This window comes from Pseudomonas sp. Irchel s3f10, assembly GCF_900187515.1.
Taxonomy (GTDB): Bacteria; Pseudomonadota; Gammaproteobacteria; order Pseudomonadales; family Pseudomonadaceae; genus Aquipseudomonas; species Aquipseudomonas tensinigenes.
The window spans coordinates 1-57,671 of sequence record NZ_FYDZ01000006.1; the positions used below are offsets into that span (position 1 = coordinate 1).

Here is a 57,671-nt window from a genome sequence, read left to right on the forward strand (position 1 = left end):
ATGTGTTAGGCCTGCCGCCAGCGTTCAATCTGAGCCATGATCAAACTCTTCAGTTCAAACATCTTTGGGTTTTTAAGAAACCCTAAACTTGGCTCAGCAATCGTTGGTTACATCTTTGATTTCTCGCTGAGTAACTTGTGATGCTGATAATCTTGTTGACTATCAGTCTGACTCCACAAGCACCCACACGAATTGCTTGATTCAGTTGTTAAAGAGCGGTTGGTTAAGATCTTTCATCTCAACCGAGGCGCGCACTCTACAGCAGCCTCATTTGCTGTCAAGCGGTTATTTTCAGAAGTTTTCGAAGAATTCTTCAACAACTTCAACCACTTGCGCTTCCGATCTCTCGTCAGCGGGAGGCGAATTCTACAGCATTACACGCTGCTGTCAACACCTCTTTTTCAACTTCCTTTTGGCTTCGATGACCTGAAGCAACCTGCTGCCGAAACCTACATAACTCATTGAATCTCAAGGAGTTTTCCGTTTCGACTGCGCCGGAAGTGGGGCGAATTATAGACATCTGAAATCTGCCGTCAACCCTTAATTTAGCTTTTCTATCGATCAGTTGAAAAAGGCCTCTTCTATATAGACGTAACTCGATCGAGTGCGCAGTATATTGCCCAACACCAATAATAATGCCTTGCTCTCACCTTGGACGATGCCACGCAATGAATGACCAGCCACGATCTCTTGCCTCAATGCTGTTCCCGGTTGGCCTGCTATTAATAGCCATGGCGTCGATCCAGTCCGGCGCCTCTCTGGCCAAAAGCATGTTCCCCATCATTGGCGCTCAGGGAACCACCACGCTGCGCCTGATCTTCGCCAGCGTGATCATGCTGTTGATACTGCGTCCATGGCGCGCCAGGTTAACCGCCAAATCATTGCGCACGGTCATTGTCTATGGCATGGCATTGGGCGGTATGAACTTCCTCTTCTATATGTCATTGCGCACGGTGCCGTTGGGAATTGCCGTCGCCCTCGAATTTACCGGGCCACTGGCCGTAGCCATCTATGCGTCCCGCCGCGCCATCGACTTTCTCTGGATCGCCTTGGCCGCCGCCGGCTTGATGTTGCTGATTCCAACAGGCGCAGCCAACGCTGGAATTGATCTGGTAGGCGCCGGGTATGCACTGGGAGCAGGTGTCTGCTGGGCGCTATACATTCTGTTCGGCCAGAAGGCTGGTGCCGATAATGGTGTAACGACCGCAGCATTAGGAGTAATGATCGCAGCACTGTTCGTCGCCCCTATCGGCATCGTGCATGCAGGTGCCGCCCTGTTGACTCCCTCCCTGATCCCGATTGCCATCGGTGTTGCCATCCTGTCCACCGCCCTGCCCTACACACTGGAGATGGTCGCCCTCACCCGCCTGCCTGCACGCACGTTCGGCACATTGATGAGTATCGAACCGGCCTTCGGAGCGTTATCGGGCCTTCTGTTTCTGCATGAATTCCTCACGCTGTCACAATGGATGGCAATACTGTGCATTATTCTGGCATCCGTCGGCGCCACCATGACCATGGGTAGCGCTGCGAAACCCGCCATCGCCGCTGATTGAACGAGGTTTTTACGAAGGTCTGGCAATTGGCGCGCATTTAGGCCATGTTTAGACCCGTAACCCAATGCCAGACATGGATTTTTTCGGACAGGGATTTCAAAACGCTTAAAGCGCAAGCGAACACAGGCAAACCCGAGCGTCAGACTCGTGGCCGCTATAAGGACGGTAATGAAACGAATTTTGATACTGATCGCCATACTGGCTGTTGCGGGTTGTGCGGCGACTTCGGAAACTCAGGTAAAACGCGGGAAAAAAGGGCTGCACATCAACTGCTCCGGGCTATCGTCCTCCTGGGACAAGTGCTACGCCAGTGCCGCCAGTGCCTGCTTGCCGAAAGGCTACAAGGTCATCGCCAAATCCGGTGACGCCGTGGAAGAACCCGGCGACTACCCGTTCGGTCTCAATCCTGCGGGCTACACCAGTCGCAGCATGATCGTTATCTGCAAATAGATCAGCGCTGCCCGGCAATCTGCCGGCCGATCTCTTCATGGCTGGACTTCAGCACAGCTTGCTGAACGTCCGGCGTAGCCAACATGCGCGCTACCACCAATGCGCCGACGCATTGCGACAATACCGACCACGCCAGGGTATCGCTTTCCAGTATCTGCGCCCAACGCGCCTGAAGCCGACAAATCCACAGCTCGGCCTGTTCGCGCACCTGCACATCCGATCGGGCAATTTCTGCCCCCAGCGCCGGCAACGCGCAACCGGCCTCAGGCTGTTCTACGTGGGCCATGCTCAGATAGTGTTTGAGACAGCGCGCCAGTCGCTCACGATCCTGCGTGCCCTCGCCTCCCAGTCGCTCAAGGCTTTGCCCCAACTCGCGCTCGACGATGGCGGTGAACAACGCATCCTTTGACGAAAAGTGACTGTAGAACGCCGCACCACTCAATCCGATAGCCTTCATCAAACCATCGACGCCCACCGTGGAAAAACCCGAGCGCTTTGCTGACAGCGCGCTGCTCTGCAAGAGTTTTTCCCGGGTTTCCAGCTTGTGACTGGCGGAGTAACGCATGTGTTTGCCCTCGAATCGACTGCCTTGACGTTGCCTGAATCCTAGCATAACGTTCGTTCACTTAACGATCGTTTAATAAAGGGATTCACCCATGAATAACAAGAAGGTCGTATTGGTTGTCGGCGCCGGCGATGCCACGGGCGGAGCGATTGCCAAGCGTTTTGCCAAAGAGGGATTCATCGCCTGCGTCACCCGACGCAGCGCCGACAAACTGCAACCGCTAGTGGACGCGATCAAGGCTGAAGGCGGCGAAGCCCATGGCTTTGCTTGTGATGCACGCAAGGAAGAAGACGTCATCGCCCTGATCGAAGACATCGAAACCCGTCTCGGGCCGATCGAAGCCTTTGTCTTCAATATCGGCGCCAACGTGCCATGCAGCATTCTTGAAGAAACCGCGCGCAAGTATTTCAAGATCTGGGAGATGGCCTGCTTCTCAGGCTTCCTCAATGCTCGTGAAGTGGCCAAACGCATGGTCTCTCGCCAGCGCGGCACGATTCTCTTCACCGGTGCCACCGCCGGACTGCGCGGCGCTTCCGGATTCGCCGCATTCGCCGGCGCCAAGCACGGCATCCGCGCACTGGCGCAAAGCATGGCGCGGGAACTGGGGCCGATGAACATCCACGTCGCCCATGTGGTGGTCGATGGTGCGATCGACACCGATTTCATTCGCAACAGTTTCCCCGAGAAGTACGCCACCAAAGATCAGGATGGCATCCTTGACCCCGAGCACATCGCCGAGAACTACTGGTATCTGCACAGTCAGCCACGGGATGCCTGGACGTTCGAGCTGGATCTGCGCCCCTGGAACGAACGCTGGTAAGACCCCCGCCATAACAATAACGACAGAGACGCGAAAATGACCAAAACCGTGGAGTTCTATTTCGACCTCGGCAGCCCTGCCACCTATCTTGCCTACACCCAGTTACCGAAGATTTGCGCCGAAACCAACAGTGAGCTGATCTACATCCCGATGCTGCTCGGTGGCGTCTTCAAGGCAACCGGCAACGCATCGCCGGCGATGATTCCGGCGAAGGGTCGGTATATGTTTGAGGATCTGGACCGCTACGCGAAACGCTACAGGGTGCCGCTGACATTCAATCCGCACTTCCCGATCAACACACTGATGTTGATGCGTGCCGTCACTGGAATCCAGTTGCGGCAGCCAGAACGCTTTGAGGCGTTTATCGATTGTCTGTTCTCGGCGCTATGGGTTGAAGGACGCAGTCTTGACGAGCCCGCGACTGTCGCCGCCGTGCTGAGCGAACACGGTTTCGATCCGCTTGAAGTGCTGGCACTGACTAACGACGAGTCCGTCAAAGCCATACTCAAGGACAACACCGAAACTGCGGTTAAACGTGGTGTGTTCGGTGCGCCCAGCATGTTTATCGGCAAGCAGCTGTTCTTTGGCCAGGACCGGCTCGATTTCGTTGAAGAAGCCTTGCGCCAAGGCTAGGCGATCATTCAGGCGCTGGTAACAGCGCCTGAATTCCACCTGATCAGATGGCGGCAGTGCGGCTGTTCAGCCATTCCAGCGCGGCACCATCAAGTAACGGGCTCAGGCGCTCACGCACTTGCGCGTGATAGTCGTTGAACCACTGCTTCTCTTCCTCCGTCAGCAGCGCCGGCAGCAGGCAACGCGTGTCGATCGGGCACAGCGTCAAGGTTTCGAACTTGAGGAACTCACCGAATTCGCTGCTGCCCGCCTCGCGGTTCATCGCCAGGTTTTCGATACGCACGCCCCAACGACCCGGACGGTAAGTGCCCGGCTCGATCGAAGTGATCATTCCCGGCTGCATGGCCGTCTGCGGTGCAGGCGCGGCCTGATACGCAATTACCTGTGGACCTTCATGGACGTTGAGGAAGTAGCCAACGCCGTGCCCCGTGCCGTGACCATAATCCACACTTTCTGCCCAGATCGGCGCACGGGCAATGGCATCGAGCAGCGGCGAGAGAATGCCTTTCGGGAACTGTGCTCGCGACAGGGCAATCACGCCCTTCAACACGCGCGTGCAATCGCGCTTCTGCTCTTCGCTCGGCGTACCGACCGGCACCATCCGCGTGATATCCGTGGTGCCGCCCAGATATTGACCGCCCGAGTCGATCAGCAACAAGCCGTCGCCCTCGATCACCGCGTGCTCTTCTTCGGTAGCGTGGTAATGCGGCATGGCGCCGTTGGCGTTGAACGCGGCGATGGTGTTGAAACTCAGCGATACATAATCCGGACGACGTTCGCGGGCAGCGGTAAGCTTTTCGTCGATGGTCAGTTCGGTAATGCGTTCGCGGCCCCAGGCCGATTCCAGCCAGGCGAAGAATTCGCACAGCGCCGCACCGTCCTGCTCCATCGCTTGGCGGATGTGCTGAGCATCGGCTTCACTTTTCTGCGACTTGGCCAACGTGGTCGGGTTCAAGCCTTCGACCAGCTTCACGCCGCTGTCGAGGTTATCCAGCAAACCACTGGTCACTCGCGCCGGATCAACCAACAGGCTCGCGCCACTCGGCACGTCACGCAGGGCATCAGCGACTTCTGTGTAATCACGCAGCGTGACACCATCCGTCTCCAGTACCGCGCGCAAATCTGCGTCGACCTTGCTCAGCGCTACGAACAACGTGGCCTGCTGCTGACCGATCAAGGCAAATGAAACAAACACCGGGTTGAACGACACATCGCCACCGCGCAGGTTGAACAGCCAGGCAATGTCGTCGAGAGTGGCGATGAAATGCCAGTCCGCCCCGCGCGCTTGCAAGGTTTCGCGCAGTTTGGCGAGTTTCTCGCCACGGCTGACCGTCGCTTGCGGTGGCAGATGCTGATAAATCGGTGCATTCGGCAGGCTCGGGCGATCGCTCCAGACTTCCTGCAGCAAATCGATGTCAGTGCGCAGACGTGCACCGCGCGCTTCCAGTTTGCTGCTCAGGGTACGCGCCGACGCCACCGCCATCACCGCACCGTCAACCGCGACCACACCACCTTCCGGTGTCTGCTCGGCGAGCCAGTCCAGCGGGCTCGGTTGACCCGGTTGCAACTTGACCAGCTCGATGCCGCTGCCCTTGAGCTCCTTGGTCGCCTGTTCCCAGTAACGACTATCGGCCCAGACACCGGCGAAATCAGCGGTGACAATCAAAGTGCCAACCGAACCATGGAAGCCCGACAACCACTGCCGGCCCTGCCAGTAACCCGGCAGGTATTCCGACAAGTGTGGGTCGGCGGATGGCACCAACAACGCATGAATGCCTTCGCGGCGCATCAGTTCACGGGTGTGCGACAGGCGCTGGGGCACCGATCCTTCGGTCGAGGTCTGGGTACTCATCATGTCTCCTGCTAATCACTTCATCGTTATTGTTCGTAGCCGTGAGTCGGCTGGTTTAAAGCCCTGTCGCCCAGAATGCCGGAGCACTGGCGCAGGCGGTCTTGATCAGTTGAACGGCCTTGTCGACATCTTCGGCGGTGGTGAAACGGCCGAGGCTCAAGCGAATGGTGCGACCGGCCAGATGCGCGTCATGCCCCAACGCCAACAACACGTGGGACGGCGCGTTACTCGCCGAATTGCAGGCCGAGGTCGCGGAAAACGCGATCGAATGACTCAACGCCGCGCTGTTGAATTCGCCTTCGCTGAAGGTCAGGCTCAAGGTGTGCGGAATGCGCTGAGTGGCACAACCATTCAGACGCACGCCTGGCAAACTCAGCAGATGTTCGAGCAACCGCTCGCGCAATGCGACGATGGTTTTTTTCTCGGCCTCGAATGCCTCGGCGGCCAAGGCAAACGCTGCGCCCATCCCGGCAATCTGGTGCGTCGCCAACGTCCCGGAGCGCAAGCCACCTTCGTGACCGCCGCCGTGAATCTGCGCCTGCAAACGCTGTTGCGCGCGCGGGCCGACATACAACGCGCCGATGCCTTTGGGACCGTAGAGTTTGTGCGCGGAAAACGACATCAGATCCACCGGCCATTGCCTCAGATCGATGGCCACTTTGCCGGCACCCTGCGCCGCATCGACGTGGAACAATGCCTCGCGACTGCGCACCACGGCGCCAATCGCTTGAACATCGTTGACCGTGCCCAACTCGTTGTTGACCAGCATCAGCGACACCAAAAAGGTGTCCTCACGCATGGCCTCACTGACCGCTTGCGGTGTGATCAGGCCATCGGCGTCCGGCACCAGATAAGTCACGGCGATGCCGGCGTCCTGCAACTGGCGGGCGGTATCAAGGATGGCTTTGTGTTCGATCTGACTGGTAATGATGTGGCCGCCGGACACCCCGCGCGCCTGCGCCACGCCTTTGAGGGCGAGGTTATTGGACTCGGTGGCACCGGAGGTCCAGACAATCTGTTCGGCATTGGCGCCGACCAGATCGGCGACTTGCCGGCGGGCCTGCTCGACCGTGTGCCGGGCCTGCTGGCCAAACGCGTGGGAGCTGGAAGCCGGGTTGCCAAAGTTACCGTGAAACCCCAGACACTCGATCATCACCTGGATGACCCGCTCGTCGACCGGGGTGGTGGCGGCGTAATCGAAATACAACGGACGTGTGTTCATAAAAGACTCGCAGAGCGTGTTCCGGGATCAGGAGGCTCGTGTCTGCAAACGGTACGGCGCAGCCTTGTGAGCTGCGCGTCGGTTCGAGAGCGTCATCAATACCTGATCGGATGCCGTTAAAGAAGAACAACTTCATTCAAAGTGCGTAGGAACGCTCCTGAAGTCGAGCTTAACAGGCATCCGGCCTGCGGTTGAAGCGATGCGTCAGCTAAAGCTTTCGAGAAGTAACGGGTACAGCGAAATCACCAACAGCGCCGCCATACCCCAGTTGAACACGCGCAACCAACGCGGATCCTTCAGCACATTGCGCAACAACGTACCGCAGGCCGCCCAGACGCCGACACTCGGCAGGTTGATGATGGCAAACACCGCAGCAATCACCACGACATTGGTGAAATAGCCCTGCATCGGCGTGTAGGTGCTGATAGCACCGATGGCCATGATCCAGGCTTTGGGATTGACCCACTGAAACGCGGCCGCGCCAAGGTAGCTGATCGGCTTCGCTTCGCCTTCGGCGCTATCGCCGACCGGCCCCGAGTGGGCGATTTTCCACGCCAGATACAGCAGATACGCCGCGCCGACATAGCGCAGAACCGTATAGAGAATCGGATAGTTCTGAAACACCGCGCCGAGGCCGAAGCCCACCGCGACAACAAGAACGAAGAAGCCACAGGTAATCCCGAGCATATGCGGGATGGTGCGGTTGAAACCGAAATTCACCCCCGATGCCAGCAACATGGTGTTGTTCGGCCCCGGCGTAATCGAGGTGACAAGGGCAAACAGGGCAAAGCCCAACAGCAGGTCAAGCGAGAGGGTCATGGCAGGCAATCCATCAGGGTCATTCAGGTGTTGACCCTATCCCACGCCGCCCGGCAAGCCCACGGACAGTTGGGGAAAACTTCTACCAGTACAGTTTGTTTTCAGCTAGGACGACCATGCAGCTGTACGGCACGTTCGGCACTCATTTCAGCTTTTTTGTCGAACTGGGTCTGACCGAGCAATCGCGCTTTTTTCGCGTGGTACTCGTCGAAGGACAAGCCGCTGCGGTTCAGTGCTTCCATCGCCAATTCGCGGGATTCTTCATCGGTGTAAGGGCGCAGTTCCGGCGAAACGTGTCCGGCACAACCGGCGAGTACGGAGACAGCGAGCAACAGGGAAACAGTCAGTAAACGATTCATGGGAGCGTCCTGGCGAACAATGGGGAGTCGATGGACAAAGGCTACGCCCGGGCACGCTCACGCAGAAATCAACGCTTTCAATAGTGGCTATCAGGAATTCGACACAAACCGCCGTATATCTCCTAACGATCTATAAATATCAATTAAGGTTCTTTTACGGAATAACAAACAGCCTTTATAAATCCATCCATGCGCTGAGCACTGTTGCTCCAGCAACTGTTGCTCAGCCAACACCGATTCAACAAAGCGCCTCGCTACTCACAGGGGCGACCGCCACGCTAACGCTCAACGCCTTGTAAACCGGGGCTTCCAGGAATTGGTACAGCGTTTGCTCAGACCCAGTGACTCATTCACTGCTCGCTGAGCAACTGTTGAAAAAGGAACTGATCATGTCGCGTCCCCTGAAAGTCGTCGCCCTCTCCGGCGGCACCTGGCGTCCGTCCCGTACTCTGGTGCTGACCCAAGCCTTGCTCGCCGAACTGGCCGGGCACCTGACCATCGAAAGCCATTTGATCGAACTCGGTGATATCGCTCGCCCGCTCGGCGCTGCGCTATCGCGTCAGGAACTCAGTGCCGAGGTTGAAGCCGAGTTGCAGGCCATTGAACAGGCCGATCTACTGGTCGTTGCCGCGCCGGTTTATCGCGGTTCCTACCCGGGTCTGCTCAAGCATTTGTTCGACCTGATCGACCTCAATGCACTGATCGACACGCCGGTGCTGCTCGCCGCAACCGGCGGTAGCGAACGTCATGCGTTGGTGCTCGATCACCAGTTGCGCCCGCTGTTGAGTTTCTTCCAGGCCATGACGTTGCCGATCGGCGTGTACGCCACCGAAGCCGACTTCGCCGATTACCAGATCACCAGCGAACTGTTGAAAGCGCGCATCCGCCTGGCCGCCGAACGCGCCGCGCCGCTGTTCGCCACCCAAATCAAACCCTTGCTGAAAATCGCCTGAGGAGCCGTTCATGGATGTTTTCTGGTTCCTGCCGACCCACGGTGACGGCCACTATCTGGGCACCACCCAAGGTGCGCGCCCGGTCACGCTCAATTATCTGAAACAGGTGGCGCAAGCCGCTGACAGCCTTGGTTACCACGGCGTGCTGATTCCCACCGGGCGTTCCTGCGAAGACTCGTGGGTAATCGCTTCGGCATTGGTGCCGCTGACCGAACGCCTGCGGTATCTGGTGGCGATTCGTCCGGGGATCATTTCCCCGACGGTTTCGGCGCGCATGGCTGCAACCCTTGACCGGCTGTCCAACGGGCGCTTGTTGATCAACGTCGTGACCGGCGGCGATCCGGACGAGAACCGTGGCGACGGCAGCTTCCTCAGTCACGCCGAGCGTTATGAAGTCACCGATGAGTTTCTGAAAATCTGGCGGCGTGTGCTGCAAGGCGAGGCGGTGGATTTCGACGGCAAACACCTGAAGGTGCAGAACGCCAAAGCACTGTATCCGCCGGTGCAGAAACCCTATCCGCCGCTGTACTTCGGCGGTTCCTCCGATGCCGCGCATGATCTGGCCGCCGAGCAAGTCGATGTCTATCTGACCTGGGGCGAACCACCGGCCGCTGTCGCGGAAAAACTCGCCGATGTGCGCGAACGCGCGGCGCGGCATGGGCGCAAGGTGAAGTTCGGCATCCGCCTGCATGTGATCGTGCGCGAGACCGCCGAGGAGGCCTGGAAAGCCGCGGACAAACTGATCGAACACATCAGCGACGAAACCATTGAAGCGGCGCAGAAATCCTTCTCGCGCTTCGACTCCGAAGGTCAACGGCGCATGGCGGCGTTGCACGATGGCCGTCGCGATAACCTCGAAATCGCCCCGAACCTGTGGGCCGGTGTCGGTCTGGTACGCGGCGGTGCCGGTACAGCGCTGGTTGGCGATCCGCAGCAAGTGGCGGCGCGGATCAAGGAGTACGCGGATCTGGGCATCGAGAGCTTCATCTTCTCCGGTTATCCGCATCTGGAAGAGGCATACCGCTTTGCCGAGCTGGTGTTCCCCCTATTGCCCGAGCCTTACGCCAGTCTGGCCGGGCGTGGTGTGACCAATCTGACCGGGCCGTTTGGCGAAATGATTGCCAATGATGTACTGCCCACGAAAGCCTCGGCGTAAACCGAACCCCGGCTGATTGAATTCAGGAGTGTTGGTGTGACCGCCAAACCACAAAGTACTTTGTTATCCCCGCTGCAGACCGCCCGCCAACTGGCCGCCGAGTTTGCCCTGACTGCCGTCGAACGTGACGAACGTGGTGGCACGCCGAAGGTCGAGCGCGATGCCCTGCGCGACAGTGGCTTGTTGGCCCTGAGCATTCCCACCCGCTACGGCGGCCTCGGCGCCAGCTGGAGTGAAACCCTGCAAGTGGTCCGCGAGTTCGCCAAGGTCGACAGTTCGATCGCCCACGTTTTCGGTTTTCATCATTTGATGCTCGCCACCGTGCGCCTGTTCTCGCGACCGGAACAATGGCAGCCGTGGTTCGAACAGACCGCGCGGCAGAACTGGTTCTGGGGCAACGCATTGAACCCGCTGGACACCCGCACCGTGGTCAAGAATCTCGGTGGCTGGCGCGAATTTTCCGGGAAGAAAAGCTTCTGTTCCGGCGCCAGCGATTCACAGATGCTGATTGCCTCGGCGGTCGATGAAAGCGCTGGCGGCAAGTTGCTGATCGCGGCGATTCCCACCGGGCGCAGTGGCATCACCCTGCACAACGACTGGAACAACATCGGCCAGCGTCAGACCGACAGCGGCAGCGCCACGTTTGAACGGGTACGCGTCGAAGAGTCGGAATTGCTGCTCGATCCCGGCCCGCTGAGCACGCCGTTCGCCTGCTTGCGACCGCTAATCGCGCAACTGACCTTCACGCATATGTTTCTCGGGATTGCCGAAGGCGCTTTCGAAGAGGCGCGGCAATACACCCTCAGCGAAACCCGGCTCTGGCACAAATCCACGGCGCGCGATGTGCGTGAAGATCCCTACGTGCTCGCGCATTACGGCGAGTTCTGGGTAGCGCTGGAAGGCATTCGTCTATTGGTCGAGCGTGCAGCGACGTTGCTCGATGAAGCCTGGGCCAAAGGTGCAAACCTCAGCGCCGAAGAGCGCGGTCATGTCGCCACAGCGATTGCCACCGCCAAAGTCGCCGCCAGCCGTCAGGGCCTGGAGATTTGCAGCCGCTTGTTCGAAGTGACCGGCGCGCGTTCGACCCACGCCTCCCTTCGTCTCGACCGCCACTGGCGCAATCTGCGCACGCAAACCCTGCACGACCCGCTGGATTACAAACTCCATGAGCTGGGCGACTGGGCGCTGAATCAGTCGCTGCCGGTGCCAACCTTCTATTCCTGACCTGCCTGCATTTGAACTAAAAAGAAGGACGAGCCCATGCAACTGCTGACCCTACCGCCCTCCCCCGCGCTCGCCACGTCGATCCGCGCCACTGCGCAGGTCTTCGAGGATCCTAAATCCCAGGCCCTGCTCGCGCATTTGCAACAGGTCGCGCCGAGTGAAGCCAGTGTGCTGATCATCGGCGAGACCGGCACCGGCAAAGAGCTGGTGGCGCGGCATATTCATAACCTCAGCAATCGCCGTCATCGGCCGTTTATCGCGGTCAATTGCGGGGCGTTTTCCGAATCGCTGGTGGAAGCGGAATTGTTCGGACATGAAAAAGGTGCGTTCACCGGCGCACTGAGCGCCAAGGCCGGATGGTTCGAGGAAGCGGATGGCGGCACGTTGTTTCTCGATGAGATCGGCGATCTGCCGATGGCGATTCAGGTCAAGTTGTTGCGTGTTTTGCAGGAGCGCGAAGTGGTGCGGCTCGGCTCGCGCAAAAGCATTCCTATCGATGTGCGGGTGCTGGCGGCGACCAACGTGCAGCTGGAAAAAGCCATCAATGCCGGCCATTTCCGCGAGGATCTGTATTACCGCCTCAATGTGGTCAATCTGGAATTGAGTCCGTTGCGCGAGCGTCCCGGCGATATTCTGCCGCTCACTCGCCATTTCATCGAAGCCTACAGTCAGCGCCTCGGTTATGGACGCGTGAGTATCAGCCCCGGCGCCGAGCAAAAGCTGCGCGCTTACAGTTGGCCGGGCAATATTCGTGAGCTGGAAAACGTTATCCACCACACCCTGCTGATCTGCCGCAACGGTGTGATCGAACGCGATGATTTGCGCCTGTCGAACCTGCGCATCGATCGCCCGGACGATCATCACAGCAGTGCCGATGATTCACCGGAGGCGTTGCTGGAACAGGCCTTTCAAAAACTCTTCGCGCAACAGGCCGGCGCGTTACACGAAAAAGTCGAAGACGCCTTGCTCCGCGCGGCGTATCGCTTCTGCCATTACAACCAGGTGCACACCGCCGCGTTGCTCGGTCTGAGCCGCAACGTCACCCGCACGCGACTGATCAAGATCGGCGAACTGGCAGTGAACAAGCGGCGCCTCACGGAAAACCTGCAGGGCGAGCGCTTGATCCAGTTGTCGATCTAGCCCACCAGGTGGCAGTGCAGCGCATCGTCGTGACTGCGGGCGATGCTGCTCAGCACCTGAAATGAATTGAAGGTGACGGTTTTCGCCTGATGGGTGTGAATCAGTTGCCAGAAATCCTGCTCGCCGCTCTCGAAGCTGCGAAATGCCGCCTCCCCCGCCTCGCGGGACTGCCATTGCAGAAAACTCAGCACCCGCCGGCCGTCATCGCTGGCTTGCACACTGGCGCTGACAAAACCGGCATAACGCACGGCCAGGCGCTCGGTCTGCATCGATAACGCGGTCACTAGGGCGGGTTGTTGGCGTGGTTCGATTTCAAATTCGATCAATTGGGTAAAACTGCGGTTGTTCATGGAAAGCCCCCACTCAGCGTAAGACGAGCCTTGCGACTCGAAGACCTGCAGGGTAAAACCTCCAGTTAAGTCAAGGTCAAGAGCTGTCTTCAAATGATCAGCAAAGAAAACGTGCACAAACAGTTAACGGTTGGCGAAGTCGCAGCGCGCAGTGGCGTCGCAGTCACCGCCCTGCACTTTTATGAATCCAAAGGTTTGATCAAGAGCCAGCGCAACGCCGGTAACCAGCGCCGTTATCCGCGTGAAGTGCTGCGTCGGGTGGCGTTGATCAAAGTCGCGCAGCGGCTGGGGATTGCGCTGGCGGAGATTGGCGAGGCACTGAAAATCCTCCCGCAGGATCGTGCGCCCAGCGCGGCCGACTGGAAAATCCTCTCGCAGCAATGGCGCCGCGAGCTGGATGAACGGATCGAGCAACTGACGCTACTGCGCGATCGTCTCAATGGCTGCATCGGTTGCGGGTGTTTGTCGATGGAGGCCTGCCCGCTGCGCAATCAGGGCGATGTGCTGGGTGAACAGGGACCGGGGCCGCACTTTCCCGAAGACTGACGCTCGTCGGGCAAAAATCTGCATGGCGAGGACAGTTCTATAGTGAATCTTCCACAAATCCGGTGGAGCCACATCTCATAGAACAACAATTCAGGGAGAACGTCATGAGCGTAAAACCCATTCCCGAGGGGTATCACAGCATTACCCCGTATCTCGGCATCCACAAAGCCGCCGAGGCCATCGATTTCTATAAAAAAGCCTTCGGCGCCACCGAAGTCATGCGCCTGGACATGCCCGACGGCGGCATCGGCCACGCCGAACTGCGCATTGGTGACAGCGCGATCATGCTCGGCTCGCCGTGTGATCAGGGGCCGTTGAGTAATCCGGATCAAGCCGTGTCGGTTGGTTTGCATTTGTATGTGACCGATGTCGACAAGTCGTTTCAGCGAGCACTGGATGCCGGGGCGACGACGGTGTCCGAGGTCAAGGATCAGTTTTACGGTGATCGCAGCGGGACGTTGAAGGATCCGTATGGGCATCTGTGGTTTCTGGCCTCGCGCAAGGAGGATCTGACTGAAGAGCAGATCAAGCAGCGGGCGATGGAGATGTTTCAGCAGGGTTGAGATTTTGAGTGTCTGGACTGGCCTCTTCGCGAGCAAGCTCGCTCCCACAGGGTTTCGTTGGGTGGCATAGATTGTGGTCACACCGAAAATTCCTGTGGGAGCGAGCCTGCTCGCGAAGGGGCCGCTACAGACAACGCAGAACCTCATCAACACACTTCATGAACCCGCCCCCCACGCTTTGCCCCTTGCCGCAAACGCCGAACGATTTCAGGATGCAGCCAACCAGCCCCCTGAACAAGGATCAGCCCGATGTTTGCCGGATTCCGCAAAGACCAGCGCCACGTCAACGGTGTGGATATCGCCTACCGCCTCGGCGGCAGCGGCCCCGGCCTGCTGCTGTTGCACGGGCACCCGCAGACCCACGTGATCTGGCACAAGATTGCCGAACAACTGGCCGAACACTTCACCGTGGTCGCCGCTGACCTGCGCGGTTACGGTGACAGCAGTCGCCCGGCGGCCGATGAGTTGCACATCAATTACTCGAAACGCGAAATGGCCCGTGACAATGTCGAGTTGATGCAGTCGCTGGGCTTCGAGCAGTTTTCGATCCTCGCTCACGACCGTGGCGCGCGGGTCGCCCATCGCCTGGCGCTCGATCACCCCGCTTCCGTGCAGCGCATGATGCTGCTCGACATCGCGCCGACCCTGTCGATGTATGCGCAAACCAACGAAGCCTTTGCCCGCGCCTACTGGCACTGGTTCTTCCTGATCCGCCCGGCGCCACTGCCGGAAACCTTGCTCGAAGCCGATCCCGACGCGTATTTGCGCAGCGTGATGGGCAGCCGCAGCGCCGGGCTCAAGCCGTTTACCGATGCAGCCTTCGGCGAATACCTGCGCTGCCTGCAACAACCCGGCAGCGCTCGCGGTATCTGCGAAGACTATCGCGCCAGCGCCGGCATCGATCTTGAGCACGACCGCGCCGACATCGCTGCCGGTAATCATCTGAATCTGCCACTGCGCGTGTTGTGGGGCGCCGAAGGCACGGTCGGGCGCTGCTTCGATCCGCTCAAGGAATGGCAGCAAGTGGCGAGCAACGTCAGCGGCCAGGCCTTGCCCGCCGGCCATTACATTGCCGAAGAAATCCCCGAACCGTTGCTCGCCGAAGCCCTGGCCTTTTTGCGCTGAGCCGAGCCGCCGGATCTCGGTGCTATGCTGGCGGCTTCTGTCGCCAGTGTTCGTTTTGACATGTCCCAGAAGAAAGACACCGTGCCCCTGCCCGAAGACCTGCGTGTGCTGCTCACCGTGATCCGCAAAAACGGCTTTGCCGCCGCCGCGGATGAACTTGGCCTGTCACCGGCCTATGTCAGCAAACGCATCCAGATTCTTGAAACCACCCTCGGCACTCGCCTGCTGCACCGCACCAGCCGGCGCGTCTCGCTGACCGAGGACGGCGAGCGCGTGCAACGCTGGGCGTTGCGCATTCTCGATGATTTCCAGCAACTGCACGACGAATTGTCCGACGCCCACGACAGCCCGCGTGGGCGTTTGCACATTTGCAGCAGTTTCGGTTTCGGTCGCAATCATGTGGCCCCGGCGGTGTCGTTGCTGGCCGAACGTTATCCAGAACTGGAGATTCGCCTCGACCTGTTTGACCGGGTGGTGGACATCATCAATGAAGGCTTCGATCTGGAGATCCGCGTCGGCGATGACCTGCCCGGCCAGCACATCGGTCGGCGTCTGGTCAGCAATCGGCGCGTGCTGTGTGCCGCCCCCGGTTATCTACAACGCCGCGGTACGCCGCAAACGCTCGACGAACTTCAACAACACGATTGCCTGGTGATCAAGGAACGCGACAACGCCTTTGGTATCTGGAATCTGGATCGCGATGGCGGGCAAGACAGCGTGCGCGTCAGCGGGCCGTTGTCGTCCAACAACGGCGAGATTGTTTTGCAATGGGCGCTGGATGGGCGTGGGGTTTTGTTGCGGTCGTTGTGGGATGTGAAGCCGCTATTGGAGCAAGGACGCTTGGTGCAGGTGCTGGAAGATTACAGCCAGAGTGCCAATGTCTGGGCGGTGTACCCGACACGGCTGGCGCATTCCGGGAAATTGCGCGCGTGTGTGGAGTTTTTGCAGGAGCATTTCAAAAGCCTGTCGCTGTAACCCGAAACAACACAAAACCCTGTAGGAGTGAGCCTGCTCGCGATAGCGGTGTGTCAGACACAACAATTCTGACTGATCCGCCGCTATCGCGAGCAGGCTCACTCCTACAGGGGATCAGTGGTGTGTCAGCAAAGCCAAGGGTTGTTGGCCAGGTGTTGGCGTTCGAAGGCCTTGATCTGTTCGCGGCGTTGCAGGGTGCTGCCGATGGCATCCAGGCCGAGCAGCAGTGCAGTTTTGCGCAGGGTATCAATCTGGAATTCGATCACCGTGCCATCCGCCAGACTAATCCGCTGAGTCTCCAGATCAATATTGACCCGCGCCGTTTCAGCCTGACCGACAAGCTGTCCGATGCGTTGCACCTGCGCCTCTTCCAGAGTGATCAACAACACCCCGTTACGCTGGCAATTGTCGTAGAAGATCCCGGCGAAACTGCTGCCGATCAACGCGCGGATGCCCATCTGCTGCAAGCCCCAGACCGCATGTTCGCGGCTCGATCCGCAGCCGAAATTCGGCCCGACCAGCAGAAAACTTGCGCCCTGCCACGCCGGTTTGTTCAATACGAAGTCGGGGTCAGGGCTGCCATCGCGCAGAAACCGCAGATCGAAAAACACCCCGCGATCCAGCCCTTGCCGGTCGATGCCTTTGAGAAACTGCTTGGGCATGATCACGTCCGTGTCGACATTGGCCGCCAATAACGGTGCGGCCTGACCGCTGACTTGCGTGAAGGGTTGCAGGCTCATGGGCGTTCTCCAAAGTGGCGGATATCGGTGAGTCGACCGCTGATTGCCGCCGCGGCGACCATTGCCGGGCTCATCAGATGAGTGCGGGCGCCGGCGCCCTGACGGCCTTCGAAGTTGCGGTTGGTGCTGGATGCGCAGCGGTCGCCGGGGGCGAGGACGTCGTCGTTCATCGCCAGGCACATCGAGCAGCCGGACTGCCGCCATTCGAACCCGGCGTCGATAAAGATCTGCGCCAGACCTTCGGCCTCGGCCTGCGCGCGGACTTCGCTGGAGCCGGGGACGATCATCGCCCGTACATGCCCGGCAACGTGCTGACCGTTTACGACGCTGGCGGCATCGCGCAGGTCTTCGATTCGCGCATTGGTGCACGATCCGATAAAGGCATGGCTGATGACGATATCGCTGAGCGCCATGCCCGCTTCCAGGCCCATATAGTTGAGGGCGCGGCGCATGTCCTGACGCAGGATCGGATCGCTGATCGCTTGCGGATCCGGCACCCGCGCACCGATCGCGGCAGCCTGATCGGGGCTCGTGCCCCAAGTGACCATCGGTTCCAGCAGACTGGCATCGAGGTGTATCTCGCGGTCAAACCGCGCTCCGGGATCACTGCGCAGTTCGCGCCACTTCTTCACGCCCCGTTGCCACAGCTCACCTTGCGGCGCGCGCGGCTTGCCCTTGAGATAAGCGAAGACCTTGTCATCCGGCGCCATGAATGCGCCGCGCGCGCCGGCCTCGACAGCCATGTTGCAAATGGTCATGCGCGCTTCAACGCTCAAGGCATCGATGGTCGAGCCGCAGAACTCGATTGCGTAACCGCTGGCCCCGGACGCACCAATGCGGCCGATCAGGGCCATGATCACGTCTTTGGAGGTCAGTCTCGGTGCCAACTGGCCGTCGACGGTCACACGCAGGCTTTTCAGACGTTTGTAGACCAGGGTCTGCGAGGCCAGCAGGTGTTCGATCTCGGATGTGCCGATGCCGAAACCGAAGGCGCCGAGCGCGCCATAGGTGGTGGTGTGGCTGTCGCCAGCGGCGATGACCATCCCCGGCAAAATGAACCCTTGTTCCGGGGCGATCACATGTTCGATGCCCTGACGTTTGTCGAGGATGTCCAGCAACTCGATGCCGAAGTCGCGGCAGTTCTCCGCCAGATACGACACTTGCCGGGCGCCGCCCGCGTCAGGCATTGCCGCGACGCGCACAGGCGTGGTCGGGTTGACGTGGTCGACCACCGCCAGCGCCGTGCCCGGCCGCCAGACGTCGCGCCCGGCGGCACGCAAACCGCTGAACGCCTGCGGGCTGGTGTATTCGTTGATCACCTGTCGATCGATATACAACAGGACATGGCCCTGATCGTCGAGGCGGCACACCGTGTGCGAATCGATGTGTTTGTCGTAGAGGGTTCTGGGAGTCATCAGGGCGCTCACTCAGGGAATCGGGTGATTCCCATGATAGGCAGCGCGGGTCGGCCATCAATTGGCAGAGAGTGATGGCGTCATACATGAATCGTGTTTGATCGGCCGGACCGCAAAATCCTGTAGGAGCTGTCGAGTGCAACGAGGCTGCGATCTTTTGATCTTGTTTTTAAAGATCAAGATCAAAAGATCGCAGCGTGCCGCAGCTCCTACAGTGGAATCTCTCACACCCGGGGAACTGGGAAACATTTGCTTTCATATCACCTTTCGGGATTTTCCGCGCTCATCCGTCCTATATAGATGCAGGCCGTTCGCGTAGGCAAAAGCCACGTCCGGTCTATCGGGGTCCCCGTGCTGCGAAGCCCGTAGCCACGCGCCCTTTCACCGCTATCAAGACGCGCAATCATGTCGAAGAAATCCCGCTCCAAACTGTGGTTCCTCGTTCATAGCTGGCTGGCGTTACCGATCTGGTTCTTTGTGCTGATCGTCTGTGTCACCGGCACCCTGGCCGTGGTCAGCCAGGAAATCGTCTGGCTGGCCAACCCGCAGATGCGCGCCAGCCAGCCTGCGGACGATGCACCGTTGCTCAGCTATGACCAGATTCTCGCCGCCATCAAGAAAGCCGAACCGCAAACCGTCGTCCAAAGTATCAGTCGCCCCGACGAATCGCATTTCGCCCTGGATGTCGCCGTCAGCTACCCCGACGGGCGCGCGCAGACCGTTTACGTCAACCCGTACACCGGCGTGATTCAGGGCGGCGCACCGGATTTCAACTTCAAGGCCTTCACCCGCGCCCTGCACGGCTGGTGGCTGGTGCCGTTCACCAATGGTTACAGCTGGGGCTGGTACCTGGTGTCGTTCCTCGGTCTGCCGTTGCTGGCCTCGCTGATCACCGGGCTGGTGGTCTATAAACGCTTCTGGAAGGGTTTCTTCAGCCCGACCCTGCGTTTTCGCCACGGTGCGCGGATTTTCTGGGGCGACTTCCACCGTCTGAGCGGTATCTGGTCGATCTGGTTTATTGCGGTGATTTCGGTCACCGGTACCTGGTTCCTGATCGAGGCGATGCTGTTCGATAACCACATCTCCATCTCCAGCGAGCCGGTCATTCCGGCGATGGCCCGTGAGGCCGTGCCGATCTCGGCCGATGGCACGCCACCGCCGCGCATCAGTCTGGATCGGGCGATCGAAGTCGCCCAGGAGAAAATCCCCGGCCTGGAAGTCAGCTCCGTCAGCTTGCCGGGCAATGCCTACAGCCATATGAGCCTCGGCGGCCGTGGTTGGTATCCGCTGATGTTCCAGACCGCGACGCTCAACCCGTTCAACGGAGACGTGGCGGCTTCGCGCCTGTTGTCCGATCGCACTTCGCTGGAGTTCGTCACCGAATCCATGCGCCCCCTGCATACCGGTGATTTTGGCGGGCTGTGGATCAAGCTGATCTGGTTCTTCTTCGGTTTGTTACTGAGCATGATGGTGCTCAGCGGCTTGTTGATCTGGACTAAACGCACCGCGCTGGCCACCGCCAATGCACTCAAGCGTGAGTCGAAGAAGTCCCGCGTTCAGGCGCAACCGGCCATGAACCGTGAAGCATCGGAGGTCAACCTGTGAGCAAGTCCAATGCTGCGCCGCAACCGTCGCGCCTGAGCCTGTTCTGGCACAAATGGCGCTTTCACATCAACGTGCTGTTGCTCCTGATCCCGCTGGGTTTCATGCCCAAGTACTTCGCCGATGCCGCGCTGTTTCGGGGTGACATCGGCCTCGGTGAACGAGAAGTCGGCGAAGTCACCGTCGGTCCCTGGAGCCTGCGCCTGGCCGAGTTGCGCAACGAAGCGCCGCGCCTCGAAGGCCCGGCCGGCCATATGAAAGGTTTCAACGCCGCCCTCTGCGATGCCTGCATCGACCAGGTCAAAGCCACCTACCTGCGTATCGGCAAGCCCCGCAGCCTGCGCGCCGCCGGGGTGATTTTCTTCGGTACGCCCTACCGCATGGGTGCGCAATTGCCAGTGCCGGAAAAAACCAAAACCGACGCCGAACTGTGGATCACCATGGAAGGCTGGGACGGCAGCATGCATCAGGCTTCGATCCCTCTGAGTCAGGCCTCCCCCGCCACCATTGCCTGGTTGAACCAACAAGGAGCCAAACCATGACCCGCCCTTTCCGCCTGCGGCTGAGCGCCGTGCTGCTGGTGCTCGGCGCCGGCTTCAGTGCCAGTGCGCTGGCCCACAACCCGATGTGCGAATGCAAAGCCATCGACGCCGAGCAGATCAAATGCACCGGTGGTTTTTCAGACGGCAGCGGCGCGCCGGGCGTGACCCTCGATGTGATCGGTTATGACGAAACCATTCTGGTGCCGGGCAAGCTCGGCGCCGATTCCACGCTGACGTTCAAGAAGCCTGGCGCCGAGTTTTACGTGCTGTTCGACGCCGGTCCAGGCCACGTGGTGGAAATCGACCAAGCGGATATCGAAGCCCCATGAGCACGCCAACCACACAAATCGTGCGTCCGGCCGGTGCCGGCCATGAAACCCTCAATGTGCTGCTGTTGTGCCTGTTGATCCTTGCGGTCGCAGGTTCTGTGGTCGCGTGGCGCGGGGTTTCCCATGAGCCTGAGCCGGTTGCGTCCAATCAACTCGACGCGCGCCGCGACCTCAGTGCCTCGGAACAAGGCATCTACGCCGACCTGCGGGTGACCCTCGATGAAATCCGCTTGCTGCGCGAAGAACAGCAAGCCCTGCCGACACCGCAGAATCTGGCCGACGAAGGCTTTGCGCCGTTTGCCCAGGATGCGAGTTCGGTCAGCCGTGGCGGTCATGCCTGGCAGTTGCTGGCGAACAGCGCTTATTTCGGCCACAGCCAGAACCCGACCGTCGCCGGTTCATTCGTGATGTTGCTGAGCAGCGATGACAAGGCTGCGCCGGACATCTGGCTCAACCGCGATGCCAATCTGCAAGCGCCGACCGAACTGACCGAAGCCGCCCTGTCCGGCTCTGGCTGGAAACAGATCGTCGCGCAATACGATGCCGGGGTTACCCGCGAACATCGCCATTGATTCCTCGCCCTCATCCGAGAGAAGACCGTTTGCCCATGTCTATTTCATCGCCTCGCCGTCCATTGTTGCGTCTGTTCCTGCTCGGCCTCTGCGCCTGCCTGCTGAGTCCACTGGCCAGCGCCGATCAGGCCAAACGCCTGCGCATCGGTATTACCCTGCACCCGTATTACAGCTATGTGGCGAACATTGTCGGCGACAAGGCCGAAGTCGTCCCACTGATCCCTGCCGGTTTCAACCCGCACGCTTATGAGCCAAGGGCCGAGGACATCAAACGCATCAGCGGGCTGGATGTGATCGTGCTCAACGGTGTCGGCCATGACGACTTCGCCGACCGCATGATCGCCGCCAGCGAAACGCCGAACATCAAGACCATCGAAGCCAACGAGAACGTGCCGCTGCTGGCCGCCACCGGGGTTGCCGCACGCGGCGCCGGCAAAGTGGTGAACCCGCACACGTTCCTGTCGATCAGCGCCTCCATCGCTCAGGTCAACAACATCGCCCGCGAACTGGGCAAACTCGATCCGGACAACGCCAAGACCTACACCCAGAACGCCCGCGCCTATGGCAAACGCCTGCGGCAGATGCGCGCCGATGCCCTGGCCAAACTGACTCAAGCGCCGAACGCAGAACTGCGCGTGGCCACGGTGCACGCGGCTTACGACTATCTGCTGCGGGAGTTCGGCCTGGAAGTGACTGCTGTGGTCGAACCGGCGCACGGCATTGAGCCGAGCCCGAGCCAGTTGAAGAAGACCATCGACCAATTGCGTGAACTGGACGTGAAGGTGATCTTCTCGGAGATGGATTTCCCCTCCACTTACGTCGAAACGATTCAGCGTGAGTCCGGGGTGAAGCTGTACCCGCTGTCGCACATTTCCTACGGCGAATACACCGCCGACAAGTACGAAAAGGAAATGACCGGCAACCTCAACACCGTGGTGCGGGCGATTCAGGAGTCGGGCGCATGACTTCCAGAGAAAACCTCAACCTCCCAGACGCCGAGCACCCTGTGGGAGCGAGCCTGCTCGCGAAGGCGCCGGATCAGCCGACATCTTTGTTGAATGACACACCGCTATCGCGAGCAGGCGAAGGCCTACAGGTTATTGGGCCGACGCTGGATTTTGCGCAGGTTTGTCTGACGCTGGGGCGCACGACGATTCTGGACAAAGTCACCTTCCAGGTGCAGCCCGGCAGCGTGCATGCCCTGGTCGGCCCCAACGGAGGCGGCAAGAGTTCGCTGATCAAGACCCTCCTCGGGCAAATGCCGCATCAGGGCCGGCTCAGCCTGCAATGGCCCGGCGAACCCGGCATCATCGGTTATGTGCCACAGGCGCTGGAGTTCGATCGCGGCTTGCCAATGACCGTCGACGACTTCATGGCCGCCATGTGCCAGCGACGCCCGGCGTTCCTCGGTTTGAGCAAGCGTTACGCCGGTGCCATCGGCGAAGCGCTGGAGCGCGTCGGCATGCAGGACAAACGCAAGCGGCGCATGGGCGCGCTGTCCGGGGGTGAACGCCAGCGAGTTCTGCTCGCACAAGGGCTGATCCCGGCGCCGCAATTGCTGGTGCTGGATGAGCCGATGTCGGCCCTCGATGAAGCCGGGATTCAGGTGTTCGAGCGCCTGCTCAATGACTGGCGCGCGGCGGGCATTACCGTGCTGTGGATCGAGCACGATCTGGAAGCGGTCGGGCGCCTGGCCAGTCGCGTCACTGGTCTTAACCGTCGTGTGCTGTTCGATGCCACACCACAAGAGGCGCTGACCCCGGAACGTCTGCTGACCTTGTTCTCGACCCATCCACGGAGCGCTGCCTGATGAGTTACGAAGCCTTTCGTTTGATGGTGCAAGGCTGGGCCTCGTCCGGTTATCTGCCGGAAGCGCTGGCCTACGGTTTCGTGGTCAATGCGTTGCTCGCCGGCCTGTTGATCGGCCCGGTACTCGGCGGCCTCGGCACGCTGGTGGTGGTCAAGCGTTTCGCGTTTTTCTCCGAAGCGGTGGGCCACGCGGCGCTGACCGGTGTCGCCATCGGCATCCTGCTCGGCGAACCCTACACCGGGCCGTACGGCAGCCTGTTCGGTTACTGCCTGCTGTTCGGCATCCTGCTCAATTACCTGCGCAACCGCACCGGCCTGGCGCCGGACACCTTGATAGGCGTGTTTCTGTCGGTGTCGCTGGCACTCGGCGCGAGTCTGCTGCTGATTCTCGCCGGCAAGATCAATGTGCACATTCTCGAGAACGTGTTGTTCGGCTCAGTGCTGACGGTCAACGGCAACGATCTGGCGGTGTTGGCCATTGTCGGTTCGCTGGTCATGGCTCTGGCCTTGCCGTTGTACAACCGCATCATGCTCGCCAGCTTCAATCCGCAACTGGCAGCAGTGCGCGGGGTGGCAGTGAAAACCCTGGATTATCTGTTCGTGATTCTGGTGACGCTGATCACCGTGGCGGCGGTGAAAGTCATCGGTGCGATTCTGGTTGGCGCACTGCTGGTGATTCCAGCGGCAGCGGCGCGCTTGCTCAGCCAGTCGCTCAAGGGTTTCTTCTGGTGCTCGGTGCTGATCGCCACGGTCAGCACGCTGTGCGGGATTCTCGCGCCGATCGTGTTTGACCTGCCGATTCCATCCGGCGCCGCGATCATTCTGGTTGCCGGTATTGCCTTCGCCCTCGCCGCCATTGCGCGCGGGGTTGTCCCGAGTTTGAAAGGGAATCTTGGATAAATGACTTTTTCACTGCGAAAACTGACCTTGGCCATGACCCTGTGCGGCTTGGTCTGCTCGCCTTTGATGGCTGACGAAGCCGCTAAACCACTGCGCGTGCTGGCCTCGTTGCCAATCACTTACGGCTTGGGTGAAGTACTGCTCAAAGGCACTGACGTCAACCTTGAACGTGCGGCACCGGCGAACCTGCCGGGCAGTCGTCAGAGTGCCTACTTCACCGGGCGTGGCGCTCCGGCCCTGAGCAAACTGGCAACCGGTGCCGATGCCGTGATTGGTGTGCGCTCGCTGTGGCCAGATGATCAGTTGTACCCGATCGCCCGCCGCAGCAATATCCGCATCGTTGAAGTTGATGCGGCCCGCCCGGTCGACGGCGCCCTGCCGGGCATTGCCGTGCAACCGGATCTGAAGGTCGACGGCTTGAACAGCCAGCCATGGCTGGCCAGCAACAACATGGGACGCATGGCGGATGTGATGGCGGCGGATCTGGTGCGTCTGGCACCTAGCGCCAAGCCTGCGATCGAAGCGAATCTGGCGACGTTGAAGCAGCGTTTGTTGAAGCTCAGCGCCGACAGCGAAGCGCGGCTGGCCAACGCCGACAATCTGAGTGTGATGAGTCTCAGCGATCACTTTGGTTATCTGATCGGCAGCTTGAATCTGGAACTGATCGGCGAGGATTCACGGCCGGATGCCGAATGGACGGCTGAGGATCTGAAAAAACTCACGGCAACGCTCAAGGACAATGATGTCGCGGTGGTGCTGCATCATCGGCAGCCATCGGAGCCGGTGAAAGCGGCAATTGCCGAGTCGGGTAGTCGTCTGGTGGTGTTGAGCACGGATGCGGCGGATCCGGTGGCAGAGCTGGAAGGCAATGTGGATTTGGTGTTGAAGGGTTTGAGCGGGGCTTAATTTCAGCTGAAACCGCGTTATCGTTCATCGCGAGCAGGCTCGCTCCTACAGGGGGAGCGCATTCCAAATGTAGGAGTGAGCCTGCTCGCGAAGAGGCCTGACCTGACAACACAAATACAAGACATGAAAAAACCCGCTGACTGTCACCAGTCCAGCGGGTTTGTTTTTGCCCGGGCGCTTATTGCGCGGCGGCCTGCCCGTCCATCTTCTGGCGCAGGCTCAGCGGACGCATGTCAGTCCAGACCTCTTCGATGTAGGCCAGGCATTCCTTTTTCAGGCCGCTCTTGCCCACAGTGCGCCAGCCTTCTGGCACGGCTTTGTAGTCCGGCCAGATCGAGTATTGCTCTTCGTGGTTGACCACGACCTGAAAGAGGATGTCCTCGCGGTCGAATACTGACGTCATGCTGGTTCTCCATCGTTGTAAGGGTGGGCTGCACGAGGGGTGCAGCCGGGTATGTAGAAAGAACGTTCGGCGCGGCGAAAAATTTACAGCGACGCGATGGCGGCGGCCAAAGCGCGACCGAAGATTTCCGCAACATGGTCGATTTCAGCTGCGGTAATCACCAGCGGCGGCAGGAAACGCACCACCGCGCCATGGCGACCGCCAAGCTCCAGAATCAGGCCGCGCTTGAGGCATTCGCGCTGGACCAGCGGCGCCAGTCGCGCAAACGCCGGCGGATGACCGAGCGCATCCGGTGTGCCGTTCGGCTCGACCAGTTCGACCCCGAGCATCAGGCCACGACCGCGAATATCGCCCAGTTGCGGGAAGTCGCGCTGCAGGATGCGCAGGTGCTCACTGAGGCGCTCGCCCATGGCAGCAGCGTGTTCGCAGACCTTGTGCTCAACCAGATAACGCATCACCGCAGAGCCTGCCGCCATGGCCATCTGATTGCCACGGAACGTGCCGGCGTGCGCGCCCGGTTGCCAGGTGTCGAGCCAGTCGCGATAGACCACCACGGCCAACGGCAGGCTGCCGCCGATGGCTTTGGACAACACCACCACATCCGGGGTGATGCCGGCGTGTTCGAAGGCAAACATTTTGCCGGTACGGGCGAAACCGCTCTGGATCTCGTCGACGATCAGCGCCACACCGGCCTTCTCGGTGATCCGGCGCAAGCCGCGCAACCACTCGATGTCCGCCGGAATCACACCGCCCTCGCCCTGCACCGCTTCGACGATCACCGCTGCGGGCAATTGCACGCCGGCTTCGGGATCGTTGAGCAGGTTTTCCAGGTAACTCAGGTTAGCCTTCACGCCTGCTGCGCCACCGAGGCCGAACGGGCAGCGGTAGTCATACGGGAACGGCATGAACTGCACGCCATTGCTGAGCAAGGCGCCCAACGGTTTTTTCGGCCCCAGGCTGCCCATCAGGCTCAGCGCGCCCTGGCTCATGCCGTGATAACCACCGGAAAAAGACAGCACGGTGCTGCGCCCGGTCGCCGTGCGTACCAGCTTCAATGCCGCTTCCACAGCATCGGTACCGGTCGGGCCGCAGAACTGGATTTTCGCTTGCGCCGCCAGGGCGGGCGGCAGCAGACCGAACAGATCCTGGACAAACTGATCCTTGACCGGCGTGGTCAGGTCGAGGGTGTGCAGTGGCAATTCATCGGCCAGTACCTGCTGGATCGCTTCGATCACCACCGGGTGGTTATGCCCCAGCGCCAGCGTGCCGGCACCGGCCAGACAGTCGATGAAGGTGCGCCCTTCGACGTCTTCGACGTACAGGCCTTTGGCGCGTTTCAGGGCCAGCGGAATACGTCGTGGATAACTGCGGGCGTTGGATTCCTGTTGAGCCTGACGGGCCAGCAATGGCGATTCACTGAACTGGTACAACGTTTCGGCCGGCGCCGAAGTAACCCGAGCCGACGACTCTTCGATAAGGCTGGTGGCGACTGACATCTCTCGACCCCTCAATTGGCTATGGATAGTGACCAAAACAGCACACCGGACAGTGCGCATTCCGATCGCGGGGCGCACTTGCAGGTTTTCCTGTTCTGGAAACGCTTAAGGGGCCCGAGGATTTAGCCCGTGATCGAGTTGTCAGACCGGCGATGCCAACGACTTGTGCATGGGCAGGGTCTGCAAGCCTTGGTATTCGAAGGGCGGCGCAGACTCGCGATAACCCAGACGCCGATAAAAAGCGCGGCCGGTGCGCGTGCTGTTGAGGTCAGCGTGAAGCACTCCGCGAACCCGCAACCAGCCCTCCAGATCCTGCATCAGCGCCCGCCCGACGCCGCGCCGAAAGGATTCCGGCTGCACGTAACACAATGAAATGTCGCCACCGGCCTGGGCCATGCCGACACCGACCGGTTTGTCCGCCAGCAATGCGATACACAGATAGAAGTGCGGGTCGGCGAGCCGGGCACTGATGAAATCGGCGGACTGCTGGCCGATCCAGTCACTGACCAGTGACGGGTGGTTACGGTGATCGAGTGCACAACCGATGCGAATCGAACGTTCGATGATGCGGCTGATGATACCGGCGTCGGCCAGGATGGCCGGACGAATGCAGATGGGTGCTTCCATGGCGCAGTTCCCTCAATCCATTGAGTCAAAGCTGCGTTGACCTTACCCCCAGGCCAAGCGGATAGCGAACGTCGAGAGGTTACATTTGATGTGTCTGGCGCGATTTACTGTAGGAGCTGCCGAAGGCTGCGATCTTTTGATCTTGATCTTGAAAAACAAAATCAAAAGATCGCAGCCTTCGGCAGCTCCTACACAGGCTGTGCAGGAATCAGACAGGCTGCAACGGCATGGTCAGTTCGACGCGCAGGCCATCCGGGCGGCTGTCGAAATGCAGCGCACAGTCGCAACGCTGGACGATCGCCTGAACAATTGCCAGACCGAGACCACATCCGGTGCTCTGACCGTTGCGCCAGAAGCGTTGCGTCAGGTGTTGCAGATCATCCGGCGCGATCCCCGGGCCATGGTCGCGCACAACAAACCGTACGCGGTTGCCAATGGTTTCCAGGCTCAGCTCAACCGCACAGTCCTCGGCGGTATGACGCAGGGCGTTGTCGAGCAGATTGCGCAGCGCCGCAATCGACAGCACGGCCGGCATCTGTAGCGCTGCAGCGGAAAGCTCGGTCGGCAGTTGCAGTTTGATGCGCAGGCGCTCGCCACCCGTGGCGTCTTGAATCGCCAGGCGTGCCACTTGCTCGGCGCTGCATTGCGAACCGTCATCGAACGACAGACTGCCCTCGACCCGCGCCAGCAACAGTAATTGCTCGAGGGTGCGATGCAAGCGATCGGCACCCTCCTCGGCCCGCGCCAGCGACTGATCGCGGGCATTGCCGTCGGTCATGCGCGCAACTTGCAGGTGGGTCTTGATCGCTGTCAGCGGACTGCGCAGTTCATGCGCCGCGTCACCGGTCAGGCGCCGCTCGCGCTCGATGGTTTTGCCGATACGCTGGAACAACTGGTTCTGTGTTTCGAGCAGCGGCTTCAATTCGCTGGGAAAAGTCTGAATCTGCAACGGCTCGAGCGAGTCGGCGTTGCGCCGCATCAGCGCTTCACGCAGACGGTTGAGCGGCGCCAGACCTTGGCCAATGCCCAGCCACAACAGACACAGACAGCCGAGCAGCGCCACGCCCACCGGCACCGATGCCGCCAGCAGAATCGACATGTTCAGGGCTTCGCGCTCGATCTGCCGATCCGCGGTGGTAATCCGCACATCGCCGCGGGCCAAGGTGAAGCTGCGCCACGGTGCTCCGTCGATCATCTGGTCATGGAAGCCCATCTTCTCGGCTTCCAGCGCCTGTTCGGGATTGTTGTGGCTGCGCGCGAGAATTTCCCCGCGCAACGAACTGACCTGACAGGCCATGCCGCCGGGGATATTCAGTTGTTCGGCACTGAAATGGGTGCCCTCGCCTTTGCTCGGCAGTGTCGGCAACTGTTCCAGCAGCCCGGCGACCATACGCGCCGACGCCACCAGACGCTGGTCGAGGGAAAACATCATCTGATTGCGCAGGTCACTGAGCATCCAGGCCGCCGCCAACGCCCAGATCAGCGCAAACGCAGCGCCGAGGGTCAGGCTCAGGCGCAGTCGCAGGCTCATCACTTGTCTTGCTCTCCACCGTCGGCCGGGCCAAGGCGATAGCCCAGACCGCGGACGGTTTCGACGATGCCTTTACCCAGTTTGCTGCGCAGGTGATGGATGTGCACGTTCAGCGCGTTGCTTTCCAGTTCATCGTTGAAGCCGTAGACGCTGTCTTTCAACTGTTCGGTGGACAGCACCCGCCCACGATTGTGCAGCAGCGCCTGCAACAGCGATTGCTCGCGGCGCGACAGGTCCACCGGTTGCCCGGCCAGCATGGTTTCGCGGCTGCTCGGGTCGTACGTCAGCGCGCCGTGCTCGATCAGGTTGACGCTGCGCCCGGCAACCCGGCGCAACAGGGTTTGCAGACGGGCGAACAGTTCACGCAGATCGAACGGCTTGAGCAGGTAATCGTCGGCCCCGGCCTGCAAGCCATCGACACGGTCGGTCACCGAGTCGCGCGCGGTCAGGATCAGCACCGGAATCTCCAGGCCGCTCTGCCGCAGTTGTTGCAGCAATTTGAGGCCATCTTCGTCGGGCAGGCCGAGATCGAGCACCATCACGTCGAATTCGGCGACCTTGAGCATCGCCCGCGCTTTCGATGCAGTGTTGACGTGCTCGACGGTCAAACCCTGAGCCGTAAGACCGGCAACGATGCCACTGGCAATCAGCTCATCGTCTTCGCAAACCAGTACGTGCATGGGTGCTCCGTGGATAAAAAAGGCGAGTGAAGCAGGCGAGGATTAAGCGGCAATTATGACCGTCACCGGTGTTTACGCAAAGCCGGGCAAAAACATCGGGGCGCCACCTGACGCTGGGACTCACTCGGCTCTGAAACTTTCCCACTAATAAAGAAACACTTTCTCCCTATGTAATAACCCTTCGATCATTTAGTTTTCGACCGGTAAACACCAACAACTTTAAAGGGACTTAATAAACATGCCTAACCTGACAAACTTCGTCGCGATCGATTGGCGTTCCGGTCCTGATCGTATTTATTTCTTCTTCAAAGACAGCAACACCTATTCCCGATTCGATATCGGTGACAATAAGGTATCCGCCAACTATCCGGCATTGGTCGGCAGTAACTGGGACAGCTTTGGCCCCCATGCCAAAGACTTGCGTTTCGGACTGACAACCACTTCATTCGGCTGGAACACCTCGTCCGATGAAGATATTGCCTGGTTGTTCTTCTATCAGGGAACCACACCCGTGGTGTGTAAATACAACCAGGACAAGGACAAGGTCGATGCCTTCTATAAAGTTGCCGATTCGATCTGGAAGCCGATACTGCCCTACTTCGACAAGATCATCGCCGGTACCTGGTTCCAACTGACCGGTCACCCGTTTCTGTTCAGGTTCATCCTGAACGACGGACACTATCTATCGTTTAACTACAAGGCAAAGACCCTGACTTACAAATCCTTCGGAGATTATCAACTTGGGGCGCTGAAACCGTACAAGGACCGCATCATCACGGCAGCGCAAAATGACCGGACTTTCGCCGACAGCTACTGGTACATTTTCCTGACCGACAACCAATACCTGACTTACAACATTCAGTCCGACCGTCTGGTCTCCGGCCCGCAAACCATCAACGACCAGAACTGGCCAGGACTGCTGCGCGGCTGATTGGCCGAAACCGGAGGGCCTTGTAGGATAGGGTTAATTATCGGTTAATCGCCGCCGCCCATTCTGCACCTCACTTGCACAGGGACAAGGCTCCTCCATGCGTCATTTTTTTCTCTTTTTTGCTCTGCTGATTTCCAGCCTGGCCCAGGCCGGGAACAATCCATTTGATACCAAACCGGAGTTTCTGCCGGTCGACAAGGCGTTCGTGCTCACCTCCGAACGTCTTGAATCCGGTGAAACCCAGCTGTTCTGGCAAATCACCGACGGCTATTACCTGTATCAGAAACGCTTGAAATTCGATGGACTGAGCGCGCAGCAGCAGCCCGCACTGCCTGAAGGCGAATCCCACAGCGACGAGTTTTTCGGTGAGCAACCGGTCTATCGCCAAGGGCTGGAAGTGAAAATCCCGGCAACCGCCACAGGCCAGATCAAGGTCAGCTATCAGGGTTGTGCCGATGCGGGGCTGTGCTATCCGCCGCAAACCCGGGTGATAGACCTGGGCGGCAAGGCCGCGGTGGCCGCAGGTGCAGAAGCACCCGATCAGGCCTTGGCCAGCAGCCTGCAACAACGGGCGCTGGGCTGGAGCCTGTTGGTGTTTTTCGGCCTCGGACTGTTGCTGGCCTTCACCCCATGCACATTGCCGATGCTGCCGATTCTGGCCGGCATGGTGGTCGGCAGTGGTGCCACCCCGCGTCGCGGTTTCGCGCTGGCCGGTAGTTATGTGATCTGCATGGCGCTGGTATATGCGGCGATGGGTGTGATTGCTGCGCTACTCGGCGCGAACCTGCAGGCGTGGTTGCAGAATCCGTGGCTGCTCGGCACGTTTGCCGCGATCTTCGTGGTGCTGGCCTTGCCGATGTTCGGCTTCTTTGAACTGCAATTGCCGGTGGCCCTGCGTGATCGCCTGGAACACGCCTCGCGCAGCCGCAGCGGTGGCAGCCTGATCGGTGCTGGCGTGCTCGGTGCGTTGTCCGGTCTGCTGGTCGGCCCGTGCATGACCGCGCCGCTGGCCGGTGCATTGCTGTATATCGCGCAGAGCGGCAACGCGCTGCACGGTGGCTTGATCCTGTTCTCGCTGGGCATCGGCATTGGTGTGCCGTTGCTGTTGCTGGTGACCGTGGGCAATCGCTTCCTGCCCAAACCCGGCGCCTGGATGAACCTGCTCAAAGGTGTGTTCGGTTTCCTCTTCCTCGCCACCGCGCTGTTGATGCTGCGTCCGGTGCTGGATGCTTCGTTGTGGCTGGGCCTGTGCGGTGCACTGTTGTTGATCGCCGCGTTTTGCGCCTGGAAACAGTCCGAAGGTTTTGGCCGCGTCGCGCAGTTGTTCGGCGCCAGTTCGTTGTTGCTCGGGCTGTGGGGCAGTTTGCTGGTGATCGGTGCGGCAGGCGGCAGCGATGATCCGTATCAGCCTTTGCAGGTCTACAGCGCCGGCCGCGCCAGCGCAGCGCAGCCATCGGCGCATGACGCGTTCACCACGATCAAGGAGCCGGCGGCGCTGCAACGCGAACTCGATGCCGCCAAGGCTCAGGGCCAGTGGGTGCTGCTCGACTACTACGCCGACTGGTGTGTCTCGTGCAAGGTCATGGAGAAGCAGGTGTTCGGCAAGGACAAGGTCATGCAAACGTTGAGTGACGTACGCCTGCTGCGCCTCGATGTCACTGCCGACAATGCCGCCAGCCGTGAATTGCTCAGCCGCTACAAAGTGCCGGGGCCACCGAGCTTCGTCTGGATCGGCACGGATGGCGAAGAACGCCGCAGCCAGCGCATCACCGGCGAAGTCGATGCCGATACATTCCTGCAACGCTGGGCTACCACCCGGGACGCCAATTAATGCTGACTTTGACCCTCGGCACCTTTGCCATTGCGCTTAATCACCTGCTGCTGATCAGTGCCCTGGCGCTGGCGACCTTTGTCGGCTGGCGGGTGGCCAAGCGTGGTGGCGATAACCCCGAGTCGGCGTTGTTCAGCCTGTTTCTGCTCGGGATGCTCGCGGCGCGTGTTGCCTTTGTGTTGCTGTACTGGTCGCACTATCGCAATGACCCGTGGCAGATCATTGATTTGCGTGACGGTGGTTTCCTCGCCTGGCCGGGCGTGATCGTGCTGCTGCTGGTGGCGCTGTATCGCGGCTGGCGCCGACCGGGCTTGCGTCGCCCGCTGGGTTTTGGTGTGGCCAGCGGTGTGGCGTTCTGGCTGTTGGCGACGCTGGCGCTGAATATCTATGAACAAGGCACCCGGCTGCCGGACATCTCGCTGCGCAATGCGGCTGGGGAAACCATCCAGCTCAGCGACTATCAGGGTGGCCCGCTGGTGATCAATCTGTGGGCGACCTGGTGTCCTCCGTGCCGGCGCGAGATGCCGGTGCTGGAAAACGCCCAGCAGCAACGACCCGACCTGACCTTCCTGTTCGTCAATCAGGCCGAAAGCATGCAAAGCGTGGCGACGTTTCTGGAAACCCAAGGCCTGAGCCTGAACAACGTGCTGTTCGACCGCAGCGGCCGGCTGGGTCAGGCCGTCGGTTCCATGGCCCTGCCGACTACGCTGTTCTACAGCCCTGACGGTAGGCTGCTGAGCAGTCACCTGGGCGAGTTATCCAACGCCAGCCTCGCGCGCGCCTTGGAAAACTTCGACACCCCAACCCCGAATTCGAACCCGGCCACTGCACCGGCCACCTCTGCAAGGAAACTGCCATGCCCCGCCTCCGCCACCTGCTGACGCTGACTCTGGGCAGCGCCCTGCTGCACTTGCCGTCGGTGCAGGCCGCTGAAGAATTGCCTGCGGCGATCAAGCAAATCGAAGCCAAAGGCGCGAAAATCGTCGGCCAGTTCGACGCCCCCGATGGTTTGCGTGGTTATGCGGCGCAGTATCAGAATCGCGGCATGGCGCTGTACCTGACCCCGGATGGCAAACACGTTTTACTCGGTAATCTGTACGACGCCGACGGTAAGGACTTGAGCAGTGAGCCGCTGCAGAAACTGGTTTACGCGCCGATGGCCAAGGAAGTCTGGGCCAAGTTCGAAGCGAGCAACTGGATTCAGGACGGCAACAAGGATGCACCGCGCACCGTGTACCTGTTCAGCGATCCGAACTGCCCTTACTGCAACATGTTCTGGGAACAGGCGCGGCCGTGGGTGAAATCCGGCAAGGTGCAACTGCGGCACATCATGGTCGGCATCATTCGTGAGGACAGCCCGGGCAAATCGGCCGCGTTGCTGGCGGCGAAAGATCCGGCCAAGGCGCTGGAAGATCACGAAAAGGCTGGCAAGGGCAGCTCGCTCAAAGCATTGAAAGAGATTCCGGTGGCCGTGCAGAGCAAACTGGCGGCGAACATGCAGTTGATGGAAGACCTGGATTTGCAGGCCACGCCGGCGATCTTCTACATGGATGACAAGGGTGAGTTGCAACAGCAGCAAGGCGCGCCTGCGCCGGACAAGTTGGTGAAGATTCTCGGGCCTAAATAAGCAAAATCAAAAGATCGCAGCCTGCGGCAGCTCCTACATGGAAAGCGTTTTCTGTAGGAGCTGCCGCAGGCTGCGATCTTTTCAACGGCGGCCAGCCAGGAAAGCAAACAACGCCTCGGTGACAAACTGCGGATTCTCCAGATTGGAGATATGCCCCGCCTCCGGCACCAGCACCCACGGGCAACCGATCAACTCCGCCATTTCCTTTGTTTCCGACGGTGGTCGCGGTTTGTCCTGATCGCCGCACATTACCAGCGTGGTCGCCGCATTCAACTCGCCCAGACGTGGCAACAAATCATCCCGGCCAAAGGTGATACGCCCCATCGGTACGATGCTTTCGCGTAAACGATCCGAGGAGTACGCCGCCAGTTTCGCGCGAAAATCCTGATACAGCGCCGACTGCGGATCGATACCCGGACGGAAGAAGATCGGCACGACGATGTCCAGTAATTGCTCGGAGATCTCGCCGGTTTCTTCGATCTGCTTGAACAGCGAGAAGTAGTACTGACGTGTAGGCTCGGGTTCGACACCGACGTAGGTGTCCATCAGCACCAGACCGTTGATGCGCTGCGGTGCCGACAGTGCGAGACGCACGCCCCACATGCCGCCGACCGACAGCCCGACGAGGGTGACCTGATCGATGTCCAGATGATCGAGCAAGGCCTGCGCCTGACGGGCGATGTCATTCAGGGACGTCGTGCCTTCAGGCAACCGGCCCGATTCGCCATGGCCCCACAGGTCCAGCGCAATCACCCGATAGTGCGGCGACAAAGCGGCAATCTGCGGTGCCCACATGGCCTGATCCCATAGATAGCTGCCGGCCAGCAACACCGCCGGGCCTGAGCCTTGATCAATGTAATGCAGCGCTTGTCCGTCAACCGTGAAAAAAGGCATCGACCACCCCCGCGACAAAAAAAGAGAACCGGCAGACTGAGCTGCCGGTTGCTGGTCGTCAACCTTGGAAATGTACATGAATGTACCGGCCTCATCGCGAGCAGGCGAAGGCCTACAGGGGAACGCATTCCAAATGTAGGAGTGAGCCTGCTCGCGATGAGGCCATTGCAGGCGCTAAAGAACTAGAAGCCCTCCAGCTCCGCCATCAGATCATTCAACCGATCAACCTTCTCCTCGGTAATGTCACTCGCCGCCAGTCCATCAATGTACTCAGCCAATTCCTCCACCGTGCTGCACTCGAACATCGCACGCAGCGGCACGTCGCGCTGCAGGGTTTTCTGCACCCGCGAGGCGATCTGCGTGGCCAGCAACGAGTGCCCGCCCAGCTCGAAGAAGTTGTCGCATACACCGACCTGCTCGACCTTCAACACCTCGGCCCAAATGTCCGCCAATGTCTGCTCGAGATCATTGCGCGGCGCCAGATAATCCTGACTCTGCAACTGGCCAATCTCCAGCGCCGGCAACGCTTTGCGATCGAGTTTGCCGTTGGCATTCAGCGGCATCTGGTCGAGCCATAACCAGTGCAGCGGCACCATGTATTCCGGCAGTTCGGCGCGCAGGCGCTGCTTGATCCGCTCCAGGCGTTCGCTCGGATTGAGTGCCGAATCGGCCGCAACCAGATAGCCGACCAAGTGCTTGCCGTTGACGCCTTCCTGCACCCCGACCGCGCCATCGCGCACCTCCGGTTGTTCATGCAGACGCGCTTCGATCTCACCCAGTTCGATGCGGTAACCGCGAATCTTCACTTGATGGTCGACGCGGCCAACATACTCCAGCACTCCGTCGCTACGACGCCGCGCCAGGTCACCGGTGCGATACAGACGCTCGCCCGGCGCACCGAACGGGTTCGGCACAAACACCGGTGCGGTGCGTAACGGGTCGCTGACATAACCACGTCCGACGCCCGTGCCCGCCACGCACAACTCACCCACCGCGCCCAACGGCACCAGGTCCAGCGCGCCGTCGACCAAGTACAACAAGTTGTTGTCGGTCGGCGTACCGATCGGCAAGTAACTGCCGCGCGTCGACGCCAGGTCGACACGGAAGAACGCCACGTCATCGGAACATTCCGCCGGGCCATAAGCGTTGACCAGACCGATGTCCGGGTAACGCAGCAGCCATTGGTGCGCCAGTTCCGGCGGCATCGCTTCACCGGTCGGCAACATCCAGCGCAGGCCATCCAGACTCAAGCGATCCGAGGCGAGCATGCCTTGAATCAGCGACGGCACGCTCTCCAGCACGGTGATGCCCTGCGCTTGCACATGCACCAGCAACCCTTGCGGATCGTGGGCGATGGTGTTCGGCACGATGTCCACGCGCGCGCCGAACAACGGTGCGGCAAGGAACTGCCAGACCGAAATATCGAAGCTTTGCGAAGCGGTCTGGGCGATCACGTCGGCGTCACTCAGATTCAGGTAAGGCACCTTGCTCAACTGGTTATTGAGCATGCCGCGCTGCTCGACCATCACGCCTTTTGGCAGGCCGGTCGAGCCCGAGGTGTAGATCACGTAGGCGAGGTTGTCCGGGCCGCTGTAAATGCCCAGGTTCTGCGCCGAAGTCGCTGCCGCCTGAATCTCCTCCCACACCAGCAAGCGCGGGCGATTGGCGCAGCTGAATTCATCCAGCAACGTCTGCGCCTGCTCAAAGCATGCTTTGGAGCAGACCAGCACCGGTGTGCGGCTCAGCTCGATGATGCGCTGCAGACGCTGGCTCGGCAGGCCCGGATCCAGCGGCAGATAACCCGCGCCAGCCTTGAAGCTGCCGATGATCATGCCGAGCAGATCGATATTCCGTTCGGCGAGCAAGGCCACCGGTTGATCCATCTGCACACCCGCAGCGACCAGTGCATGGCCGAGTCGGTTGGCGTTGTGGTTCAGTTCGGCATAGCTCTGCTGCTGGTCAAGGCATGTAGCGGCGATGCGCTGCGGATGCGCGGCAACTTGAGCTTCGAACAGCGCAACGTAGCTCTGCTCCAGCGGATAATCGTGGGCACTCTGGTTGCAACCGTGGAGCAGGAAGTCCTGTTCCTCGGCGCCCAACAGCGGCAGATCGGCCATGTCGCCATGGAAGCCATCGACCAGCGCCAGCAGCAAACGCTTGAACTCGCCGAGCATGCGCTCGATGGTCGATTCGTCGAAATAGCGCTGGTCATACGACAGGTGCAGACCGAGGTCATCGCCCGGGTAGCACACCGCCGTCAGCGGGAAGTTGGTGTGCGTACGGCCCGAGTCCGAGGTTGCGTTCAGGCTCTGCGCGCGATCGAGCACCGAGACTTCCACCGGGGCGTTTTCGAAGACGAACAGGCTGTCGAACAGCGGCTGGCCCTTCGGCAATTCGCTCTGTTCCTGAATGTTCACCAGCGGCAGGTATTCGTACTCGCGCAGTTGCATGTTGCTGTCGAGCAAAGCACTGAGCCACTGACGCACACTGCTGCGCTGATCGTCCTCAGGCATTTTCACTCGCAGCGCAATACTGTTGATGAACAGGCCGACCGTGCGTTGCATTTCCGGCATGTCCACCGGACGCCCGGCGACGGTCACGCCGAACAGCACGTCACGATCGCCGCTCATGCGCCGCAGCACCAAGGCCCACGCTGCTTGAGCAAAAGTGTTGATGGTCAGTTGATGGGCCTGAGCCAGTTCACGCAGACGCGCACCGTCCTCGACATTGAGGCGGGTATAGCGGTCGCCAACGATCATGCCGCCGCTTTCACCGGCATGTTCGCGCAGGAACGGACGATCGCTCGGGATCGGCGTGGTGCGTTCGAAGCCGCGCAGGTTCTGCTGCCACCACTGCCGCGCTTCGGCCAGGCTCTGGCGTTGCAGCCAACCGATGTAATCGCGATAACGCGGCGGCACGCTCAATTGCGCTTCGCGACCTTCACCGAGAGCGGTGTAGATCTCGAAGAAGTCGTTCATCAGCAACGAACGGCACCAGGCATCGATGAGGATGTGGTGGTTGCTCATCATGAACCAGTAGCGCGCCGCGCCGACCTTGATCAGGCGCAGGTGGAACGGTGCCTGATTGAGCAGATCGAAACCGGCCTCGCGCTCGCTCTTCAACAAGGCTTGCAGCTTGGGTTCCTGCTCGGTGTCGGCAATGGCGCTCCAGTCCAGATACTCGATCGGCGTGCGACCCGGGGTGTGAATCACTTGCAGCATGTCTTCGCCGACGTTCCAGCAGAACGACGCGCGCAACGCTTCGTGACGGGCGATCACCGCTTGCCACGCCTGGGCGAAACGCTCGGCGTCGAGTTCGCTGTTGATGCGGTAGCGATCCTGCATGTAGTACAGACCGGTGCCCGGTTCGAGCAAGGTGTGCAGCAACATGCCTTCCTGCATCGGCGTCAGCGGATAAACGTCTTCGATGTGCGCGGCCGGCACCGGCAAGGCATCGAGTTGCGCCTGAGTCAGTCTGGCCAGCGGGAAGTCCGACGGCGTCAGCCCACCGGCCTCGTCTTGCAGGCAATGGGCGATCAGGCTTTGCAGCTCGCCGAGGTAAGCGTCGGCCAGATCGTTGATGGTTTGCGCATCGTAACGCTCGGCGCTGAAGGTCCAGCGCAGGAGCAATTCACCACCGTAAACCTGACTGTCGATACTCAGTTCGTTCGGCAATGGCGCCTGCGGATCGTGGGCGGCACCGACCGCTTCATCCAGCGGACGGAACAGCGCATCGCTGCCGAAGCTCTGGTCGAACTGGCCGAGGTAGTTGAAGGTGACCGGCGCCTGCGGCAACGCGGCCATGCTGCGCTGGCTGAGGTCATCGGCGAGATAACGCAGCACGCCATAACCCAGACCTTTGTGCGGCACGGCGCGCAGTTGCTCCTTGATCGCTTTGATTGATGCGCCCTGCCCGGCGGCTTCTTCGATGTTGTGCGGGGTCAGACGCAGCGGGTAGGCGCTGGTGAACCAGCCAACGGTGCGGGTCAGATCGATCTCGTCGAACAGGGTTTCGCGACCGTGGCCTTCCAGTTGAATCAGCGCCGACGGTTGACCGCTCCAGCGGCACAACACGCGGGCCAGTGCGGTCAGCAACAGATCGTTGACCTGCGTGCGGTAGGCACTAGGCGCCTGTTGCAGCAACTGTTTGGTGTGCTCGACATCGAGACGCACACTAACGGTTTGTGCGTGACGATTCTGCTGGCCGCCCTGTGGATTTTCACAAGGCAGATCGGCATTCGGGCCGGCCAGTTGGGTCTGCCACCAGTTGAGTTCTTCGCGCAGGGATTCGCTGCCGGCGTAGGCCTGCAAGCGCGCCGCCCAATCCTTGAAGGCGCTGGTTTTCGCCGGCAGTTTCACCGCTTGTTCGGCGTCGAGTTGGCGATACACCGTTTGCAGATCGTCGAGCAGAACGCGCCACGACACGCCGTCGACCACCAAGTGATGGATCGCGATAAACAGGCGTTGCTGACCTTCAGGGCCGTCGACCAGCAAGGCGCGAACCAGCGGGCCGTTTTCCAGATCAAGGCTGCGTTGCGCATCAGCGAACAGTGCGGTGCACTTGTCCATCGAGGTCACGCGCACTTGCCAAAGCACGGCTGCATCAGACACCGGTTGGTGCGTGGCTTGCCACTCGCCATTGGCCTCGGTAAAGCGCAGACGCAAGGCGTCATGCTGCTCGATCACCGCCAACAACGCCTGCTCCAGACGATGCGGTTCGAGGGTCACGGTCGGCTCCAGCAACAACGCCTGGTTCCAGTGCTGACGCTCAGGAATTTCCGTATCGAAGAACCAGTGCTGAATCGGCGTCAGGCGCGATTCACCCGAGACCAGACCTTGTTCGGCCGTGACCTGCTCAGTGCGGCTGGCCACAGCGGCCAAAGTCTGCACAGTCTGATGCTGGAACAGATCACGCGGGCTGAAATGAATGCCCTGCTGCCGTGCGCGGCTGACCACTTGGATCGACAGAATCGAATCGCCGCCCAATTCAAAGAAGTTGTCGTTGAGACCGACCTGCTCGACGTTGAGCACTTCGCACCAGATCTGCGCCAAGGTCTGTTCCAGCTCATTACTTGGGGCAACGTAGTCCTGACGATTCAACTCAGGATCCGGCGCCGGCAAGGCGCGGCGGTCGAGTTTGCCGTTGGCGGTCAGCGGCATGCTCGCCAGCAGAATCAGATGGGTCGGCACCATGTAATCCGGCAGTTGCGCCTTGAGGTGCGACTTGAGGGCTTCGCGCAGCTCGGCCTGCCTAGCTTCGTTTTGCTCAGCGACATCGGTGACGAGGTAACCGACCAGTTGCTTGCCGCTCGGCGCATCCAGAGCCAGCACCACGGCTTCGCGGATCGAATCATGATCGAGCAGACGGGTTTCGATTTCGCCCAGTTCGATACGGAATCCACGGATCTTCACCTGATGGTCGATCCGGCCCAAGTATTCCACCAAACCATCGGCACGCTGGCGCACCAGGTCGCCGGTGCGGTACATGCGCCCGCCATCGGTGGCGAACGGATCCGCGACAAAACGTTCGGCGGTGATGCCCGGTCGATCGTGATAGGCCTGTGCCAGGCCGGCGCCGCCGACAAACAATTCACCGGTCGCACCTTGCGGCACCAGCGCCAGATCGGCGTCGAGAATGTACGCCACGCGCACACCGATCACGCTACCGATCGGCACACTGCCGGCGCCCTCTTCCAGCACTTCCGGCGCCAGACTGGCCAGTGGCATGACCACGGTTTCCGTCGGGCCGTAAGCGTTGAAGAACATCGCCGGTTTGAACGCCGCGCGAATCCGTTGCAGGTGTTCACCGGTCAACGCCTCGCCGCCGGTGATGATCATCCGCACCGGAAGGATTTCATTTTGCGTCGAGAGAAACTGCGCCAACTGGCTGCCGTAGCTCGGAGTGAAACCGAGCACGTTGATTTTATGCGTGCGGATCAAACCGCAGATTTCTTCCGCGTCCCACTGACCCTGCGCACGCAACACCACCTGCGCACCGCTGAGCAACGGCACCAATAGGCGCTCGGTGGCAGCGTCGAAGTTGATCGAATAGAAATGCAGTTCGCAGTCGTCGGGGCGCATGCCGAAACGCTCGATCACCGCCTGGCAGTGCATGGCGATTTCGCCGTGGGCGACCACCACGCCTTTCGGTTTACCGGTCGAGCCCGAGGTGTAAATCAGGTAGGCCTGATGCTGCGGCAGGCTGATAAATGGCAGCTCAGTGGCCGGGTAAGCGGCGAGTGCTGCGCTGTCATCTTCCATGCACCAGCGCGCCACGCTCGGCGGCAGATCACCGAGGGCTTTGAACATCGCGCGATCACTGAGCAGCAAGCCGATGCGGCTGTCTTCGATCATGTAATGCAGACGGTCGAGCGGGTATTCCGGGTCCAGCGGCACATATGCACCGCCAGCCTTGAGAATCGCCAGCAGGCCGATGACCATTTCCAGCGAACGCTCCAGCGCCAGACCGACCCGCACTTGCGGGCCGACACCACGCTCTCGCAGGGCCCAGGCCAGACGATTGGCGCGGGCATCGAGTTCGGCGTAGCTCAGGGTCTGCCCGGCGAAGGTCAGGGCCGGGGCGTCTTTGCGCGCCAGCGCCTGTTCGGCGAACAGGTGATGAATGCATTGATCGAGACGATGCTCGCCCGGCTCGATGCCAAGGCTGTCGAGCAGATGCTGTTGCTCCGGAGTGTCCAGCAGCGGCAATTCGCTGAGACGTTGTTGCGGATCGGCGATCAACGCTTCTAGCAGATTGCGCCAATGTTTGGCCATGCGTGCGATGGTCGGTTCGTCGAACAGATCGGTGCTGTAAGTCAGGCAGCAACCGAGGCGATGGTCGAGGTCGGTGACTTCCAGGTTGAGGTCGAACTTGGTCGCCCGCGCGTCGTTGGCCAGATATTCGACGGTCATCCCGGCGAGCATGCGGCTCTGCTGGAATTCCCAGCGCTGCACGTTGCACATCACTTGGAACAGCGGGTTGTACGCAGCACTGCGCGGCGGTTGCAAGGCTTCAACCAGATGATCGAACGGCAGATCCTGATGCGACTGGCCTTCGATCACGGTGTGACGCACCTGCTCGAACAGTTCGCCGACCGACATCATGCCGTCGAGCTGGCAACGCAGAACCTGGGTGTTGAGGAACGCCCCGATCAGCCCTTCGCTTTCCGGACGGATGCGGTTGGCTACCGGCGCGCCGATGCGCAGATCGGTCTGGCCGCTGTAGCGGTATAGCAGGGTGGCGAGTGCGGCGGTCATGGTCATGAACAGGGTCAGACCGTTTTGCGCATTGAACGCACGAACCCGCGCCGCGAGGTCGTCGCTGAGGTCGAAGCGGAACAGTTCGCCCTGATGGCTTTGCACCGGTGGGCGCGGACGGTCGCCGGGCAATTCCAACAGCGGATGTTCACGACCGAGTTGCGCGGTCCAGTAGTCGAGTTGACGCTGACGCTCGCCGGACTCCAGCCAGTTGCGCTGCCAGACGCTGTAGTCGAGGTACTGCACCGGCAGCGGCTCAAGCGGCGAATCGCGATCATCGACAAACGCTTCGTACAGCGCACTGAGTTCGCGGGCGAAGATGTCCATCGCCCAGCCTTCCGTGACGATGTGGTGCAGGGTCAGAACGAAGTAATGCTCGTGCTCGGCGGTTTTCACCAGGCAGGCGCGCAGCAGCGGGCCGGTTTCCAGGTCGAACGGCAGATGCGCTTCGTCATCGGCGAATTGCTGAACCTTTTGCTCGCGCACATCGGCGGCAAGTTTTGAGAAATCCTTCCAGCCCATGCGTACGCCGGTTTCGGCATGCACCTGCTGACGGGCGACGCCGTCGACGCTCGGGAACGTGGTGCGCAGGGTTTCGTGGCGCAGGATCAGCGCTTGCAACGCCGCCTCGAAACGCTCGACATGCAACACGCCGCGCAGACGCGCCATGCCGCCGACGTTGTACGCCGGGCTGTCCGGTTCCATCTGCCAGAGGAACCACATGCGTTGTTGCGAGTACGACAACGGCACCGGTTTGCTGCGATCAACCTTGTCGATCGGCGGCTGCTTGTTGGTGCGGCCGCTGGCCTGGATCAGGCGAATCTGTTCGGCAAAATCGCCGAGTTCGCTGTGTTCGAACAAGGCACGCAACGGCAGTTCGACGTCACAGGCCTGACGGCTGCGCGAGATGATTTGCGTGGCCAGCAGCGAATGACCGCCGAGGGAGAAGAAGTCGTCGCGCAGGCCGACTTGTGCCAGACCGAGCACTTCGCGCCAGATCGCGGCGACTTGCTGTTCAAGCTCCGTGACCGGCTCGACATGTTCGCGCACTTGCCATTGCGGCTCGGGCAAGGCGCGGCGGTCGAGTTTGCCGCTGGGGCTTAGCGGCATTTCATCCAGACGCATCAGTTGCGCCGGGATCATGTATTCCGGCAGCTCGGCGGCCAGTGCGGTTTTCAGGCGCGTAATTTGTTCGTCTGCAACTTCGCTCGCATCGGATGCGGTGAAGTAGCCGATCAGTTGCGCGCCGGCAGCAGTTTCTCGCACCAGCACCACGGCTTGGGCGACACCGTCCTGTGCGAGCAAGCGTGCTTCGATTTCTTCCGGCTCAACGCGAAAGCCACGCAGTTTGACTTGCTGATCGAGACGGCCGAGGTATTCGATCACGCCGTCGGACGTCCAGCGTGCGCGGTCGCCGGTACGGTACAAACGTGCGCCCTGCTCGCCCAGCGGATCGACGACAAAACGCTCTGCGGTCAACGATGGACGGCCGAGGTAACCACGGGCCAGACCGATGCCGCTGATGCACAACTCACCCGGCACTCCGGCCGGCGCTGGATTGAGATCGGCATCGAGAATGCGGCAGATCACATTGCCCAGCGGACGGCCAATCGGCGAGCGCTCGCCATCGGCCGCGGTGCAATGCCAATGGGTAACGTTGATTGCGGTTTCGGTCGGGCCGTAACGGTTGTGCAATTGCACCGCGGGCAGTTGCGCCAACACGCGGTTGCGCAGTTCGGCCGGCAGTGCTTCACCGCCGGAGAATACCCGGCGCAGGCTGGTGCATTCGGCGCTCAGCGGCTCGTCGATAAACAGCGAGAGCAGCGGCGGCACAAAGTGCAGCGTGGTCACGCCATATTCTCTAACGAGCTGGGCGATGCGATGCGGATCGCGGTGTTCACCCGGGCCGGCGATCAGCAGGCGTGCGCCAGTGATCAACGGCCAGAAGCATTCCCACACCGACACGTCGAAACTGATCGGCGCCTTTTGCATCAGCACATCGGTTTCATTGAGGGCGTAAGCGTTCTGCATCCATTGCAGACGTTCGGCCAAAGCAGCGTGGGTGTTGCCGACGCCTTTCGGCTGGCCGGTGGAGCCAGAGGTGTAAATCACGTAAGCGAGGTTGTCGCCGTGCAGGTGCAGGCCTGGCGCCTGGCTCGGCCAGTTTTCCAGGTGCAACGCATCCATGGCGATCACGCTGACGCCATCGCTGGCCGGCAAACGCTCGAGCAATTCAGTCTGGGTCAGGAGCAATTCGACGCCGCTATCGCTGAGCATGTAGGCCAGGCGATCCGCCGGGTAATCCGGGTCCAGCGGCACGTAGGCGCCACCGGCCTTGATGATCGCCAGCAGGCCAATCAGCAGTTGCGGCGAACGCTCGGCGGCGATGGCCACGCAGACATCCGGACCGACGCCTTTGTCGCGCAGGTAGTGCGCGAGGCGGTTGGCCTGCGTGTGCAGTTCAGCGAAGTCGAGGCTGCCACCGTCCCACACCAGCGCGGTGCGTTCCGGGGTCTGACGCGCCTGTTCGTTGAGCAGTTCCGGCAGCCATTGTTGCGCCGGGGTGCACGGTGCGACGCCCCAGTTTTTTTGCTGATCGTGTTCGCCGCCGGTGAGCAATTGCAGGTCGCCGATGGCTTGCTCCGGACGTTCGCAGACGTCGCGCAACAGGTTGCTGAAATGCTCGGCCAGACGCTCGATAGTCGCGGCGTCGAACAGTTCACTGGCGTAGTCGAACGACAGGGTCAGACGACCGTTACGGTCTTCTTCGCTGTGCAGTTGCAGATCGAACTTGGCTTCACGGCTGTGCCACGGCAGTTCTTCGGCGAGCACACCCGGCAGACGCTTGAGTGCGCTCAGATCGCGTTGCTGATGGTTGAACATGACCTGGAACAGGCCTTGTTCGCGGGCCTGCGGGAAGGCTTCGAGCAATTGTTCGAAGGGCAGATCCTGATTCGCTTGTGCACCGAGTGCGGCTTGGCGGGTCTGGGCCAGCAGCTCGACAAACGCCAGGCGCGAATCGATTTGCGCACGCAGCACTTGAGTGTTGATGAAGAAGCCGATCAGGCCCTGGGTTTCCAGGCGCGGACGGTTGGCATTCGGCACGCCGATACGAATGTCGCGCTGACCGCTGTAGCGATGCAGCAGGCTCTGGAATGCCGCGAGCAACAGCATGAACGACGTCGATTGGTGAGCCTGAGCCGTCTGGCGGATCGCATCGCTGAGGCTCGCGCCCAGACGCACGGAATGACGCGCAGCGCTATGCGTTTGCTTGGCGGACCGTGGATAATCGGTGGCCAATTCCAGCGCTGGATGCTCGTCGCCAAACTGCGCTTTCCAGTACGTCAGTTGCCGCTCGCCTTCACCTTGCGCCAGCCATTGGCGCTGCCAGCTGCCGTAGTCGGCGTACTGGGTTGGCAGTGGCGCAAGGCTGGCCGTCGCGCCTTGCGAAGCGGCGGCGTACAGCCGCGAGAACTCGTCGATCAACACGTTCAGCGACCAGCCGTCGGCGATGATGTGGTGCAGCGTCACCAGCAGTTGGTGATCTTCGTCGTCGAGACGCACCAGCGTCACCCACAGCAGCGGGCCTTTTTCCAGGTCGAACTGAGTACGCGCTTCGTCTTCGCGGATTTGTTGCGCACGGACCTCGCGCTCATGGGCCGGCAGGTCGCTGATGTCGATCAGTTGCAGATTGAATTCGGCGGCGGCAGCGACTTGTTGCAGGGCCACGCCGTTGCGTTCGAAGAAGCGTGTGCGCAGGGATTCATGGCGTTCGATCAGTTGCTGGAAACTGGCGCGCAAGGCGTCTTCGTCGAGTTCGCCACGCAGACGCAGCGCACCGGGAATGTTGTAGGCGCTGCTCTGCGGGTCGAGTTGCCAGGTGATCCACAGACGGTTTTGTGCCAGCGATTGCGGCATCGGCTCGCTGCGCGACAACGCGGTGATTGCACCTTGGGCGCTGCCGCCGTCCTGCTGTTGTTGGGCCACGGCAGCGGCGAATGCCGACAAGGTCGGGGCTTCGAAGAGCAGGCGCAGGTTCAGCTCAAGAGCGAGTTCTTCGCGAACGCGGGCGATGACTTGCGTGGCGGCGATCGAGTTACCGCCGAGCAGGAAGAAATGATCGTCGGCGTTGACCTGTTTAACGTTGAGTTGCTCGGCCCAGATGTTGGCGATCAGCGCTTCAAGTTCTGAGGCGCTGGCTGCCGTGTCCTCGGTTGCGGATTTGGTCGACGGAAATACTGCGTAGCTGTCAAGGCTGTCATCGGCCAGACGATTACGGCACGCCGAACGCTGCAATTTGCCGCTGGAGGTTTTCGGTAGCGCGCCCGGATTGAGCAGCACCACCACGCTTGGCGCCTCCTGATACGCCTCGGCCACGGCTTGACGAATGGCCTTGATCAGCGCTTCCGGTGGCAGGATTTTCTGCACGCTACGGCTGATTTCCGCGGCGATGCCGATGCCCTCTTCGCCGTCCTGAGTGACGGCGAATGCAGCTACGCGGCCCTTGCGCACCACTTCCACTTCGCTCTCGACGGTCTTCTCGATGTCCTGCGGATAGAGGTTGTGGCCGCGCACGATGAGCATGTCTTTCAGGCGACCAGTGACGAACAGTTCACCGTTCCGGATAAAACCCAGATCACCGGTGCGCAGCCAGGTACGACCGGCGTGCTGAACGAAGGTCTTGGCGCTGGCTTCGGGGTTGCGCCAGTAGCCGAGAGCAATGCTCGGGCCGGCGGCCCAGACTTCGCCCACCGCGTTATCGGCGAGTTCTTCGAGACTGCTCGGCTCGACGATCAGCACAGCGTGTTCCGGCTGGCTGATGCCGCAACTCATGATCGGGCTGCCTTCGCCCGGCTCGGCACGGTTTTGTGCCAAAGCCTGATCGTCGACGCGCAGCGCCGGGATGCCGGTGCCGCGCGGGGTGCCGGCGACGAACAGTGTGGCTTCGGCCAGACCGTAGGAGGCCATGAAATTGTCTGCGCTGAAACCGCACGCGGTGAACTTCTCGGCGAAGCGTTCGAGGGTGTCGAGACGGATCGGCTCGGAGCCGGAATAGGCCACGCGCCAGCGGCTCAGATCGAGACGCTCAAGCGCCGATTCGCTGACCCGCTCGCTGCACAAGCGATAGGCGAAGTCCGGCCCGCCGCTGATGGTGCCGCCGTACTCGCTGATCGCTTCCAGCCAGCGCAATGGTCGGCCGAGGAAATACGCCGGCGACATCAGGATGCACGGCACGCCGCTGAAGATCGGCTGCAGCAGGCCACCGATCAAACCCATGTCGTGGTACAGCGGCAGCCAGCTGACGATGACGTCGTCGGGGTTCACGTCGATGCCGAAACCGTGACGGATCAGCAGTTCATTGGCGACCAGATTGCCGTGGCTGACCTGCACGCCTTTGGGCAGTGCGGTGGAGCCGGAGGTGTATTGCAGGAAGGCGATGTGATCTTGCGGTAGGCTCGGTTCGACCCAGTTTTCGGCTTGAGCGCTGTCGAGCGTGTCGACGCACAACAGCGGCGGCGCACCTTCGATCTGCTGCAACGCGTCGCGCAGGTCGGCACTGGTCAGCAGCAGACGGGGTTCGGCGTCGGCAATGATCGAAAGCAAACGCTCCTGATGGTGACGGCGCGCCGATTCTGGCGGATAGGCCGGCACCGCAATTACACCGGCGTACAGGCAACCAAAAAACGCCGCGACGTAGTCCGGGCCGCTGGGAAACAGCAGCACCGCGCGATCGCCGAATTCCGCTTGGGCCTGCAACGCCGCCGCTATCGTGCGCGCACGTTCATCCAGTTCGCGATAACTGAGTACCACAGCCTGCTCTTCGCTTTCGGCAAGAAAACGCAAGGCCAGCCGATCCGGCGTCAGGGCCGCGCGGCGCTGGAGGGCTTGGACCAGGGTGCTGGGGAGTTCGAACGCGTCGGTCATGAGGTTTCCTGCCTGAATTCGGCTTGCTAATGGAATCGGGTTGCTGCGTCACACCCTTCGAAGGGCATGCAGGGCGCGGTCTGTGCCGACCGCGCAAGGCATCGGAATGCTGTCTGGCCGGGGATGTGCACCCGGAACCATTCACCAATGAGAACGGATGACGTCTTGAAATAATTAGTCGGCGGGCGGGATCGCCAATGGGGCCGGGGTGTGGCGGCGTGTCGCAGTTCTCAGAACGCACCTTTGTAGCGCATTACTTCTCTTTCTCAATTGACAATCATTATCATTCAACATAATTTGTCGCTCGATGTGTAGGACGGCCCCCTCCCCAGGCGTCCCACTAACCTATTGGCAGCAAGGTGATTTCCATGACGGAACAAGTATCCACAAGCAGGTGCGATTCACCGCTACTTCAGGCATTCGTCGACAATCGACTGATTCTGGTCAAGATTGCAGCGCGCATTACCGGCTGCCGGTCGCGCGCCGAAGATGTGGTGCAGGATGCGTTTTTCCGACTGCAGTCGGCGCCACCGATCACGTCGTCGATCAAGGCTCAACTGAGTTATCTGTTCCAGATCGTGCGCAACCTCGCTATCGATCATTACCGCAAACAGGCGCTGGAACAGAAGTACTCCGGCCCTGAAGAGGAAGGGCTGAATGTGGTCATCCAGGGTGCTTCACCGGAAACCTCGCACATCAACTTTTCGACTCTGGAAAACATCGCCGACGCACTGACCGAGCTGCCCAGCCGCACTCGCTACGCGTTCGAGATGTACCGCCTGCACGGCGTGCCGCAAAAGGATATCGCCAAGGAACTCGGCGTTTCGCCAACCCTGGTCAACTTCATGATTCGTGATGCGCTGGTGCACTGCCGCAAGGTCTCGGGCAGCCGTCGGGATGCGGTGATTGCGGGCCGTCGCTAAGACCGCGTCGCCAGATAAAAAAGATCGCAGCCTTCGGCAGCTCCTACATGGAAATGCATTCCTCTGTAGGAGCTGCCGAAGGCTGCGATCTTTTGCTTTAAATCACCTCAGGCCAATTTGCACCGATCAAAAAACCGCTCACGCCCCAGGATCATCAGCGCCGCACGCTTGTGCGGGAAGTCGAACTCTTTCTCACAGTGAAAGCACTGATTCTGCATATGGCCGATCATCTTCGCGTTGTCGGCCCGAGGCTCAGCGACCACACGCTGAGTGCGCGGATCATCGAGAAACAGGTAATGCACCAGCGCCGATAACCAACTCGCCACTTTGTGTGGCCCACGGTGATCCTCTTCACCGACCAGCATGTGAATACCGCGATCGTAATTGTCGGCGTCATAAAACGGCGCAATGCGATCTTCCTTGGCCCAGTAGGCTTCGAAATAGGCAAACGGCTGATCATCGAAACAGCCGATCAGCGTCAACGTGTGCGGATCGGCATCGAGCTTGCTCAGGTACTCGCGGTGCTTCTCGAGACTGCCCTCTTCCTGCCAGAAACTGGCAACGCGCGGGCTGTTCTGCCAGCGATTGAAGCGCGGCAGGTCTTCTTCGATTTCTACCGTGCGCAGGGAAATCCACGCACCAAGACGCGCATCGAAACGCCGATACACTTCACCCCGCGGCTTCACCGGGCGCAGCGGATGACGCTTGCCCTGGCTGATGACCATTTGCTGCGGGTAGCTGCCGGTCAGCGAAGTGCCGAGCCACGGTTGCGGCAATTGCCAGAACAGCGTGCGTTCGCAGCGGTATTCACCCGCCACTTCGGTGTTCACCAGCAAGCCACTGAGCAAGGCTTCGGTCGGCGGCTGATCCAGTTGCCAGGTCAATTGCTGGCACGCCGGATCCCGGGCGAACAGCCAGTAACAGGCCGCCCATAACGCCTGCCCGGGCGGCAGCGCAAAGCGCTCATCGAGCTGGATCGGCCCCTTGACCTCCCGATCAAGACGCAGGCGGATCAGCGGTTGCCCGTCCAGGCTAAGGCTCAGACGGCTTTCAGTTGCATCAGCGATCAGTTGACTGCCCGAAGGCAAGGCCAGGGCAGTCAGGTCATTCAGATTGGACATGGGTCGGGCTCACGATAATCGTCGACAGTTCAACGATGTGACGTGAGCCGAAAGGGGAAATTTAGGCTTTGCGGAAAATCAGTGCCTCAGCGATGAGGCACTGGCACCACCGCAATTTTATAGGGATCGAAAATCTTCAGCATCTCGCCATTGTCGCGCAGGCCTTGCAGCAGTCGGGCAAACGCAGGGCCGGTAATGGGCGCCGTCGGGCGAAGAATGGCGTAATGGTGATAAACCTGATCGATGCGTTGCGACACCAGCAACTCGTCGCGCACCTTCTCGTTGCGCAGCAGGTAATCGCTCAGGTACGAGCGGGTCACCAGGGCAATATCTGCACGCGAGCGCAGCACCATCAGCAGGTTGCTGTCATGGGAATAGGTCAGCGTGGCGTTGAAATTCTGCGCGAGAAACTTTGGATCGGCATTGAAGTTGGCGAATTCGTAGTGATAACCGCTGAACAGCGCCAGACGCTTGCCGGTGAGGCTCGCAAAGTAACTTTGCTGACGACCGTCTTCGCGTTGCGCAACGAAAATCTCCGCATCCTCAAGGCCCATATCGACATCCGTGTGGGGAATTTCCTTCCAGCCCCAATCGGGATTCTCGAAAATCGCCATGTCGATCCGGCCCTGCTTGAAATCCCCGAATCGCCGCGGAATCGAGGTCGGTACCAGGACAAACTGATAGTCGCTTTGCAGGCGATTAAGGGCCTCGACCAGTTGCGGCAAGAGGCCTGTATCGGCACCGTTTTCCGGGCGAATGGTGTAGGGCGGAAAATGCGCCGCGCCCACCCGAACCAGTTGCGCTGCCTGAGCGGGCAATACCCATGATGCAGCCAGCGCTGCGAGCATCAGCCCCGCGGCCGTCCGGATTGGCAAAGACTTCAAAACACCCCACTCCCCGAAAAAATACCGATCAATGCATTCAAGCTAGGCGGTTTCGCCCAGTTAGCCAGTTTCCCGGCCGGATAGAAAGTCGCTCAACGCTCTTCGAGGACCAGAATCAGCGCCTCATCCGCCAGCTGATCGAGGCTCAAACTGCCACCTGCACGGAACCAGGTGGTGGTCCACGACAGTGCGCCGGTGAGGAAACGTCGAGTAATAAATACATCACCGCGGATAAATCCGGCGTCCTTCGCTTCACCCAGCACTTGCAGCCATATGTCTTCGTAAACGTCACGCAAAGCGAGAACCTTGGCCTGGCCGTCTTCGGACAACGAACGCCACTCGTAGACCAGCACGGCCATCGCCTCGCCGCTGCCGCCCATGATTGATTGCAATTCGCAACGGATCAGCGCCAACACGCGCTCACGCACATTGTTGGCATCGGCCAGTGCGGCGCGCATCAATGCAGTGTTGTAGCGGATGGTTTCTTCCATCACCGCACGGAGAATTTCATCCTTGCTTTTGAAGTGATGAAAAATACTCCCCGACTGGATGCCGACTGCGCCGGCCAGATCGCGCACCGTAGTGCGTTCGTAGCCTTTGTTGCGGAACAGGTGAGCGGCCACTTGCAGCAGTTTGCCGCGGGCGCTGTCCGGGTCGGTCAACTGGCCTTGATCGACCAATTCGCGCATGACCCTCAGGGCTTTTTGCTCGTCCACCCGTTCTCTCCTACAGTCGATCAGTCTGTTGCCCCCTGAAACCGCAGGGTTGCGCGCAATTTAAGCCGCCAACGACGACCAAGCAAGCGCTTGGGCAGAAGATAGTTTCAACTGTTTACAAACCAAGCGCTTGCTTGGTAGCCTCCAGACACTTCTGTCGCAGGTTGCTGAGTCGGAGATAAAAATGCCAACCACCGTTCGCATCGGATGCGCCAGCGCATTCTGGGGTGATACATCGACCGCCGCCGCGCAACTGGTGGAAGGCGGCAAGCTCGACTATCTGGTGTTCGACTACCTCGCCGAGATCACCATGTCGCTCATGGCCGGCGCACGCATGAAGGATCCGCAGGCGGGGTTCGCCAGTGACTTCATCGAAATCCTCACGCCCCTGCTGCCACAGTTGGCCGAGCAGAACATCCGCGTCATCAGCAATGCCGGCGGAGTCAATCCGCAAGCCTGCGCCAACGCCTTGCAAGCAGCCTGTGACAAAGCCGGCATCAAGCTGAAAATCGCCGTACTGCTCGGCGATGATCTGCAACCCCAGCTAAAACACCTCAGCGGCATCAGCGAGATGTTCAGCGGCGCCCCGCTGCCGCCGATGTGCGTGTCGACCAACGCCTACCTCGGTGCCCCCGGTATCGTCGAAGCCTTGCGCCTGGGCGCCGATATCGTCATCACCGGACGGGTGGTCGACAGCGCCGTGGTCAGCGCCGCGCTGGTGCATGAATTCGGCTGGTCGTGGCATGACTACGACAAACTCGCTCAGGCCGCGCTGGCCGGGCACATCATCGAATGCGGCGCACAATGCACCGGCGGCAATTTCACCGATTGGCGTGAAGTGCCGGATTACGAACACATCGGCTTTCCCATCGTCGAAGTCAGCGCCGACAGCCAATTCATCGTCAGCAAACCCGAGGGTTCCGGTGGACTGGTCACACCGCTGACCGTCGGCGAGCAGATGTTGTATGAAATCGGCGATCCACAGGCCTATCTGTTGCCCGACGTGGTCTGCGATTTCAGCCAGGTCAAATTGCAGCAGCAAGGCAAAAACCTCGTTCATGTCCACGGCGCCAAAGGCCTGCCGCCCAGTGACAAATACAAGGTCAGCGCCACGTACCCGGACGGTTTTCGCTGCACCGCGAGTTGCCTGATCGCCGGTATCGATGCGGTGGACAAGGCGCGGAGGGTCAGTCAGGCAATCATCGCCAAAACGGCGGAAATGTTCAGCCAGCGCGGTTGGCCGCCCTACAGCGAAACCGACATCGAATTGCTCGGCAGCGAAGCCACCTACGGCCCCCATGGCCAGCGCCACGACAGCCGTGAAGTGGTGATCAAACTCGCCGTGCGTCACCCGAATAAACAGGCACTGGTGCTGTTCTCCCGGGAAATCGCCCAGGCCGCCACCGGCATGGCACCAGGCCTGACCGGTATCGTCGGCGGGCGGCCGACGGTGTATCCGCTGATTCGTCTGTTTTCATTCCTGATCGATAAAAGCGCCTGCACCTTGCAGATTGATCTGGCCGGCGTTCGCCATCCTTGTGCCCTGCCCTCATTGGCAGCGCTCGACAGTGAAGATTTGCCGATTGCCCAGCAACCGCCGAAACCTCAAGGCCGCGCCGATGCCAGTGTGGCGCTGGTGAAACTGGCCGTGGCGCGCTCCGGTGACAAAGGCAATCACAGCAATATAGGCGTGATACCGCGCAAACCCGAATACCTGCCGTGGATCGCCGAAGCGCTGACCCCGGCGGTGATGGTCGACTGGATGAGCCATGTGCTCGATCCGGTCCACGGCCGGGTCGAACGCTGGTATCTGCCTGGCACCCACAGCCTGAATTTTCTCCTGGAAAACGCTCTTGGCGGTGGTGGCGTGGCCAGTCTGCGCATCGACCCGCAAGGCAAAGCCTTCGCCCAGCAACTGTTGGAAATCCAGATCCCGGTGCCGCAGAGCATCGCCGAACAGCTCGACTAGAGGATGGTTTGCATGGCTTACGCGTCGATTTTCAACGCCGATCTGTTCAGCGGCCAGACCATCATCGTCACTGGCGGCGGCAGCGGCATCGGTCGCTGCACCGCGCATGAACTGGCAGCGCTCGGCGCGAATGTGCTGCTGGTCGGGCGCAAACCGGAAAAACTGCAAAAGGTCGCCGTGGAAATTGCCGAAGACGGTGGCCGCGCACACTGGAAGGCCTGCGATATCCGCGATGAAGAAGCGGTGAAACAACTGGTCAGGGAGCTGATCGCCGAGCATGGGCCGATTCATGGTCTGGTCAACAATGCCGGCGGCCAGTACCCGTCGCCATTGGCTTCGATCAATCAGAAAGGTTTCGAAACCGTACTGCGCACCAATCTGGTCGGCGGATTTCTGATGGCGCGGGAAGTGTTCAACCAGTCGATGAGCAAACACGGCGGCAACATCGTCAACATGCTCGCCGACATGTGGGGCGGCATGCCCGGCATGGGCCACTCCGGCGCGGCGCGTTCGGGCATGGACAACTTCACCAAAACCGCCGCGTTCGAATGGGGTTATGCCGGCGTGCGGGTCAACGCGGTGGCGCCGGGCTGGATCGCGTCGAGCGGCATGGACACTTACGAAGGCGCGTTCAAAGCGGTGATTCCCACCCTGCGTGAACATGTACCGCTCAAGCGCATCGGCACCGAGTCGGAAGTCAGCGCCGCGATTGTGTTTCTGCTCAGCCCGGCGGCGGCGTTCATCAGTGGCAGCACCTTGAAAATCGATGGCGCGGCCAGCCTCGGCAGCCGTGCATGGCCACTGCACAAGGCCACTCACAGTGAGTCGTTCAATGGCTTCCACCGGGCGTACCTTCCAGACGTGTTGAAGGACAAGGAGTAAGCCATGCCGCAGATCCAGTCCCGACTCGACCCTCACAGTGAGGCGTTTGCGCGCAATCGTGCAGCAATGCTCGCAGCCATCGAGCAAGTGCAGCAGCTCGAACAAAATCTGCTGAATAAAGCAGCCGAAGCGAAGGAGAAATTCGACAAGCGCGGGCAATTACTGCCGCGCGAACGCCTGAACCTGTTGCTTGATCCCGGCGCGCCGTTTCTCGAACTGGCCAGCCTCGCCGGCTACAAGTTGCATGACGACAAGGACGGCAGCTCGGCCGGTGGCGGGCTGATCGCCGGTATCGGTTACGTCTGCGGCATCCGCGCGATGATCGTGGCGAACAACAGCGCGATCAAGGGCGGCACCATCTCGCCGAGCGGCCTGAAAAAATCCCTGCGCCTGCAACAGATCGCCCAGGAAAACAAACTCCCGGTGATTACCCTCGCCGAAAGCGGTGGCGCCAACCTCAATTACGCCGCAGAGATTTTCGTCGAAGGCGCACGCAGTTTTGCCAATCAGGCGCGGATGTCGGCGCTGGGTTTGCCGCAGATCACCGTGGTGCACGGCTCGGCCACGGCGGGCGGTGCTTATCAACCGGGGTTGTCGGATTACGTGGTAGTGGTGCGCGGCAAGGCCAAGCTGTTTCTCGCCGGTCCCCCGTTGCTCAAAGCCGCCACCGGCGAAGTCGCCACCGATGAAGAACTCGGTGGTGCAGAGATGCACGCACAGATCGCCGGGACGGCTGAATACCTCGCGGAAAACGATGCCGATGGCGTGCGTCTGGTCCGCGAAATCCTGCGCATGCTGCCTTGGAATGAGCAACTGCCGTGGCTGCCGGAGCCGCAATACAAAGAACCGCTCTACCCGATCGATGAATTGCTCGGGCTGATCCCCGACGATCCGAAAAAGCCTTATGACGTACGCGAAATCATCGCGCGCATCGCCGACGAGTCCTGCTTTCTCGAATTCAAGGGCGAGTTCGATCAACAAACCATCTGCGGCCAATTGAAGATTCAGGGCCGCGCCTGCGGGTTCATCGGCAACAACGGCCCGATCACCCCGAACGGTGCAAGCAAGGCTGCGCAGTTCATTCAGTTATGCGATCAGAGCCAGACACCGCTGCTGTTCTTCCACAACACCACCGGTTTCATGGTCGGCACCGAATCGGAGCAGCAAGGCGTGATCAAACACGGCTCGAAACTGATTCAAGCGGTGGCCAACGCGCGGGTGCCTAAACTGACCATCGTCGTCGGCGGCTCTTACGGTGCCGGCAACTATGCGATGTGCGGACGCGGCCTCGATCCGCGCTTCATCTTCGCCTGGCCGAACAGCCGTACGGCGGTGATGGGCGGCGCGCAGGCCGGCAAAGTCTTGCGCATCGTTACCGAAGCCAAACAATTGAAAGACGGATTGGTACCCGATCCGAAGATGCTCGACATGCTCGAACAGGTCACCGCGCAGAAACTCGACAGCCAGTCCACCGCGCTCTACGGCAGCGCCAACCTGTGGGACGACGGGCTGATCGATCCGCGCGACACGCGCATCCTGCTCGGCTATTTGCTCGATATCTGCCACGAAGCCGACATTCGCACGCTGCAACCCAACAGCTTCGGCGTCAGCCGGTTCTGACCGCCACGGATCTTACGGAGAACAATAAAAAATGATCTTCACCCCGGAACACGAAGCCCTGCGCCGCACCGTCCGCCAGTTCGTCGAGCACGAGATCAATCCGCACGTCGATGAATGGGAAAAGGCCGGGCGCTTTCCCATTCACGAAATTTTCCGCAAGGCTGGCGACCTCGGTTTGCTGGGCATTTCCAAACCGGAAAAATTCGGCGGCATGGGTCTCGATTACAGCTATTCGATTGTCGCTGCCGAAGAGTTCGGCACCATTCATTGCGGCGGCATTCCGATGTCGATCGGTGTGCAGACCGACATGTGCACGCCCGCCCTCGCCCGCTTCGGTTCCGATGAGTTGCGCGAAGAGTTCCTGCGCCCGGCGATCAGCGGCGAGCAGGTCGGCTGCATCGGCGTTTCCGAAGTCGGCGCCGGCTCCGATGTCGCCGGGCTGAAAACCACCGCGCGCAAGGACGGTGATGACTATGTGATCAACGGCAGCAAGATGTGGATCACCAACTCGCCGAGTGCTGATTTCATCTGCCTGCTCGCGAACACTTCGGACGACAAACCACACATCAACAAGTCGCTGATCATGGTGCCGATGAACACGCCGGGGATCAGCCTCAGTTCGCACCTGGACAAGCTCGGCATGCGCAGCTCGGAAACCGCCCAGGTGTTTTTCGACAACGTGCGCGTGCCGCAGCGCAATCGCATCGGCCACGAAGGCGCCGGGTTCATGATGCAGATGCTGCAGTTTCAGGAAGAACGTCTGTTCGGCGCGGCGAACATGATCAAAGGCCTGGAATATTGCGTCGACAGCACCATCGAGTACTGCAAGGAGCGCAAGACCTTCGGCAATGCGTTGATCGACAACCAGGTGATCCACTTCCGCCTCGCCGAATTGCAAACCGAAATCGAATGCCTGCGCGCACTGGTCTATCAGGCCACCGAGCAGTACGTGAAAGGCCAGGATGTCACGCGGCTGGCGTCGATGGCCAAGCTCAAGGCCGGGCGCCTCGGCCGCGAAGTCAGCGACAGCTGCCTGCAATATTGGGGCGGCATGGGCTTCATGTGGGACAACCCGGTGGCCCGCGCCTATCGTGATGTGCGATTGGTTTCGATCGGCGGGGGTGCTGACGAAATCATGCTGGGGATCATCTGCAAACTGATGGGCATCCTGCCGGGGAAAAAGAAATGAGCAACCTGCCGGAATGCCAGACGCTGTTGCTGGAGCTGCATGG

The 57,671-nt window shown here is 60.4% G+C and carries 48 protein-coding genes (1 of these 48 running past the window's edge); 30 read left to right on the forward strand and 18 right to left on the reverse strand.

Annotated features, from left to right (window positions below; translation table 11 throughout):
- Nucleotides 1–668: 668 nt before the first annotated feature.
- Nucleotides 669–1,556 (forward strand): threonine/homoserine exporter RhtA, encoded by an 888-nt coding sequence (gene rhtA, locus CKW17_RS14750; RefSeq protein WP_095120408.1) that lies wholly within the window; start codon nucleotides 669–671, stop codon nucleotides 1,554–1,556.
- A gap of 168 nt (nucleotides 1,557–1,724) precedes the next feature.
- Nucleotides 1,725–2,006 (forward strand): hypothetical protein, encoded by a 282-nt coding sequence (locus CKW17_RS14755; RefSeq protein WP_095120409.1) that lies wholly within the window; start codon nucleotides 1,725–1,727, stop codon nucleotides 2,004–2,006.
- Between the two features lies 1 nt (nucleotide 2,007).
- On the opposite strand, the gene CKW17_RS14760 is transcribed toward CKW17_RS14755, so the two are convergent.
- Complete coding sequence (locus CKW17_RS14760) at nucleotides 2,008–2,571, reverse strand: TetR/AcrR family transcriptional regulator (protein ID WP_095120410.1); 564 nt, start codon at nucleotides 2,569–2,571, stop codon at nucleotides 2,008–2,010.
- A 91-nt stretch (nucleotides 2,572–2,662) separates the two neighbouring features.
- Between CKW17_RS14760 and CKW17_RS14765 the strand changes: the two genes are divergently transcribed.
- Nucleotides 2,663–3,391 carry an SDR family oxidoreductase gene (locus tag CKW17_RS14765; RefSeq protein ID WP_095120411.1) on the forward strand — a complete coding sequence of 243 codons (729 nt, stop codon included), beginning with the start codon at nucleotides 2,663–2,665 and terminating at the stop codon, nucleotides 3,389–3,391.
- A 36-nt stretch (nucleotides 3,392–3,427) separates the two neighbouring features.
- A complete protein-coding gene (locus CKW17_RS14770; protein WP_095120412.1) occupies nucleotides 3,428–4,024 on the forward strand; it encodes a 2-hydroxychromene-2-carboxylate isomerase in 597 nt (198 codons plus the stop codon).
- Nucleotides 4,025–4,067: 43 nt separating this feature from the next.
- Here CKW17_RS14770 and CKW17_RS14775 read toward each other — a convergent pair whose 3' ends face one another.
- The 4 genes from CKW17_RS14775 to CKW17_RS14790 form a co-directional block, all read right to left on the reverse strand.
- Nucleotides 4,068–5,876 carry an aminopeptidase P family protein gene (locus CKW17_RS14775; RefSeq protein ID WP_095120413.1) on the reverse strand — a complete coding sequence of 603 codons (1,809 nt, stop codon included), beginning with the start codon at nucleotides 5,874–5,876 and terminating at the stop codon, nucleotides 4,068–4,070.
- A 55-nt stretch (nucleotides 5,877–5,931) separates the two neighbouring features.
- The gene (locus CKW17_RS14780; RefSeq protein ID WP_095120414.1) at nucleotides 5,932–7,098 is read right to left on the reverse strand and encodes an aminotransferase class V-fold PLP-dependent enzyme; all 1,167 of its coding nucleotides are present in this window, start codon (nucleotides 7,096–7,098) and stop codon (nucleotides 5,932–5,934) included.
- Nucleotides 7,099–7,302: 204 nt separating this feature from the next.
- A complete protein-coding gene (locus CKW17_RS14785; RefSeq protein WP_095113070.1) occupies nucleotides 7,303–7,917 on the reverse strand; it encodes a LysE family translocator in 615 nt (204 codons plus the stop codon).
- A 101-nt stretch (nucleotides 7,918–8,018) separates the two neighbouring features.
- On the reverse strand, nucleotides 8,019–8,276 hold the full coding sequence (locus CKW17_RS14790; RefSeq protein ID WP_095120415.1) for a hypothetical protein: 258 nt from the start codon (nucleotides 8,274–8,276) through the stop codon (nucleotides 8,019–8,021).
- A gap of 389 nt (nucleotides 8,277–8,665) precedes the next feature.
- Between CKW17_RS14790 and msuE the strand changes: the two genes are divergently transcribed.
- From msuE to CKW17_RS14810, 4 genes are read left to right on the forward strand one after another with little or no spacing between them, the layout of a single operon-like run.
- Nucleotides 8,666–9,229, forward strand: a complete 564-nt coding sequence (msuE, locus tag CKW17_RS14795) for an FMN reductase (protein WP_095120616.1) — start codon at nucleotides 8,666–8,668, stop codon at nucleotides 9,227–9,229.
- Nucleotides 9,230–9,239: 10 nt separating this feature from the next.
- Nucleotides 9,240–10,385, forward strand: a complete 1,146-nt coding sequence (gene ssuD / locus CKW17_RS14800) for an FMNH2-dependent alkanesulfonate monooxygenase (protein ID WP_007949711.1) — start codon at nucleotides 9,240–9,242, stop codon at nucleotides 10,383–10,385.
- Nucleotides 10,386–10,421: 36 nt separating this feature from the next.
- Entirely contained in the window at nucleotides 10,422–11,609 is a 1,188-nt protein-coding gene (locus CKW17_RS14805; protein WP_095120416.1) for an acyl-CoA dehydrogenase family protein, read from the forward strand.
- Nucleotides 11,610–11,645: 36 nt separating this feature from the next.
- On the forward strand, nucleotides 11,646–12,749 hold the full coding sequence (locus CKW17_RS14810; RefSeq protein ID WP_095120417.1) for a sigma-54-dependent Fis family transcriptional regulator: 1,104 nt from the start codon (nucleotides 11,646–11,648) through the stop codon (nucleotides 12,747–12,749).
- On the opposite strand, the gene CKW17_RS14815 is transcribed toward CKW17_RS14810, so the two are convergent.
- The gene (locus tag CKW17_RS14815; RefSeq protein ID WP_095120418.1) at nucleotides 12,746–13,099 is read right to left on the reverse strand and encodes an antibiotic biosynthesis monooxygenase; all 354 of its coding nucleotides are present in this window, start codon (nucleotides 13,097–13,099) and stop codon (nucleotides 12,746–12,748) included. The genes CKW17_RS14810 and CKW17_RS14815 overlap by 4 nt on opposite strands.
- A gap of 93 nt (nucleotides 13,100–13,192) precedes the next feature.
- Here CKW17_RS14815 and soxR point away from each other — a divergent pair, with 93 nt between their 5' ends.
- From soxR to CKW17_RS14835, 4 genes are all read left to right on the forward strand, one after another.
- Nucleotides 13,193–13,645 carry a redox-sensitive transcriptional activator SoxR gene (gene soxR, locus CKW17_RS14820; protein ID WP_095120419.1) on the forward strand — a complete coding sequence of 151 codons (453 nt, stop codon included), beginning with the start codon at nucleotides 13,193–13,195 and terminating at the stop codon, nucleotides 13,643–13,645.
- Between the two features lie 104 nt (nucleotides 13,646–13,749).
- On the forward strand, nucleotides 13,750–14,208 hold the full coding sequence (locus tag CKW17_RS14825; protein WP_095120420.1) for a VOC family protein: 459 nt from the start codon (nucleotides 13,750–13,752) through the stop codon (nucleotides 14,206–14,208).
- A 249-nt stretch (nucleotides 14,209–14,457) separates the two neighbouring features.
- Complete coding sequence (locus CKW17_RS14830; RefSeq protein WP_095120421.1) at nucleotides 14,458–15,333, forward strand: alpha/beta fold hydrolase; 876 nt, start codon at nucleotides 14,458–14,460, stop codon at nucleotides 15,331–15,333.
- A gap of 24 nt (nucleotides 15,334–15,357) precedes the next feature.
- Nucleotides 15,358–16,308 (forward strand): LysR substrate-binding domain-containing protein, encoded by a 951-nt coding sequence (locus tag CKW17_RS14835; RefSeq protein WP_095120422.1) that lies wholly within the window; start codon nucleotides 15,358–15,360, stop codon nucleotides 16,306–16,308.
- Nucleotides 16,309–16,433: 125 nt separating this feature from the next.
- Here CKW17_RS14835 and leuD read toward each other — a convergent pair whose 3' ends face one another.
- Complete coding sequence (gene leuD, locus CKW17_RS14840; protein WP_095120423.1) at nucleotides 16,434–17,048, reverse strand: 3-isopropylmalate dehydratase small subunit; 615 nt, start codon at nucleotides 17,046–17,048, stop codon at nucleotides 16,434–16,436.
- Nucleotides 17,045–18,463, reverse strand: a complete 1,419-nt coding sequence (gene leuC, locus CKW17_RS14845) for a 3-isopropylmalate dehydratase large subunit (protein WP_095120424.1) — start codon at nucleotides 18,461–18,463, stop codon at nucleotides 17,045–17,047. The genes leuD and leuC overlap by 4 nt, the downstream gene beginning before the upstream one ends.
- Nucleotides 18,464–18,868: 405 nt before the next feature.
- Between leuC and CKW17_RS14850 the strand changes: the two genes are divergently transcribed.
- From CKW17_RS14850 to CKW17_RS14885, 8 genes are read left to right on the forward strand one after another with little or no spacing between them, the layout of a single operon-like run.
- Complete coding sequence (locus CKW17_RS14850) at nucleotides 18,869–20,068, forward strand: PepSY domain-containing protein (protein ID WP_095120425.1); 1,200 nt, start codon at nucleotides 18,869–18,871, stop codon at nucleotides 20,066–20,068.
- Nucleotides 20,065–20,607, forward strand: a complete 543-nt coding sequence (locus CKW17_RS14855; protein ID WP_095120426.1) for a thiamine pyrophosphate-binding protein — start codon at nucleotides 20,065–20,067, stop codon at nucleotides 20,605–20,607. Before CKW17_RS14850 ends, CKW17_RS14855 begins: the two co-directional genes overlap by 4 nt.
- Nucleotides 20,604–20,936: a hypothetical protein gene (locus CKW17_RS14860; protein ID WP_095120427.1), complete on the forward strand. Its 333-nt coding sequence runs from the start codon at nucleotides 20,604–20,606 to the stop codon at nucleotides 20,934–20,936. Before CKW17_RS14855 ends, CKW17_RS14860 begins: the two co-directional genes overlap by 4 nt.
- Nucleotides 20,933–21,508, forward strand: coding sequence for a DUF6162 family protein (locus CKW17_RS14865; protein WP_095120428.1), 576 nt, complete (start codon nucleotides 20,933–20,935; stop codon nucleotides 21,506–21,508). Before CKW17_RS14860 ends, CKW17_RS14865 begins: the two co-directional genes overlap by 4 nt.
- Before the next feature lie 35 nt (nucleotides 21,509–21,543).
- Nucleotides 21,544–22,473: a metal ABC transporter substrate-binding protein gene (locus CKW17_RS14870; RefSeq protein WP_034155183.1), complete on the forward strand. Its 930-nt coding sequence runs from the start codon at nucleotides 21,544–21,546 to the stop codon at nucleotides 22,471–22,473.
- On the forward strand, nucleotides 22,470–23,318 hold the full coding sequence (locus tag CKW17_RS14875; protein WP_095120429.1) for a metal ABC transporter ATP-binding protein: 849 nt from the start codon (nucleotides 22,470–22,472) through the stop codon (nucleotides 23,316–23,318). Before CKW17_RS14870 ends, CKW17_RS14875 begins: the two co-directional genes overlap by 4 nt.
- Nucleotides 23,318–24,217, forward strand: a complete 900-nt coding sequence (locus tag CKW17_RS14880) for a metal ABC transporter permease (RefSeq protein WP_007917717.1) — start codon at nucleotides 23,318–23,320, stop codon at nucleotides 24,215–24,217. The genes CKW17_RS14875 and CKW17_RS14880 overlap by 1 nt, the downstream gene beginning before the upstream one ends.
- Nucleotides 24,218–25,123: a metal ABC transporter solute-binding protein, Zn/Mn family gene (locus CKW17_RS14885; protein WP_095120430.1), complete on the forward strand. Its 906-nt coding sequence runs from the start codon at nucleotides 24,218–24,220 to the stop codon at nucleotides 25,121–25,123. It abuts the gene before it with no gap.
- Nucleotides 25,124–25,301: 178 nt separating this feature from the next.
- Here the strand turns inward: CKW17_RS14885 and CKW17_RS14890 are convergent, their stop codons facing one another.
- The 5 genes from CKW17_RS14890 to CKW17_RS14910 all read right to left on the reverse strand — a co-directional run bounded on the left by CKW17_RS14890 (nucleotide 25,302) and on the right by CKW17_RS14910 (nucleotide 29,860).
- A complete protein-coding gene (locus CKW17_RS14890; protein WP_095120431.1) occupies nucleotides 25,302–25,526 on the reverse strand; it encodes an MbtH family protein in 225 nt (74 codons plus the stop codon).
- Nucleotides 25,527–25,609: 83 nt separating this feature from the next.
- Nucleotides 25,610–27,022 carry an aspartate aminotransferase family protein gene (locus tag CKW17_RS14895; protein ID WP_095120432.1) on the reverse strand — a complete coding sequence of 471 codons (1,413 nt, stop codon included), beginning with the start codon at nucleotides 27,020–27,022 and terminating at the stop codon, nucleotides 25,610–25,612.
- A gap of 141 nt (nucleotides 27,023–27,163) precedes the next feature.
- Nucleotides 27,164–27,649 carry a GNAT family N-acetyltransferase gene (locus CKW17_RS14900; RefSeq protein ID WP_095120433.1) on the reverse strand — a complete coding sequence of 162 codons (486 nt, stop codon included), beginning with the start codon at nucleotides 27,647–27,649 and terminating at the stop codon, nucleotides 27,164–27,166.
- Between the two features lie 208 nt (nucleotides 27,650–27,857).
- Nucleotides 27,858–29,180 carry an ATP-binding protein gene (locus CKW17_RS14905; protein ID WP_095120434.1) on the reverse strand — a complete coding sequence of 441 codons (1,323 nt, stop codon included), beginning with the start codon at nucleotides 29,178–29,180 and terminating at the stop codon, nucleotides 27,858–27,860.
- Nucleotides 29,180–29,860 (reverse strand): response regulator, encoded by a 681-nt coding sequence (locus CKW17_RS14910; protein ID WP_016985441.1) that lies wholly within the window; start codon nucleotides 29,858–29,860, stop codon nucleotides 29,180–29,182. The genes CKW17_RS14905 and CKW17_RS14910 overlap by 1 nt, the downstream gene beginning before the upstream one ends.
- 238 nt (nucleotides 29,861–30,098) lie before the next feature.
- Here CKW17_RS14910 and CKW17_RS14915 point away from each other — a divergent pair, with 238 nt between their 5' ends.
- The 4 genes from CKW17_RS14915 to dsbG all read left to right on the forward strand — a co-directional run bounded on the left by CKW17_RS14915 (nucleotide 30,099) and on the right by dsbG (nucleotide 34,249).
- A complete protein-coding gene (locus CKW17_RS14915; protein WP_095120435.1) occupies nucleotides 30,099–30,791 on the forward strand; it encodes a hypothetical protein in 693 nt (230 codons plus the stop codon).
- Nucleotides 30,792–30,888: 97 nt separating this feature from the next.
- Nucleotides 30,889–32,622, forward strand: coding sequence for a protein-disulfide reductase DsbD (gene dsbD, locus CKW17_RS14920; RefSeq protein WP_095120436.1), 1,734 nt, complete (start codon nucleotides 30,889–30,891; stop codon nucleotides 32,620–32,622).
- Nucleotides 32,622–33,503, forward strand: a complete 882-nt coding sequence (locus CKW17_RS14925; RefSeq protein WP_095120437.1) for a TlpA disulfide reductase family protein — start codon at nucleotides 32,622–32,624, stop codon at nucleotides 33,501–33,503. Before dsbD ends, CKW17_RS14925 begins: the two co-directional genes overlap by 1 nt.
- Entirely contained in the window at nucleotides 33,479–34,249 is a 771-nt protein-coding gene (dsbG, locus tag CKW17_RS14930) for a thiol:disulfide interchange protein DsbG (protein ID WP_095120438.1), read from the forward strand. Before CKW17_RS14925 ends, dsbG begins: the two co-directional genes overlap by 25 nt.
- An 81-nt stretch (nucleotides 34,250–34,330) precedes the next feature.
- On the opposite strand, the gene CKW17_RS14935 is transcribed toward dsbG, so the two are convergent.
- Together CKW17_RS14935 and CKW17_RS14940 are read right to left on the reverse strand one after the other, a co-directional pair.
- Nucleotides 34,331–35,143 carry an alpha/beta fold hydrolase gene (locus tag CKW17_RS14935; RefSeq protein ID WP_095120617.1) on the reverse strand — a complete coding sequence of 271 codons (813 nt, stop codon included), beginning with the start codon at nucleotides 35,141–35,143 and terminating at the stop codon, nucleotides 34,331–34,333.
- Between the two features lie 182 nt (nucleotides 35,144–35,325).
- A complete protein-coding gene (locus CKW17_RS14940; protein ID WP_095120439.1) occupies nucleotides 35,326–48,324 on the reverse strand; it encodes a non-ribosomal peptide synthetase in 12,999 nt (4,332 codons plus the stop codon).
- Nucleotides 48,325–48,692: 368 nt separating this feature from the next.
- On the opposite strand from CKW17_RS14940, the gene CKW17_RS14945 reads away from it, so the two are divergent.
- The gene (locus CKW17_RS14945) at nucleotides 48,693–49,247 is read left to right on the forward strand and encodes an RNA polymerase factor sigma-70 (RefSeq protein WP_016985448.1); all 555 of its coding nucleotides are present in this window, start codon (nucleotides 48,693–48,695) and stop codon (nucleotides 49,245–49,247) included.
- Nucleotides 49,248–49,354: 107 nt separating this feature from the next.
- Here CKW17_RS14945 and CKW17_RS14950 read toward each other — a convergent pair whose 3' ends face one another.
- The 3 genes from CKW17_RS14950 to CKW17_RS14960 form a co-directional block, all read right to left on the reverse strand.
- Nucleotides 49,355–50,368, reverse strand: coding sequence for a GNAT family N-acetyltransferase (locus CKW17_RS14950; protein WP_095120440.1), 1,014 nt, complete (start codon nucleotides 50,366–50,368; stop codon nucleotides 49,355–49,357).
- 86 nt (nucleotides 50,369–50,454) lie between these two features.
- A complete protein-coding gene (locus CKW17_RS14955) occupies nucleotides 50,455–51,252 on the reverse strand; it encodes an ABC transporter substrate-binding protein (RefSeq protein WP_095120441.1) in 798 nt (265 codons plus the stop codon).
- Nucleotides 51,253–51,344: 92 nt separating this feature from the next.
- Nucleotides 51,345–51,968 carry a TetR/AcrR family transcriptional regulator gene (locus CKW17_RS14960; RefSeq protein ID WP_016985451.1) on the reverse strand — a complete coding sequence of 208 codons (624 nt, stop codon included), beginning with the start codon at nucleotides 51,966–51,968 and terminating at the stop codon, nucleotides 51,345–51,347.
- Between the two features lie 184 nt (nucleotides 51,969–52,152).
- On the opposite strand from CKW17_RS14960, the gene CKW17_RS14965 reads away from it, so the two are divergent.
- The 5 genes in view from CKW17_RS14965 to CKW17_RS14985 are tightly spaced (at most 31 nt apart) and all read left to right on the forward strand, a layout consistent with a single transcriptional unit that may run on beyond the window.
- Complete coding sequence (locus CKW17_RS14965; RefSeq protein ID WP_095120442.1) at nucleotides 52,153–53,937, forward strand: acyclic terpene utilization AtuA family protein; 1,785 nt, start codon at nucleotides 52,153–52,155, stop codon at nucleotides 53,935–53,937.
- Nucleotides 53,938–53,949: 12 nt separating this feature from the next.
- A complete protein-coding gene (locus tag CKW17_RS14970; protein ID WP_095120443.1) occupies nucleotides 53,950–54,819 on the forward strand; it encodes an SDR family oxidoreductase in 870 nt (289 codons plus the stop codon).
- 3 nt (nucleotides 54,820–54,822) lie between these two features.
- Nucleotides 54,823–56,439 carry a geranyl-CoA carboxylase subunit beta gene (gene atuC / locus CKW17_RS14975; protein WP_095120444.1) on the forward strand — a complete coding sequence of 539 codons (1,617 nt, stop codon included), beginning with the start codon at nucleotides 54,823–54,825 and terminating at the stop codon, nucleotides 56,437–56,439.
- 31 nt (nucleotides 56,440–56,470) lie between these two features.
- Nucleotides 56,471–57,628, forward strand: a complete 1,158-nt coding sequence (atuD, locus tag CKW17_RS14980; protein WP_064120215.1) for a citronellyl-CoA dehydrogenase — start codon at nucleotides 56,471–56,473, stop codon at nucleotides 57,626–57,628.
- A protein-coding gene (locus CKW17_RS14985) for an enoyl-CoA hydratase/isomerase family protein (protein ID WP_095120445.1) crosses the window boundary here: on the forward strand, nucleotides 57,625–57,671 show its 5' portion. Its footprint extends 751 nt past the window's final position; 47 of the gene's 798 nt are visible here — the first part of the coding sequence; the start codon lies at nucleotides 57,625–57,627; its stop codon lies beyond the right edge, outside the window. Before atuD ends, CKW17_RS14985 begins: the two co-directional genes overlap by 4 nt.

Coding starts and splice junctions, on each gene's coding strand:
- rhtA (WP_095120408.1), top strand. CDS start 669: ATGAATGACCAGCCACGATCTCTTGCCTCAATGCTGTTCCCGGTTGGC.
- CKW17_RS14755 (WP_095120409.1), top strand. CDS start 1,725: ATGAAACGAATTTTGATACTGATCGCCATACTGGCTGTTGCGGGTTGT.
- CKW17_RS14760 (WP_095120410.1), bottom strand. CDS start 2,571: ATGCGTTACTCCGCCAGTCACAAGCTGGAAACCCGGGAAAAACTCTTG.
- CKW17_RS14765 (WP_095120411.1), top strand. CDS start 2,663: ATGAATAACAAGAAGGTCGTATTGGTTGTCGGCGCCGGCGATGCCACG.
- CKW17_RS14770 (WP_095120412.1), top strand. CDS start 3,428: ATGACCAAAACCGTGGAGTTCTATTTCGACCTCGGCAGCCCTGCCACC.
- CKW17_RS14775 (WP_095120413.1), bottom strand. CDS start 5,876: ATGAGTACCCAGACCTCGACCGAAGGATCGGTGCCCCAGCGCCTGTCG.
- CKW17_RS14780 (WP_095120414.1), bottom strand. CDS start 7,098: ATGAACACACGTCCGTTGTATTTCGATTACGCCGCCACCACCCCGGTC.
- CKW17_RS14785 (WP_095113070.1), bottom strand. CDS start 7,917: ATGACCCTCTCGCTTGACCTGCTGTTGGGCTTTGCCCTGTTTGCCCTT.
- CKW17_RS14790 (WP_095120415.1), bottom strand. CDS start 8,276: ATGAATCGTTTACTGACTGTTTCCCTGTTGCTCGCTGTCTCCGTACTC.
- msuE (WP_095120616.1), top strand. CDS start 8,666: ATGTCGCGTCCCCTGAAAGTCGTCGCCCTCTCCGGCGGCACCTGGCGT.
- ssuD (WP_007949711.1), top strand. CDS start 9,240: ATGGATGTTTTCTGGTTCCTGCCGACCCACGGTGACGGCCACTATCTG.
- CKW17_RS14810 (WP_095120417.1), top strand. CDS start 11,646: ATGCAACTGCTGACCCTACCGCCCTCCCCCGCGCTCGCCACGTCGATC.
- CKW17_RS14815 (WP_095120418.1), bottom strand. CDS start 13,099: ATGAACAACCGCAGTTTTACCCAATTGATCGAATTTGAAATCGAACCA.
- soxR (WP_095120419.1), top strand. CDS start 13,193: ATGATCAGCAAAGAAAACGTGCACAAACAGTTAACGGTTGGCGAAGTC.
- CKW17_RS14825 (WP_095120420.1), top strand. CDS start 13,750: ATGAGCGTAAAACCCATTCCCGAGGGGTATCACAGCATTACCCCGTAT.
- CKW17_RS14830 (WP_095120421.1), top strand. CDS start 14,458: ATGTTTGCCGGATTCCGCAAAGACCAGCGCCACGTCAACGGTGTGGAT.
- CKW17_RS14835 (WP_095120422.1), top strand. CDS start 15,358: ATGCTGGCGGCTTCTGTCGCCAGTGTTCGTTTTGACATGTCCCAGAAG.
- leuD (WP_095120423.1), bottom strand. CDS start 17,048: ATGAGCCTGCAACCCTTCACGCAAGTCAGCGGTCAGGCCGCACCGTTA.
- leuC (WP_095120424.1), bottom strand. CDS start 18,463: ATGACTCCCAGAACCCTCTACGACAAACACATCGATTCGCACACGGTG.
- CKW17_RS14850 (WP_095120425.1), top strand. CDS start 18,869: ATGTCGAAGAAATCCCGCTCCAAACTGTGGTTCCTCGTTCATAGCTGG.
- CKW17_RS14860 (WP_095120427.1), top strand. CDS start 20,604: ATGACCCGCCCTTTCCGCCTGCGGCTGAGCGCCGTGCTGCTGGTGCTC.
- CKW17_RS14865 (WP_095120428.1), top strand. CDS start 20,933: ATGAGCACGCCAACCACACAAATCGTGCGTCCGGCCGGTGCCGGCCAT.
- CKW17_RS14870 (WP_034155183.1), top strand. CDS start 21,544: ATGTCTATTTCATCGCCTCGCCGTCCATTGTTGCGTCTGTTCCTGCTC.
- CKW17_RS14875 (WP_095120429.1), top strand. CDS start 22,470: ATGACTTCCAGAGAAAACCTCAACCTCCCAGACGCCGAGCACCCTGTG.
- CKW17_RS14880 (WP_007917717.1), top strand. CDS start 23,318: ATGAGTTACGAAGCCTTTCGTTTGATGGTGCAAGGCTGGGCCTCGTCC.
- CKW17_RS14885 (WP_095120430.1), top strand. CDS start 24,218: ATGACTTTTTCACTGCGAAAACTGACCTTGGCCATGACCCTGTGCGGC.
- CKW17_RS14890 (WP_095120431.1), bottom strand. CDS start 25,526: ATGACGTCAGTATTCGACCGCGAGGACATCCTCTTTCAGGTCGTGGTC.
- CKW17_RS14895 (WP_095120432.1), bottom strand. CDS start 27,022: ATGTCAGTCGCCACCAGCCTTATCGAAGAGTCGTCGGCTCGGGTTACT.
- CKW17_RS14900 (WP_095120433.1), bottom strand. CDS start 27,649: ATGGAAGCACCCATCTGCATTCGTCCGGCCATCCTGGCCGACGCCGGT.
- CKW17_RS14905 (WP_095120434.1), bottom strand. CDS start 29,180: ATGAGCCTGCGACTGCGCCTGAGCCTGACCCTCGGCGCTGCGTTTGCG.
- CKW17_RS14910 (WP_016985441.1), bottom strand. CDS start 29,860: ATGCACGTACTGGTTTGCGAAGACGATGAGCTGATTGCCAGTGGCATC.
- CKW17_RS14915 (WP_095120435.1), top strand. CDS start 30,099: ATGCCTAACCTGACAAACTTCGTCGCGATCGATTGGCGTTCCGGTCCT.
- dsbD (WP_095120436.1), top strand. CDS start 30,889: ATGCGTCATTTTTTTCTCTTTTTTGCTCTGCTGATTTCCAGCCTGGCC.
- CKW17_RS14925 (WP_095120437.1), top strand. CDS start 32,622: ATGCTGACTTTGACCCTCGGCACCTTTGCCATTGCGCTTAATCACCTG.
- dsbG (WP_095120438.1), top strand. CDS start 33,479: ATGCCCCGCCTCCGCCACCTGCTGACGCTGACTCTGGGCAGCGCCCTG.
- CKW17_RS14935 (WP_095120617.1), bottom strand. CDS start 35,143: ATGCCTTTTTTCACGGTTGACGGACAAGCGCTGCATTACATTGATCAA.
- CKW17_RS14940 (WP_095120439.1), bottom strand. CDS start 48,324: ATGACCGACGCGTTCGAACTCCCCAGCACCCTGGTCCAAGCCCTCCAG.
- CKW17_RS14945 (WP_016985448.1), top strand. CDS start 48,693: ATGACGGAACAAGTATCCACAAGCAGGTGCGATTCACCGCTACTTCAG.
- CKW17_RS14950 (WP_095120440.1), bottom strand. CDS start 50,368: ATGTCCAATCTGAATGACCTGACTGCCCTGGCCTTGCCTTCGGGCAGT.
- CKW17_RS14965 (WP_095120442.1), top strand. CDS start 52,153: ATGCCAACCACCGTTCGCATCGGATGCGCCAGCGCATTCTGGGGTGAT.
- CKW17_RS14970 (WP_095120443.1), top strand. CDS start 53,950: ATGGCTTACGCGTCGATTTTCAACGCCGATCTGTTCAGCGGCCAGACC.
- atuC (WP_095120444.1), top strand. CDS start 54,823: ATGCCGCAGATCCAGTCCCGACTCGACCCTCACAGTGAGGCGTTTGCG.
- atuD (WP_064120215.1), top strand. CDS start 56,471: ATGATCTTCACCCCGGAACACGAAGCCCTGCGCCGCACCGTCCGCCAG.